Below are 56,508 nucleotides of genomic sequence, written 5' to 3' on the forward strand. Positions count from 1 at the left end.
GGCGTGGCGGTCACGTCATCGACATTTGCGACCGTATGGTCATGCGCCAGGAAGATGCGCCGCAACGCCGGCGCAACGATCAACAACAGGGCGGGGCCGATGAACATGCCGCCGACAACGACGGTGGCGAGCGGTCTCTGCACCTGACTGCCGATCCCGTGTGAGAGCGCCGCCGGAAACAGGCCGACACCGGCCGACAGTGCTGTCATCAGCATCGGCCGCATCCGTTGCTCAGAGCCGCGAAATACGGCCTCCGCCACGCTGAGGCCGGTGGCCCGCAGTTCTCGGAAATAGGTGATGTTGAGGATACCGTCCATGACGGCGACGCCGAACAACGAGATGAAGCCGATCGCCGCCGAAATGGAGAAATCAAGGTTGGCGAAATAGAGCGCGATCAGGCCGCCGCCGATCGCGAACGGAATGCCGGCGAGCGCCAGCAGGCTGTCACGCAGCGAATTGAACAGGCCGTAGAGCAGCACGAAGATCAGCAGCAGGGTAATCGGCACTACGATGATGAGGCGAGCTTTTGCCGCCTCCAGATTGTCGAACTCGCCTGACCAGACGATGCGGTAGCCGCTCGGAAGCTGCACGGCCTGCGTCACCCGTTCTTGAGCTTCCTTGACGGTACTGCCGAGATCGCGCCCTCTGACGCTGAACTTGATCGGGATGTAGCGTTGGCTGAGCTCGCGATAGATGAAGAGCGCGCCGGTATCGAGCGAGATATCGGCGAGTTCGGAAAGCGGGATGTAGGCGTTGGTGCCGGATGGCGTCGCATAAGCGACCTTGATGTCCTTGACCGCATCGATGCTCTTGCGGAATTTCGCATCGAGTCGGACTGCGACGGCGAAGCTGCGGTCCCCCTCCAGCACCGTCGTCGCATTGGTACCGCCGAGTGCCGCCTGTACCACGGTGGTGACATCACCGGTGTTCAGCCCGTAACGCGCAGCCTTTTCGCGATTGACCTTGATGTTGAGGTTCGGTTGGCCGACGAGGTGGAAGATGCCGAGATCGGCGACGCCGCGGACCTTGGCCATCTCTTCCATCACCTTTGCCGCAGTCTCTTCCAGCACCTGCAGATTGGGGCCGATGATCTTGACCGAGTTGGCCCCCTTGACGCCCGAGAGCGCCTCCTCGACATTGTCCTGAATATATTGGGAGAAGTTGAAGCTGATGCCGGGCAGCTCGGCCTCGAATTCCCGCTGCAGCTCCTCGGTGAGCTTCTCTTTCGTCAGTCCAGGTGGCCATTGGTCGAACGGCTTGATCGGCGCGAACAGCTCGACGTTGGAGAAAGGCGAGGCGTCGCTGCCGTTGTCGGGGCGGCCATGCTGCGACACCACGGTGATGATCTCCGGGTGCCGGAGAAGGATCTCCCGCATCTTGCGGGTCGCCTTAGTGCCGGCATCGAGCGAGATCGTCGGCGGCATCGAGGCGCGAATCCAGAAATTACCTTCCTCTAACGCCGGTAGGAACTCGCTGCCGAGGCGACTCGCCGCGAGCCCGCTCAGGCCGAGGAAGATCAGTCCGCCCGCTACCGCGAACCTGACATGGGCGAGCGACCAGTTGAGTACCGGGCTGTAGAGCCCGCGCAGCCCCCGCACGATCATCGTCTCGACTTCCTCGATGCGCCCGGGCAGCAGCAGTGAGGCAAGCACGGGTGTGACCGTGAAGGTTGCGAGCAGTGCGCCTGCCAGCGCATAGCCGTAAGTACGCGCCATCGGCCCGAAGATCTGACCCTCGACGCCTTGCATCGTGAACAGCGGCACGAAAGCCGTGACGGTGATGGCGGCCGTGAAGAAGACCGCCTTGTCGACCTGCAGCGCGCTGACGAAGATCATGCGCAGCCGTTCGCTCCAGTGGCTCGCAGCCGGATGGCCGTGGGTCGCCAGCGTCGGATCGGGGCCCCAATAGCCTTCCGAGAGCCGCTGGAGTGTGATCTGGCGTGCTTGCGGGCTCGACTGCAGATTCCGAAAGATGTTTTCCATCATGATGACGGCGGAATCGACGATGATGCCGAAATCGACCGCACCGAGCGACAGCAGATTGGCGTCCTCGTTGCGCAACACCAGGATGATGATGGCGAAGAACAGTGCAAAGGGAATGTTCGCGGAGACGATCAAAGCGCTCCTGAGATCGCCCAGGAAGATCCATTGGATGGCGAACACCAGGATGCAGCCGAACACCAGGTTGTGCAGTACCGTGTGCGTGGTGACGCCTACGAGCGAGCTGCGATCGTAATAGGGCACGACCCTGACGCCCGGCGGTAGCGTGCCGTCACTGTTGAGTTTCTCGACTTCGGCTTGTACTTTCGGGATGATGTCGTTGGTGTGCTGCGTGCGGCCCATCACCACGATCGCTGCGGCGATGTCGTCGTCCTTGTCCTTGCCGGCGATGCCGAGCCGCGGCACATAGCCGACCGAGACCGTGGCGACGTCCTTGATCTGGATCGGCAGCCCGCCCGATTGGGTCAGCACGATGTTCTCGATGTCCTGGACGTGATAGCCCTTGGTGACGTCGTCGGCGCCGCCGGAATCGATCAGGCCGATCCCGCGGATGTTCACCGACTGCTGGCCGATCGCGATTTCGCGCCCGCCGACATTGACGTTGGCATTGCCGAGCGCCGAGATGAGCTGCGGCACGGTGATGTTATAGGCTTCGAGCTTCTGGAGATCCGCATCGACATTGAACTGCTTGGTGGTGCCGCCCCAGGAGTTGATCTGGACCACGCCCGGAATGGTCATCAGGCGCCTGGCGACCACGTAATCCTGCAGGGTCCGCAGATTGGTCAGCCCGAAATTGGGCGGTCCGACCAGCTGATAGCGGTAGATTTCGCCGACTAGGCTCGACTGCTGGATGGTCGGAACCAGATTGCCCGGCAGCTGAATATTTTGCTGGATGCTGTTGGCGGTCTGCGTCAGCGCGAAATAGTAATCGACACCATATTTGAAGGTGACGCGGACGAAGGACAGCCCATAGAACGAGGTCGAGCGGATATTGGCGACGCCGGGCGTCGGATAAAGCCCGACTTCCATGGGGATGGTGTAGTACTTCTCCATTTCTTCGGCCGAAAGGCCGGGCGCCTGCGCAGTGATCTCCAGGATTACCGGAGCCGGATTGGGATAGGCTTCGATATTCAGCTTGACGAAGGCGGCGACGCCGGCGGCACAAAATACCAGCAGGCCCAGCGCGACGATGGCGCTGCGCGTCAGACCGAACTGGATGATGCTCTTGACCACGACCGGCTACTTTTCGTTGGATGTGAGGGGCGTCGCGTCAGGACGCCCCGGCAGCGGCCATGGCCAGTTTGTTGCTGAGAAAGATCGCGCCGGTCGACGCGACCTCTTCGCCCGCAGCCAGGCCTTCCACAATCTGGCGCCACCCGTCTTGCTCGAGCCCGGTCTTGACGATTCGGCGCACGAAACGCCGATGATCGGCGGAGACCCAAACCGTCATGGTGCCGTCGCCTTCGCGCACCACTGCCTCGGATGGGACTGCGACGGACTGGCGTGGCTGTTCGGTCTCGATCGTGAAGCTCGCGAGCATGCCCGCGCGCAGCTTGTGCTCGGGGTCCTCGATTACTGAGCGGACCAGCTGGCGGTGCGTGGTCGGATCGATGTTGAGGCCAAGCGTCGTCACGTGGCCGCGAAAGATCTCGGTCGGGTAGGCCGGCACCGTTACTTCGACGGGCTGACCGAGCCGGTATGCAGGTGCATCGATCTCGATCACGTTGGCGATCATCCACATGGTGGAGAGATCGGCGAGCGTGTAAGGCGCGGGTGCGGTGCCGGGCTGTGCATAGAAGCCGGGGGCGGCGGTACGGGCCACGATCCGTCCGTTGATTGGGCTCGGTACGATCAGGATGGAATCGACCTTGCGATCCGCTAGGATACGGTCGATCTCGGTGTCCGTTTTCCCGAAGATGCGCACCGCGTTGCGCGCGGCCTTATAGTTGCCTTCCGCCGTCTGCTGGTCGGACGTCGCCTGATCAACGTCCTTCTGCGCTCCGCCGCCGGTCTGCAGCAGCTGCTTCACGCGCGCGAGCTTCCGCGTCTGCAGCGCCAGCACGCCGGCGCTGGCCAGCAGGGTGGATTCGGACTGCAGCAGATCCGGGCTGTCGATGGTGAACAGGGTCTCTCCCTTTTTCACCTCGTCGCCGATGTTGAAGAACGTATCGACGATCTTGCCAGGGTTGGGCGTGAAAACCTGCACTAGCATGTTCTGGTTGAAATCGATCGAACCGACGGCGTTCTTGGTGATGCGAAATGATCTGGTCTCGGCTGGTAGGACCTTGAACGATCCGGCTTGATGCTCGGTGATCTCGACCGACTGATCTACGACGTTGACATCCGGCTGGGCCGTCATGACGGCCGGCGCGTCGGCCGACCGGCCTTCGGAGTGCAGCACGAACCATCCGGTCAGCGCGAGCGCAAGGACCGCTGCTGCTGCGTAACCCGTATATCTGATACGGACTGGAGTCATGCTGTTGGCGGCCCCCCGGCCGTTGGACGAACTGTTGGATGCAAGGTCTGCGCGCGCTCGGGCGGCAACGCTGTCCTGCCGACAACTACGGTTCCTGTTATCAAGGCAAGCTGACGCCAACCTTACAAGAGCCGTGACGAGCGAACGCTTGCCTGGCGCGGTGCTCAAATAACGGCCTTTCGAAGAATTTGCGCTTGGCGTCGGGCTTGTGCTGCGGCAGGACTCGTGCTGCGCCTGGATGGGCGTGTGGTGGCGCTGATTGATGCGCGGGAGTATCGTGATGCGTCTTCTGATCGTCGAAGATAATGTCGAGCTCTCTGAGCTTGTAGCGAAAGGGCTCGTTGCCGCGGGCTATGACGTCGATAGGGTCAACTCGGCTGCCGAGGCGCGAGACGCGCTCCGAGACGTGAACTACGCTGCGATGATTCTCGATCTCGGTCTGCCCGATGATGACGGCCTGGCGGTCCTGGCCGAACTGAGGCGACGGGCCGATCCGTTGCCGGTGATCGTGCTGACGGCACGCGGCGGTGTGCAGGATCGAGTCGCAGGACTGCGCCGCGGCGCCGACGATTATTTGGCGAAGCCATTCGCGTTGGAGGAATTGGTCGCGCGGTTGGAAGCAATTCTCCGTCGTCCGGGCCAGTTGCTCGGCCGTTCGCTCGCTCTCGGCAATCTCGTCTACGACACCCAGAGCCGGCAGATCTTCGTCGACGGTGTGCCTCGCACCCTGTCGGCGCGGGAGACATCGGTGCTGGAAATCCTGCTGCGGCGGCAGGGGCGGGTGGTGCCGAAGAAGAACGTCGAGGACCATCTGTTCGGACTGTCCGGGGAGGTCGGATCGAACGCCGTCGAGGTCTATGTCTCGCGTTTGCGCAAGCAACTGGGGGAGTATGGCGCGAAGATCGTGATCCATACCATCAGGGGCGTCGGCTATCTGATGTCCGAGGAGAAATAGGGTGCGCTTCAAATCGCTGATCTCGCGTATCGTGCTGCTGCACATCCTGGTGATCACGGTGGCCGCCATCGTGCTGCCCTTGATCCTGTTCTGGCTGCTGACTTCCGAGATCGACCAGTTGCAGCGAAGCGTGATGCACAGCCAGGCCGAGGCGCTGGCCGATCGTCTCGCCGCAGCGGCGGACGGCAGCGTCAGTCTCAATCTCTCCGAAAGCCAGAAGGATCTCTATTCCGAAGCCTATGGCCGCTACGGCTACGATGTTCTCGACGAAACCGGGCAGGTGCTGTTCTCCTCTCGAAAAAGCGGGGCCGCCATCCTGCCGCCGCGCGCGCATTCCTCCGGTTCGATCTCGGGAGCGAGCGTCAGCAAGAGCATCGGCGGTCGAAGCCTGACGATCCAGGTCGCTGAGGACCTCGCCCATCGCGATGTCATCACCGACGATATCGCCGCCAACTTCTTTCGGCGGGTAGGATGGATCACGATTCCGACGTTGCTCGCGGTGCTCGCGATCGACATCCTGATCTTCCGCCGGGCCATTGCGCCGCTGCTGCGCGCCTCCGAGAAGGCCAGCCATATCGGACCGTCGCGCACGGACATCAGGTTGCCGACCGAACAGATGCCCAGTGAGATCGTGCCGCTGGTCACGGCCGTGAACCGTGCGCTCGATCGCCTGCAGGACGGGTTTCGGGTGCAACGCCAGTTTACTGCAGATGCTGCGCACCAACTGCGCACGCCACTTGCGGTGCTGCGCACCCGAATAGAAACGCTCGGGGATCGCACCGGCACCAAGGAGCTGCTCGCAGACATCGAGGGCATGAGTCGCATTGTCAGCCAGCTCCTGGAGATTGCTGAGCTCGACACGCTGGTCGTCGATCCCGCCGAGACTGCCGAATTGCGGACGGTCTGCGCCGACGTGGTCGCGGCGATCGCGCCGTATGCGCTTGCGCAAGGCAAGGAGATTGCGCTCAAAGGGACCGAAGAGCCGGTCATGATCCGCGGCAATGCCGATCTGCTGCAACGGGCGATCTTCAATCTGGCGGAAAACGCCATCAAATACACCGCGCCGAAAACGACGGTGGACATCGAGGTGTCCGGGGACGGCTCGGTGCGCGTGCGCGATTGCGGCCCGGGCATCAGGCCGTCCGAGCAGGCGCTGATCTTCCAGCGCTTCTGGCGCGGCGACCATCGTCACACGGACGGGGCAGGACTCGGACTGTCCATCGTGCGCGGGGTCGTCGACGACCATGCTGCGACGATCGCGGTCGAGAACCTGCCGCAAGGCGGAGCGCAGTTCACGCTGCGCTTTCGGCTGGCTGGCGATGCGCCGGCGAGCGCAGGTCATCTGGCGAACTAATCCCTCTCCGTCGGTACGACCAACTCCTCTTGCTGCTCCTCCCGCCTCGACAGACCAGTGCTCAGAGGCTGGTTTTTGCGTTGCGGGATAGTTTTCGCATGGCACCCTGTCGGTGAATGTTCCAGACTGATCTCTACGTGTCGTCATCGGAATGATCGACGCGCAAAAGGCCTCGCACGAAGGCCAGAAAAAACGAAGACACATCATCGTCCAAGAGGGAGGACAGCATGAAGCGAAGGGATTTCATCAAGGTCAGCGGACTTGGCGCGGCCGGTGCTGCCGCGCTCGCTGCGCCGGCGATCGCGCAATCGATGCCCGAGATCAGGTGGCGCATGCCGACGAGCTGGCCGAAATCGCTCGACACGCTCTATGGCGGCGCCGATATGATGGTCAAAATGGTCGGCGAAGCCACCGACAACAAATTCCAGATCCAGCCGTTTGCCGCCGGCGAAATCGTGCCGGGGCTGCAGGTGCTCGATGCGGTACAGAACGGTACGGTCGAGATCGGCCACACTGCCTCCTACTACTACTTCGGCAAGGACCCGACCTTCACTTTCGGCTCGTCGGTCCCGTTCGGTCCGAACATGCGGATCAACCAGGCCTGGTATATGCTGGGCGGGGGCAGGGAGATCCTCAACGAGTTCTATAAGAAGTATAATGTCGTATCGCTGCTTGCCGGCAATACCGGATGCCAGATGGGCGGCTGGTTTCGTAAGGAGCTGACCAGCGTCAATGACCTCAAGGGCCTGAAATTCCGCATCGGCGGCTTTGCCGGGCGCGTCATGCAGAAGCTCGGTGCCGTGCCGCAGCAGATCGCCGGCGGCGACATCTATCCGGCATTGGAGAAGGGGACGATCGACGCGGCCGAATGGGTCGGTCCCTATGATGACGAGAAGCTCGGCTTCTACAAGGTCGCGCCGCATTACTACTATCCGGGCTGGTGGGAAGGCGGGCCGATGCTGCTGGCCTTCGTCAATCTCGATCGTTGGAATGCGCTGCCAAAGCACTACCAAAATGTCCTCGAGCAGGCCGGTCACTACGCCAACAACTGGATGATGGCGAAGTACGACCAGGCCAATCCGCCGGCGCTGCGGCGACTGTTGGCCAACGGAGCCAAGCTGCACGGCTTCTCGCCCGAGATCATGCAGGCCTGTCTCAAGGCGGCGCGCGAGCTGCACAACGAGGTGGCCGCCAGCAATGCCGATTTCAAGAAGACCTATGAGTCACTGACAAACTTCGCAAGTAACGGCTATGCCTGGTTCCAGGTCGCCGAGCTCAACTACGACGCCTTCATGGCGCGCAATTCGCAGAGCTGAGGCTGGGATCGAAGTCAAAACAGAACCCCGGCGCGGTACGCCGGGGGGTTCTCATCTTGTCCAGCCCATCAGAACTTCGGCGGGCCGAAGTCGAGCGGCGGCGCGTCGATCTGGGGGATCTCGATCTTGATCGAGTTCGGATCGACGGTCGAAGCCGCGCCTTTGTAGTGCATGACCATCGACGGGAACAGGATCACCAGCAGCACCATGATCAGCTGGATCACCACGAACGGCACCGCACCCCAATAGATCTGGCCGGTGGTCACCGGCTCCATCTTCTTGCCGGTGACGCGATCGATGTAGGGCTCCTTCGGCGCCACCGAGCGCAGGTAGAACAGTGAGAAGCCGAACGGCGGATGCATGAAGGAGGTCTGCACGTTCACGCCCAGGATCACGCCGAACCAGATCAGGTCGATGCCGAGATGCTCGGCGGCCGGCCCAAGCAGCGGGATCACGATGAAGGCGAGCTCGAAGAAATCGAGGAAGAAGGCCAGCACGAAGGTGAACAGGTTGACGAAGATCAGGAAGCCGATCTGGCCGCCCGGCAGCGAGGTGAGCAGGCTCTCGACCCAGACGTGGCCGTTGACGCCGTAGAAGGTCAGCGAGAACACGCGCGCGCCGACCAGGATGAAGACCACGAAGGCCGACAGCTTGGCGGTGGATTCCACCGCCTGGCGGATCAGGTCGAAGCTCAGGCGCCGCTTCATCGCCCCGAGGATGATGGCGCCGGCCGCGCCCATGGCGCCGCCTTCGGTCGGAGTGGCGAGGCCGATGAAGATGGTGCCGAGCACCAGGAAGATCAGGAACAGCGGCGGCACCATCACGAAGGTGGTCTGCTGCGCCATCTTCGACAGGAAGCGGAAGCCGGTCAGACGGTCGATGACCCAGTTGACGACCGCGACCACGAAGGCGAACACGATGCCGGAGAACATCGACAGCACGACGAAGTCGGCGCCGTGATAGTCCGAGCCGCGCAACATGTACCAGCCGAACACGCAGCTCGCCAGGAACAGCAGGCCGAGCGAGGTCAGGCCGCGGCTGCCATTGTCCTCGCGATAGCCGATCGCTTCCTTCGGCAGCCCGGGGGCCGATTTCGGGAAGATCATACTGGAGATGAAGGCCCAGCCGGCATAGAGGCCGGACAGCACGAGGCCGGGGATGAAGGCGCCTTCGTACATGTCGCCGACCGAGCGGCCGAGTTGGTCGGCCATCACGATCAGGACCAGCGAGGGCGGGATAATCTGGGCCAGCGTGCCGGAGGCGGCGATGATGCCGGCGGCGAGCCGCCGGTCGTAGCCGTAGCGCAGCATGATCGGCAGCGAGATCAGGCCCATCGAGATCACGGAGGCTGCGACCACGCCGGTGGTCGCCGCAAGCAGCGCTCCGACGAACACCACGGCATAGGCGAGGCCGCCGCGCACCGTGCCGAACAGCTGCCCGATAGTATCGAGCAGGTCCTCGGCCATGCCGGAGCGCTCCAGCACCAGGCCCATGAAGGTGAAGAACGGGATCGCCAGCAGCGTGTCGTTGTTCATCACGCCGTAGACGCGCTCGGGCAGGGCCTGCAGGAAGTCAGGCCGGAACTCGCCGAGCCCGATGCCGACCAGCGCGTAGAACAGGCCGACCGCGCCGAGCGAGAATGCCGCCGGATAGCCGAGCAGCAATACCACGACCAGCGACCCGAACATGATGGGCGCCAGGTTGGCAATCAGAAACGCTTCCATCTAATCCCCCCGCCGCCCGGCGCTCATTTCTTCTCGATCGCCTCGACGAGGTGCTCGACCTCGGCCTCGATCCCGTGCGCCTTCGACGCATGCGGATCAGGAATCAGTCCGCGCATGACGGCGATGCGCTTGATCAGCTCGGAGATGCCCTGCACCAGCAGGAAAGCGAAGCCGATCATGATCAGCGATTTCGCCGGCCATTGCGGCAGTCCGCCGGCGTTGCTGGACTGCTCGTTGATCCCGTACGAGTTCAGGAAGAACGGCACGCTGGTGACGATCATGACGATCGTGAGCGGCAGCAGGAAGAACACGTGGCCGACGATGTCGATGACGTCGCGGACGCGTTTCGGCATCATGTTGTTCACGATGTCAATGCGGATGTGTTCGTTATCGAGCAGGGTCCAGGGCGCGCACAGCAGGAACACGACGCTGAACAGCACCCATTGCAGCTCGAGCCAGGCATTCGAGGAGGTGTCGAACACCTTGCGGACGATGGCGTTGACGGCGGATACGATGACGGCGAGCAGGATCAACCAGGCAAGCCGCTTCCCGACCCAGGTTGTGAACGCATCGATCCCACGGCTCAATTTCAGCAGCGACTGCAACGCCGGTCCTCCTCCATGCCGCTTTCCTCTCGCGCTGCACTTCTGGCTGCGGATGTCGCGCAGCGGCCCTATCCGGCCCGGCAGGCGTGAAAATCGGGCGCACCATTTCAGCGGCCACTGGTCCCGTCAATCGGAAAAAAGAGAAATTGACGCCCCGTCAAAGCCTTGCTTGGGAGTGGTAAAGTGAGAGGCTAGGGGGCGGAAAGCACCCTTTCTCGAGAGAGCGGCCCCGCAAGCGGGCCCCGGAGCGCCCCGCGCGTTGCGCGGAGGACAGCCGGAGCGAGGCAGTCGTACCGCCATCGATCGCGGCGGGACAGCGCGTTCGCTGCCGCGTTCGATGTTCTCCGCATTGCACCATGCCATGCTCCACGTGGCTTTTCCGACATGACGTCGCGCTCTCGCGGCGCGTATTGCGTCCGAGCTCTGAATGATGGACCTCCTCTTTAGGAAGAGGAGCAGGGAATGCCGGGAGCTGGCCGCACCCATGGCCCGCCTGCAGAAAGAAAGCAGGCGGCAGTCACCACAGGTCCAGCCGAGACATCCCGGCATTCCCTGCACGATGGCTTTAACGGCTGCTTCGCGTTCTCCTTGGTGCGCCGGGCTTGTTGGCCACCATGCTGCGACAACGCGCTAGGCGCGTTGCGCAGGTGATACCAGCGTCGGGGTATCAGGACCGCGCGACTTGACCGTGCGTGCCGGAGTCGTTCGTCCGCGCGAATGCTCGCGCTGCAACCCGACACACCCACCGCATCCCGCGCTCAGCGTCCGTGACGATCGCGATACACCCCTCAGCGAGGCGGGACGAGCGAATGAAATCACAATTTCTGATAAAGCGAAAGAGGGATATTTTTCGTGAGGGGACTGGACAAGGGTGATCGTTTTGAACCGGCTCGCGAAACGAGTTTTTCGGCGCGGGTCGATTTAGGCCTCAATCGCTCCTCGATTGGCAGGAAATGAGCCGGATCGCGCATTCGCGCGTCTGCTCAGCCGGGGCGAGTCGCCCGACGGGCAGGAATGAGTGCGGTATCCCTTGCAATGTGCAGCCCTTGAGTCCGATCGGCCATTCCCGACGAAGCCGAACCGTGGCGTCGGTTGCGAACAACAAGGTCGCGCCGATAGTAATCGGCGCGACCTCATGTCGCCGGAGCTCGATTGAAATGACGCCGTCGACTACTTCTCCTTGATGACCGTCGTGCTGCTGCTGCCCACGGTGCCTTCGTCTTCGCAGACCTTGGTCTGCTTGATGCGGTCCTCGGCTTCCACGCGGCTGGTGAAGGCCATGGGTCCGATCTGCGTCACGATTTCCTTGTCCGCCGGGCGCGTGGTGGTGATCGTGCAGTGATGGCTGGGTCCTTGCACGACGTAGTACTCATCTGCCATTGCGGGGGCGGCGCATCCGATGATCACTGCGCCAGCAAGAAGAAGGGGTGCTTTCATTGTCGCCTCTCTGTTCAAACGATGCCGAATGGAGGACAAGCGATCAGCGGAACTGTCGCTCATCCAACGATCCTCTCCACGCTGCTGCAACTCGCCCAAACGGCCGTAGTTCCCGGCCTGCTGGCGCCAGGCAGGTCGGTTGACGAACTGCGCTGTGACCGCCGATGCCAGCAGAGTTCTTCTGAGGGGCAGATGACCGCTGAACGTCACGCCAAGGACAGCAGCAGCCAGGCGCCGGCAGCGACAGATGCGATCCCGGCGGCACGCGCGATCCAGCGTCCGACCGGTGTGAGTTTCTCCAACAGCACAAGCAGGGCCAAAAGCGCGATCCACAGCACGTTCATCACCCCGCCGACGAACAACAGCACCATCAGGACCCAGCAGCAGCCGACACAATAGCCACCGTGCCGAAGTCCCAGCAGCAGGCAGCCGCTGGGATCACTGCGAAAGCCACCATGCCGCATCAGGAACAGAAATGGCGACTGGCATTGGGCCAGACAGATGTCCTTAAGCGGAGTCCATTGATAGACGCCCGCCGCAATCAGCAGAACCCCGCCGAGCAGGCTGCTGGCGAGCACCATGCGGGAATCCAGCAGGGCGGCCCGCTCGATGGCCCATTGGAGAACGGTTGCTGTCAGCGAAAAGCCGCTCCAGGCCAGCAGGTAGCCGGCCGCAAACCAGCCGGTCGCAGCGAACGGCTTGCCCTGCGCCTTCCCGTGCCGACCCACACGGGCGTACATCAGGATCATCGGCGCTGCGGAGGGCGCCATCATTCCCACCATCATCACCGCCCACATCAGGAACACATAGGCGAATTCGATGGCGCGCCACGGCGCATCGGCCGGCAGCATGATTCCGATCCCGGCCGGGATCATGCGGAACCCGGTCATGTCCATGCCGCCCATGTCCATGTCATTGGCGAGCCACAGCACATAGGCCCACGCCAGCGCGGCAATGAGGGCGATCGCGCCGCCGACGATCCAGCGATCGCGCCGCAGCACGGTTTCCAGGGCGGTGTCACTCATGTGCGATTGGATGTTGCCGGCCGTGTCAGGCCTGGTTGGACCAACTGATCGGCGCGTAGAGGCCGTTCTTGCCGGAATTGTCCCAGCGCATGCCATGATCGCTGAACGTGTTGCCGGCGGCGCCGACCGCCATCACCATTCGGTCGGGGGCGACGGGGTGGCCGATGTTCACCCACATTTCCCCGCTCGGATGCATGGTCGGCAACGGATCGACCGACATGTGCAGAATGCCGGGAATTTCGGCGGACCGCGTCTTGCCGTTGATCTGGAATGTGATCGGAGCCTTGCTCACACCCAGGTTCTTGCTGATCAGGGGCGTGAACGCCGCCATGGGACCGCCGGCCTCACCGCTGAAGATCGCGGTGAGCGCCTGGGTCTGCGCATCGTCGGCGCGCTCATCGATATAGGTGGCCTGCGACCAATTCCCCTCGGCCATGACACCGGGCGCATGGAGGACGACAAAGACGTTGAGCCCATCTAGCGCGACTTCGCCATAGCGGCCGCTTTCGATGTGGAAGACCAATGGCACGCCGCAATAGCCCTCGGTCGGCCGCGCCGTCAGCGGCGGCGCCGCCGACACGAGACACGGACAGACGAGGCTGCAACTACAATTCTCGAAATAGTCACCGGAAAGGTGCCACGGGACTTGGTCCGCCATCGCTCTCTCCCGCTTGGCTGAACCCGACGGATTGCTTTCGAACGGACGACCTATGGTGGAAAGCTACGCCGCGTAGGAGGGAACCGCAAGCCGATTCCGGTGTGGGGATACTTTGATTGGGTCCTACTCGGGCACGTGCCGCTCTGCACCACTCGAATGAAATACGGTAATTCCCTCGCTCCGCCGCCGTTGGGCTTGCGGCTGTGGGACCCGATCAGGGCGTAGGTCTCTGCGCTTTCGAAGAAGTTGGCGTAGATCGGCGCGTTGAAGGTCAAATCGTCCAGTTTGACCAAGAGATAATCTAATTACGTAATTACGGTGACAGTGCATTTAATTGACATCGGTGATCCGAGAGCGCAGAATGCGTCATGGCCCGCCTTGCCCGTGTCGTCGTTCCCGGTCTGCCGCACCATGTCACCCAGCGTGGCAATGGGCGGGCGAGGACCTTCTTCGGCGATGACGACTACGCGCTTTATCGCGACCTGCTTGCGACCCATTGCCTCGCGGCCGAGGTGGAAGTGTGGGCGTGGTGTCTGATGCCGAACCATGTGCACCTGATCCTGGTGCCGTCGGATGCCGACGGCTTGCGCCGGGCGCTGTCGCGCGTGCATCGCGCCTATGCCGGGATCGTCCAGGCTCGCCGCAAGCGCAGCGGGCATTTCTGGCAGGGACGGTTCGGCGCCGTGGCGATGGATCAAGCGCATCTCGCGGCGGCGCTGCGCTATGTCAGTCTCAATCCGGTGCGGGCGCGGCTGGTCGAGCGCGCGCAGGATTGGCGATGGTCGAGCACGCGCGCGCATCTGCGCGGCAGGGACGACGGCGTGACCGCTCGCGCGGCGGTGAGGGAGATTTTTCCGGATGTCGCCGGGCTGCTGGGCAGCGCTCCGGAGGACGAGGATGATCTGTTCGGCCGTCTGCGTGCCGCCGAGAGCATCGGCCGGCCGGTCGGTAGCGACCGCTTCCTCGCCCGCATCGAGAAGCTGACCGGACGCGTGCTCAAAGCCGGCAAGCGCGGCCCGAAACCGGCCGAGCCGGAGGATCGTTGAGCGCGATGGCGCTTGAGTTAAATGCACTGTCACCGAAATCCCCTTGAGTTAAATGCACTGTCACCGAAATCCCGCCGTGCCTGGAGGCCTGCACACATCCTTGGACGTTGCGTTGGGCTTTGCGAAGCCGGCGGCGCGGTCCCACCCCTTGCGAGGAAAGGCTATCGCGTATGACGTTTAGCCAGTGAGCTAGGCATCCGGCGGCGTCTGACCCGGATCGGGAGGTTGGCAATTCCTAAGAGGGCGTTCTTGTGATACGCACGCGTCTTCTGCCTTTCGGCGTCGGCATATGTCGGAAAAGCGGAGGGAAGAATGAGCATCGTCGATCCCGTGATCCTCAACCTAGCCGTCGCACTCGGGATCGGCCTGTTGATCGGCGCCGAGCGAGAACGCCGTAAAGGTGCTGGCCCATCGCGTTCCCCAGCCGGATTACGAACGTTCGCCGTCACATCGCTTGCTGGTGCTATCAGCTTCCTTGTCGGCGGTCAGATGCTATTCGCGATTGCGACTGCGGGCGCAATCGCCCTGATCGCAGTCGCCTATTGGCGCGGGCATGGAGATGATCCTGGGCTTACCACCGAGATCGCACTGACGGCAACCGTCCTGCTCGGTGGCCTTGCGATGCAACGCCCCGCGCTGGCTGGAGGCATCGGGGTCGTCATCGCTGTTCTCCTCGCCGCCAAATCTCGGCTTCATCAGTTCGTCGGCAACATTCTCACGGAAGCCGAACTGCAAGACGCCCTGATTTTCGCGGCAGCGACGCTTGTCGTCCTGCCGCTCGTACCCGACCGTCCTTCGGGACCATACGGTGCACTAAATCCGCACTCGATTTGGATTGTCGTCATACTGATTATGGCGATCAGCGCCGTGGGCTATGTCGTAGTACGTATGATGGGCGCCAGATTTGGACTTCCGATCGCCGGCCTCGCCTCAGGCTTCATTTCGAGCACAGCAACCATCGCCGCAATGGGCGCTCGTGCTGCCAAGGCAAAGGAAGTGATCGCCGCTGCAGCTTCGGGCGCCGTATTGTCAACAATAGCAACGATCATCCAGATGGCACTCGTTTTGGCCGTCACAAGCATGGCGACCCTTCTATCCCTGGCAGTGTCTCTGATATGCGCCGGTATGGCTGCCACCGTCTACGGCGCGGCATTCACCGTGCTGGCGCTGCGACAGAGGACTGACGCGGAATTGCAGGGGGGCCGCGCGTTCAGTCTTTGGACGGCATTCGTGTTTGCATTGACCCTTTCCATCATTCTCGTCGCGTGCGCCGCGCTGCAGGATCGGTTCGGCGAGAATGGCATCATCATCGCCGCAGCCATTGCTGGTTTCGCTGATACACACTCCGCTGCGGTCTCGGTCGCTTCGCTTGTTGCGTCAGGGAAGATCACAGGATCTGACGCGATCCTGCCCATTCTGGCCGGGCTTTCGACGAATACGATCAGCAAGATCGTGCTTGCCGCCACGAGCGGCGGACTTTCGTTTGCTCTTCGCGTCGTCCCGGGATTGATCTTGGTTGCTCTCGCTGCCTGGACCGGCGCCTTCTACGGCTTGATCGTCGGCTGAAGGTTAGGTGGTGCGGAATCTTGTCGGTCGCCGCGCGGCGTGGAACCGCAAGGTGATCTCATGTGGCGGCAGCGGCGCGGAGGCGCTGAAGCCCGTCGGCCTGAGAGGGCAGGGATTGCGGGAACGTCTAGCGCATCGGCATCGGATTTACGGCGACAATGTTGGACTGCATTCATGTCACCGATATGAGACGCGCCCAGCTTTGTGAGCTGCCGGCGCAGAATACGCCGCCGCCCCAGGTCGCGAACGTCTGCAGAAATGGAGGCTTCGGCGAAGGAATTTCAGCGCGCCTTCATGGCTGAGACGTGGAGGAGGCGAGACCGGGCTTTTGAATTTCTCGGTAGATGACCTGGCTCCCGGCGCACCGGAGATTGAGACATCTATCGGGCGTGCCTTGTTGCTCCCAACTGTGGTTGCATTGCGTACACAGACAAGAATACCACGGCGCATCCTTGTCCCCATCGCCACGCGCTGTCTGCTCTACGCTTTTCGGGCAGGGGATTTCGCGATAGGTAACCTGTCGCCCTGCACACTTTGGATTAGCACACCCGCCTGGCTGTCCCAGTTGCTCCCAGCTGTAGCCGCACTGCGTGCAGAGACAAGCATAACATTTCGCATAGATTGGCATGTTGTGCTTCCTTTACAGGGGGCATCTCATCTCGTCGCCGTTCGATCGCACGCTTTTTCGATAGCAGTCGCTCCTGCACGTCTGTTTGATCTAAGGCAATCTTTAAGTGCATCGATGTGCAAGGCGTCCGTATGGATGTGGAGGGTTCGGCATGGGGCGGCTGCGCCTGCCCATCTGATGGCGAACGTCGCGATCCGCCAGCCGTTGCCGATCGGCGATAGAGGCCTGGAGCTCGGCGATGCATGCGTTCGCCCGCGCCACCGTCTTTCCGCTGCCGCCATGCGTGAAGGTGGCAGGGGTGGCATTGAACATCCCGGCACCACGGCGCCCCCGGTTGCGACAGTTTGTCTACTTTTCGATTGACCTGACCGCGTCGCTTTGCGATGGAGCGCCACTCCTTGTCCGCGGCTCGAATAGGCCTACGGCGCTTCGGGCGTCGTCAAGATGGGCGGGAGCCGGACGGGGGCAGGCACCGTAGCAGTACGGTACTGTATTGCCGAGACCAGGCGTGCGCTTGATGTTGACGCGCTTGCCCGTCGTCCGAGTTGTGGCGAGGGGGAGGGGCTATGCGCGCATTGCTGGCGTTGAGCGCCGCGATTGACCAGCTGAACGAGAAGGTCGGCAACATCTGCAACGTGCTGGTGCTCGGGGCTTGCCTCGTCAGCGCCGTGAACGCGATGATCCGCTACGCCTTCAGCTACAGCTCCAACGGCTGGCTGGAGGCGCAATGGTACATGTTTGCGATCATCGTGATGCTCGGCGCGTCCTATACGTTCAAGCGCAATGAGCATGTCCGGGTCGAAATCTTCTACCTCATGCTCTCCGAACGCGGCCAGCTCTGGCTCGATCTTATCGGCACGCTGTTTTTCCTGATCCCGGTCTGCCTGCTGCTCGCCTACCTGTCCTGGCCGTTGTTCTACAACGCTTACGAGATCGGCGAATATTCCGGCAATGCGGGCGGATTGCTGCGCTGGCCCATCAAGGCAGTGCTGCCGGCCGGCTTCTTCATGGTGGCGCTGCAGGGCGTCTCCGAGGTCATCAAGCGTATCGCCGCACTGCGCGGCGAGCTGACCATCGATGCCAAATACGAGCGGCCGACCCAATGATCACAGTCGAGATGATGCCGCCGCTGATGTTCGGCGGCTTGGTGCTGGCGATGCTGATCGGCTACCCCGTCGCATTCACCCTGGCGGCGGTGGGCTTGTCGTTCGGCTTTCTGGCGATCCACGAAGGTTTCTTTGGCCTCAGCTTTCTCGAGGCCATTCCCGAGCGCGTCTACGGCAACGTGCTGGCGAACGACCTGCTGCTGGCGATCCCGTTCTTCACCTTCATGGGCTCCGTCCTGGAACGCTGCGGGCTTGCGGAGGACATGCTGGACTCGATGGGGCAGCTGTTTGGCCCGATCCGTGGCGGGCTCGGCTACTCCGTCATCATCGTCGGGTTCATCCTGGGGGCGATCACGGGCACCGTGGCGGCGCAGGTCATCGCCATGGCGCTGATCTCGATGCCGGTGATGATCCGCTACGGCTACAACATGCGCTACATCACCGGCGTGCTGGCGGCCTCCGGCACCATCACGCAGCTGGTGCCGCCCTCGCTGGTGTTGATCGTGCTTGCCGACCAGCTCGGCAAGTCGGTCGGCGACATGTATCTCGGCGCCTGGGGCCCCTCGGTGTTCCAGATCGTGCTGTTCGCCGGCTACACCTTCGTGCTCGGCCTCATCAAGCCCGACCACGTGCCGCCGGTGCCGAAGGAAGCGCGCACGCTGACCGGCTGGCCGCTGTGGCGCAAATGCCTGCTGGGCATCATTCCGTCTGCGGTGCTGATCTTCGTGGTGCTCGGCACCATGATGCTGGGCCTTGCAACGCCGACCGAAGCCGGCGCCATGGGCGCGGTCGGCGCCATCGTGCTCGCGGTCATTCACCACAAGGATTTCAGCTCGACCGGACGCAAGCTCCTGATCCTGGGCGTGATCGCCGGCGGCATCGGCACCATGGTCGGCATCTTCGTCGCCGAAAATCTCGTCTTCAAGATCAGCTTCGCGGTGGCCTATCTGGCCTTGGCGTGGGTCTGCATCGAAGCGATCAAGATCCCCGACCTGCGCAGCCTGATCCGGCAGGGCTATGAGACCACCATGCGCATCACCTGCATGGTGACATTCATCCTGATCGGTTCGACCTGTTTCTCGGTCGTGTTCCTCGGCTGTAATGGCGGGGTTTGGCTCGAGCATCTCCTGACTTCGCTGCCGGGCGGGGTGTGGGGCTTCCTGATCTTCATCAATCTCTTCATCTTCTTCCTGGCGTTCTTCCTCGACTTCTTCGAGATCGCCTTCATCATCCTGCCGATGATCGCCCCGATCGCGCAGAAGATCCTGGCGCCGGTGGTCGGCGCCGAGGCCGCGCTGATCTGGTTCGGCGTCATGCTGTGCGTGAACATGCAGACCTCGTTCCTGCATCCGCCGTTTGGGTTCGCGCTGTTCTATCTGCGCGGGGTTGCGCCCAAGGAGGTCAAGAGCTCGGATATCTATTGGGGCGCGATGCCCTGGATCGGCCTGCAGTTGATCATGGTCGCGCTGGTGATCGCATTCCCGATCACGGTCACGGGGCTGCTGGACGCGCCGAGCAAGGTGGATCTCGACAAGGTCAAGATCGAAATCCCGCAGATCGACTTGCCACCGCCGCTGAACTTCGACGAGCCGAAGAAGTAGCGGGGCGGAAGCGCCATCCATTCAGGTCTTACGCGGGGGATTAGCGGATGAGCAGGCCGAGCAAAACCGAAGCTGAACTGATCGCCATGGCGGTTGCCGAGCTGAAGGTTCACGCCGATTGTCCGGAAGGCATGCGCATTTCCATCGTGCGTGACGGCAGCTCCTGGGAATTCCGCGCCAGTGCCGACCAGGCGACGATCGACAAGCCCGGCTATCCCGAATGCGTCGCCATGCTGGTCCAGATCGGCGACCACCTGTCCAAGCAGTACGCCGTTCAGGATTAGTACGACTGCGTTCACAAGCGCGAGACATGGTCCGCTTCACGGTCATTCCGGGGCGATGCGCCAGCATCGAACCCGGAATCTCGAGATCCCGGGTTCAGCCCTGACGGGCTGCCCCGGAATGACGGCACGTGTGACGCAGTAGGGTGAGAGCCATCTTCGGACGCCCGAGCGGCCCATGGCCTGCATGCCTGCTCTCGCACCGGTCGTCGTTGCGGTTCTTGGTCCGGACGGTAGTGTGCCGGCCGTGTGCGCATCGCGGCGCACGTTGCGGCAGTGCAGGAGGTCCGATGGCTGTTCATGAAGCGGCACGACAGGGATTTTCCAAGGAATCGGCGAACTACGAGCGCGGCCGGCCGGAGTATCCGGGCGGGCTGCTCGGCTGGCTGAGCGACAGCCTGGGGGCCAAGCCCCGCGCGCAGGTGGTCGATCTCGGCGCCGGCACCGGCAAGTTCACCCGCCTGCTGGCGCGCACCGGTGCCGACGTGGTCGCGGTCGAGCCGGTCGATGCCATGCGCGAGCGGCTGGCGCTCTCCAGTCCTGACGTCCGAGCCCTGGCCGGCACAGCGGAGAGCATGCCGCTCGACGACCAGTCGCTCGATGCCGTGGCCTGCGCCCAGGCCTTTCATTGGTTCGCGAACGGCCGCGCCTTGCAGGAGATCCACCGCGTGCTGCGTCCGGGCGGGAGGCTTGGCCTGGTCTGGAACGTGCGCGAGGAGTCCGTCGATTGGGTCGCAGCCATCACCGCCATCATCACGCCGTATGAGGGCGATGCCCCGCGCCACTACACCGGCCGCTGGCGCGAGCCGTTCGACCAGCAGGATCTCTTCAGCCCGCTTCGGTGCAGCGTGTTCGCCAACAGCCATGTCGGCACGTTCGATCAGGTCGTGATCGATCGCACCATGTCGGTGAGCTTCATCGCGGCGCTGCCGGACGACGAGAAGCGCGCGGTCGAGGCGCGGCTGCGGGGGCTGCGCGATCTCTTCCCGGCGCTGCGCGAGGAAGAGATCAGCTTTCCCTATCGCGCCGAGGCGTGGCTGTGCGAGCGCATAAATTAGTTGGAATTCGTTGGACGGGTTGAGCGTCGCGAAGCCAATCACACATCGATGGTCGAGCTGATGGGTATCTCCGCGCTCACCCCATCCGACTACTGAATTCCGATGATCACGAAGAATGGATTCCTGTATCTGACCGGGTGTCACTGTCATAGTGGCGGCGGGTAGAGACAGCTCGTTGGATTCCCGGTTGCCTCGGCGACCGTAACCCGGCTTGGGCGTCTCCGCTTGCCTTGTCTGATCGAACAGTCGCATGAGCGCCGATTTCCGGTAGCTCGCATACAGGTCTGATCCCCATGACAGCTCAGTCTCTTGCGCTCGCGGCCGGCATCGATGTCGGTCAGCGCTTTCTTGATGTCGGCCTTGCTCCCTCGGGCAAGACTTTCCGGGTTGCCAACGCTGCCGAAGGCGTCGCCGCCGTGGTCGAGCGGTTGACCCAGGCCGGCGTCGGCCGTGTCGTGCTGGAGGCGATCGGCCCCTATGCCCGGCAACTCGTCAGCGCTCTCGGCGCGGCCGGGTTCGAGGTCGGTCTCGTCAATCCGCGCCGCATCAAGGCATTCCGTGAGTTTGAAGGGCGCCGTGCCAAGACCGACAGGCTGGACGCGCGGCTGATTGCGCGCTTCGCTCTCGCCATGACCGACGCCATTCGCCCATTGCCATCCGCCGAGCAGCTGACGCTCAAGGCCCTCACCACACGTCGTCGCCAGCTCACGGAAATGATCGCCATGGAGAAGACACGGCTGAAACAAACCGCCGAGCCACTCCTATTGGACAATCACCGTGCCACCATCTCTGTTCTGACGACCCAGTGCCGCCAGATCGAGACCGAACTCGACCGCCGGATCGCCGCCGATCCGCAGCTTGCCTGCAGCTTCGAGATCCTCACCTCGATCCCCGGGATCGGCGAGCGCGTGGCCACTGTGCTGATCACCGAACTGCCTGAGATTGGCCGCGTCGATCGCAAGGCTGTCGCCAGCCTGGCCGGCCTCGCGCCGCATGTCAGCCAGTCCGGCAATGCGCCGCCCCGTGCCGCCATCTCGGGCGGCCGCCCTTGCGTGCGCACGGCGCTCTACATGGCCGCCCTCGTCGCCAGCCGTCACAATCCCCGAATGAAAGCCGCCTACCAAGCCCTGCGAGAACAGGGCAAGCCCGCCAAGCTCGCCCTCATTGCCATCGCCCGAAAGCTGTTGGTCACCGCAAACACCATGGTCAAAAACAACACCCGATATACCCAGCAATCGCTTGACAGCTAAGACAGTCGCCGGGCTCGCCGCTTATGCGGCGCCGCGGAATGACGACGGAGAGAGCGGGGCCGCTTTTGATCATACGGGCTAGCCGCCCGTCACGCTCATGTGGCGGCTGACGCTGGGGCGGTTGTGGCGGCGGTCGATGATGAAGTCGTGACCCTTGGGCTTCAGCCCGATCGCAACGTCGATCGCTTCGCTCAGGAGTTCGTCGCTTGCGGAGGCCCGCAATGGCTTGCGCAGGTCGGAGGCGTCCTCATGGCCGAGGCAGGTGTGCAGCGTGCCGGTGCAGGTGATGCGGACGCGGTTGCAGGCCTCGCAGAAATTATGCGTCATCGGGGTGATGAAGCCGAGCACTCCGCCGGTCTCGGCGACCTCTGCATAGCGCGCGGGTCCGCCGGTGGTGGTGTCGAGATCGGTCAGGGTGAACTGCTGGGCAAGCCGTGAGCGCACCAGCGAGAGCGGCAGATATTGATCGATGCGGCCGGCACCGATCTCGCCCATCGGCATCACCTCGATCAGCGTCAGCGCCATGCCCTTGCCATGGGCCCATTCGATCAGCGCCGGGATCTCGTCCTCGTTCATGTTCTTCAGCGCGACCGCGTTGATCTTCACCCGAAGCCCTGCGGCACGCGCGGCCTCGATGCCGGCGAGCACGCGGTCGAGATCGCCCCAGCGGGTGATGGTGCGGAATTTCTGCGGGTCCAGCGTATCGAGCGAGACGTTGATGCGACGCACGCCGCAATCGGCGAGCTCGGCGGCATATTTGGCGAGCTGGGTCGCATTGGTGGTCATCGTCAGCTCATCGAGCGCGCCGCTCTTCAGATGCCGCGACAGCGAACGCACCAGCCCCATCACGTTGCGCCGCACCAAGGGCTCGCCGCCGGTGAGCCGCAGCTTGCGCACACCCTTGTGGATGAAGGCCGAGCACAGCCGGTCGAGCTCCTCCAATGTCAGAAGATCGGCCTTGGGCAGGAATGTCATGTCTTCCGACATGCAATAGAAGCAGCGCAGGTCGCAGCGATCGGTGACGGACACGCGCAAATAGCTGATGGTCCGCCCGAACGGGTCGGTCATGGGGCGCGTCAGCGCGTTGGTATCGGTCAGCGAAGCAACGGTCATGGGGGGCCTTGCGGTGGCAACATTGCCACGGGGCAGCCGTGCGAGCGACGGCAAAACGAGATCGTCACCCAATCTAGTCACGATCGCGCCGTGTCACAATCGGTGACGCAAGCCGTTGTTCGGAGGACCGGCCGCGGCCGGATCAGCGTTGCGCTGCAGCAGGCGCAGCGGCATTGGCCGGGGCAGCCGCTGCCGGCTTCTTTATCCGCTTCGGCCGCATCCGCTTCGCCTTCGGGGCAGGCGCTGCCGGCTGCAGCTCCGCAGTGACCGGGTTGGGATCCAGGACCACCGGAGGCGAGGTGTTGAAGGCGCCGCTGTTGCGGATCACCTGGACCTGCACGGTCTCGGGCTGGAATTTGTCGAGGTTGAAGGTGACGGAGAAGCCGGAATCCGGCGCCGCGACCTGCACCGAGCAGGGCGTCTTGCAGCTCGGTCCGAGCGACGTCTTGGCCTCGGCGCCGGGCGGGGTCGATTCGAGCTGCACCGGGACTTCGGGCGGCGCCGATTTCAACATATCCATGGAAAACGAGGAGCAGCCGGCAAGGCTGAATCCCGCACATGCAATCGCGATCGCCCGCCGCATCATCTGTCCGCCCGGTCTACCTGCGGCCAACCGCCGCAATCCCCGGCGCGACCATAGGAGTGTCCGCACTGTGGCGCAACAGCCTCAATCCCATTATGAACAGATGGTTAAAGGTGGAATCTTTGGCGGTTTATAGAGTATATTCAGCTGATTAGGTGCCATTCTGAACCGGTCGTAGCGCCTCCACCGCGGCCGGCAGGTCCCTCATGTGATCGATCAGCTGGTCCGGATTGAGCTCGGCGATCGGTACGTCGGTATAGCCGAAGGTGCAGCCGATGACGGGCACGCCAGCGCGCCGCGCGGCGCCGACATCGGTTCCCGCATCCCCCACCATGACCGCCGCGCCGATGTCGCCGCCGGCACGCGCAATGGTCTGGCGCAGGATCGCCGGATCGGGCTTGGCGACGCCAAAGGTGTCGGCACCGCAGATCGCCGCGAACCGGGACGACAGTCCGAGCTGGTCAAGCAGCCGCTTGGAGAGCCATTCCAGCTTGTTGGTGCACACCGCGAATTGGCAACCGCGTTCGGCGAGCGCGTCGAGCGCCATTTCCAGCCCCTCGAAAGGGCGGGAGGCCACCGCGATATTCTCGCCATAATAGTCGATGAAGTCGGCGGTGAGGCGGTTCATCTCCTCAGGCCCGACGATCCGGCCCTCGGCCTCCAACCCGCGCTCGAGCAGCTTGCGTGCGCCGGCGCCGATCATGTTGCGCGCCGAGGCCAAGGGCAGCGCCGGCAGGCCTTCGCGCTCCAGCACGTAATTGAGCGCGCTGATCAGGTCCGGTGCGGTATCGACGAGCGTGCCGTCGAGATCGAAGACGATGGTGCGAGCATGTGCCATGGCCGATCCGCTACCGGTCGGACCGTCCGTGCGCAAGGGGCGGGCGGCGGATTTTTGTCCGGCTTCGGGTCGGTCAAGCGCTATCGCCCGCGGCAAAAGATCGCTAGATATGCGCCCGATTTTGGCGAAGGGTGGGATCTCGCGGGTGGATATCGACGGCTTGAAACGACAGGCGGCGGCGCGCGCGCTGGATCATGTGCGCGACGGCATGAAGCTCGGGCTCGGCACCGGCTCGACTGCCAAGCATTTCGTCGAATTGTTGGGCGAGAAGGTGCGCGCCGGGCTGAAGGTCGTCGGCGTACCGACCTCCGAGACCACGCGCGCGCAGGCCGCGGCTGCGGGCGTGCCGCTGACCACGCTGGACGAGATCGACCGGCTCGACCTCACCGTCGATGGCGCCGATGAGATCAATCCGTCGCTCGACCTGATCAAGGGCGGGGGCGGGGCGCTATTGCGCGAGAAGATCGTCGCATCTGCGTCGGATCGCATGATCGTGATCGCCGACGAGAGCAAGTGGGTCGATTGTCTCGGCCTATACCCGCTTCCCGTCGAGGTGATTCCCTTCGGGCTGGCGGCCACGCAGCGCGCGATGGCCGATGCCTTCGTAAGGAGTGGCGTGTCGGGCCAGATGGTGCTGCGCAAGGCCAGCGATGGCCACGTTTTCGTCACCGATGGCGGCCACTGGATTGTCGATGTCCGCCTGGGCGAAATCCAGGATGCGCCGCGTCTGGCGGGCTTTTTGAGCGCAATACCGGGTGTGGTCGAGCACGGGCTGTTCATCGGTCTGGCCAGCACGGCGATCCTGGCTGGCGCGCAAGGAATTCGCGTTATCGAGCGGCCCTAGTGCAAGTTGAACCTGCACTGGGGCCGCAATCTCACAGGAGACGAGGAATGAAGAGCGTTTTCGGAATCTTGCCGGCGGCCGGCTTTGTTCTGGCCATGGCCTTGACGGGCCCAGCCGCCGCGCAGCAGCAGGGGCAACCGCCGGCGCTCAAGCCGGCTTCGCCCGCCTGCATGGCGTCGGCGCGCGAGATTCTGGCGATGAAGAATGCGTCCGCCATGTACGCCAACGCGGTTCCCGGCATCGTGCAGCGCGCCAAGCAGACCCTGATCCAGTCCAACCTGAACTATCAGAAGGACCTGGACGAAGTTGCCGTGGTGGTGGCGCAGGCCTTCGCCGGCAAGGAGAAGGAGATCGGCGAGCAGATGGCGCAGATCTACTGCAACGAGTTCTCCGACCAGGAGATGAAGGATCTCGTCACCTTCTACAAATCGCCGCTCGGCCAGAAGCTGCTTGCGAACGAGCCCAAGGCTATCCAATTGAGCATGATGGCGATGAACCAGTGGGCGGCCACTTTCGAGGATACGGTCACCGCGCAATTCCGCGCCGAGATGAAGAAGCGCGGCAAGCAGATCTGATCGCTGCGCGAACAGGTCGAGGGCGAGATGGCTGAATTTGACGTCGACCTGTTCGTGATCGGCGGCGGGTCGGGTGGCGTACGCGCCGCCCGCATCGCCGCCGGCTATGGCGCGCGGGTGATGGTCGCCGAAGAATACCGAATGGGCGGCACCTGCGTGATCCGCGGCTGCGTGCCGAAGAAGCTGTTCGTGATCGGCTCCCATGTCCGCCAGGAGATTGCGGATGCGGCCGGCTTCGGCTGGACCATTCCGGAAGCGACCTTCGACTGGAAGACGCTGATCGCCAACAAGGACAAGGAGATCGCGCGGCTCGAGGCGGCCTACACCGCCAATGTCGAGAAGTCGGGCGCCCGCATCGTCAAGACCCGCGCGGTGCTGGAAGACGCTCACACGGTCCGCCTGACGACCGGTGAGAAGGTCCGCGCCAAATATATCCTGATCGCGACCGGCGGCGCGCCCAATCACGGCGCGGAGATCCCCGGCATCGAGCACGTCGTCTCCTCCAACGAGGCGTTCCATTTCGACGAGCTGCCGCGCCGGATCGTCATTCAGGGCGGCGGCTATATCGCGCTGGAATTCGCCTGCATCTTCGCCAATTTCGGCTCCGACGTGACCGTCGTCTATCGCGGCGACAACATCCTGCGCGGTTTCGATGAGGACGTCCGCAAGCATGTCCGCGCCGAGATGGAGAAGGAAGGCATCACCATCCTGACCGGCTGCACGGTCACCAAGGTCGAGAAGCACGGCGCTGATTACACCACCCATCTGTCGAGCGGATCGAGCATCGCCTCCGACAAGGTGATGTTCGCGATCGGCCGCCATCCGAACGTCGCCAATCTCGGCCTGGAGAAGGCCGGGGTCGCCATCAATCCGGTGAACGGCGGCATCGCGGTGGATCATTTCTCGAAGAGCTCGGTGCCGAGCATCTATGCGATCGGCGACGTCACCCATCGCTTCAACCTGACGCCGGTCGCGATCCGCGAAGGCCACGCTTTTGCCGACACCGTCTTCGGCAACAAGACGGTGCGGGTCGACCACGACAACATTCCGACCGCGGTGTTCTGCCAGCCCGAGGTCGGCACCGTCGGCCTGACCGAAACCCAGGCGCGCGAGCTCTACGACCGCGTCGACATCTACAAGACCAATTTCCGGCCGATCAAGGCGACACTCTCCGGCCGCGACACCCGCGTGCTGATGAAGCTCGTCGTCGACGGGGCGACCGATCGCGTGCTCGGCTGCCACATCGTCGGCGACATGGCCGCCGAGCTCACCCAGGCGATCGCGATCGCGGTGAAGATGAAGGCGACCAAGGCCGATTTCGACGCCACCATCGCGCTGCATCCGACCGCCGCCGAAGAGCTGGTGACGATGCGCACAGTGACCGAGCGGCATGTGAGGCAGGCGGCGGAGTAGGGCTCGCCTCTGCATCGGGCCAAGCGAGAACTACCGACTTCGCGGGTCGGTACCCATTATCTCAATGATCGTCCCGATACCTACCAGCTTTGAGCCTTCCTGGATGCGCCACTCACGCCCGGGATAGATCTGACTGTCGAGACCCGGCCAGTTCAGAAACTTGACGAGCAGGTCGATGCTTTCGCCTGGATGCAGGTCCATACCTTCGGGCAGGTCGATGACTCCGACGGTCATATCGCGATTGTCCGCGCCGGAGAAATTGTGGTTCGGGCGGTAGCTGCCGCGTACAGGTTGGGTCCGGCCGCTCTCCGCACTTGGCAGCAACCGAATTTTAGCTCTCACTTCAATGAGGTCGAGGGACATTGGATGCATCGTGTTGAGGCTGCAGTCTGCCGGACTGTCGCGTAGGCTCAGCGCTTGGTCTTCGACGTGTTCAGCTTCACCGCGGCGCGGATGAGGGCTTTGAACGCTTTTTCATCGATCTTGTCGCCTTCACGAACATCGATCGCACGCCTGACGTTGCCGTCGAGGCTTGCATTGAACAGGCCTGACGGATCGTCCAGCGCGGCGCCCTTGGCGAAGGTCAGCTTCACCACCGACTTGTAGGTCTCGCCGGTGCAGATGATCCCGCCATGCGACCATACGGGAACGCCGCGCCACTTCCATTCCTCGACGACATCTGGATCGGCTTCTTTGATCAGGGCTCGGATCCGCGCCAGCCTCTCGCCGCGCCAGTCGTCGAGCTCTGCGATGCGCGCGTCGATCATCCGGGCAGGGGAGTCGTCGGTGGTTGCCTTTGCGGCTTTCTTGGCGGCCTTGGATGGTGTGCCCGTCATCGCTCGTGCTCCCATCAGCCGATGCGTCCCGCGCGCCGCGCTGTCGTGTATGGCGAGGCAAAGAGGTAAAGGCCGGTCAGCAGCAGCAGGACCAGCGGGATCAATGCCAGGAGGCCGATCCACACTGCTGCCTGCCCCTGCATCTGAGCAATGATGTTGATGATGACGGCAACGACGAAGGCGATCGAGATCCAGCGGTGGCCCTGCCTCATCCAACGGCTCCAGCTGAACTCGAGCTTCTCCTCGTAACCGATTGCAGTCAGTGGGCGATCGTTTGTGGCCACTCAGTCCTCCCGCGCCAGCACTTGCTCCAGATTGTCGAAGAACTTCGGCCAGCCATGGCGGGCGCCGTGATAGGCCTGCCGCTGATCGGACCGGAAGCCCGTTTGCTCTATGCGCAGACGAGTGCCCGCAGGCGTCGGCGTGAGCGTCCAGGTGACGACGCTATCGAGGCCAAGCGCCGCCCAGGTGTAGGACAGCGTCCTGTTCGGCTCGATGGTCGTCACCTGGCAAGCGACGGCGCCCCAGTCCGCACTCAGCGTGAAGCGATGGTTCGCGACCGGCTGGAAGTCGTTCTTCATCAGCCACTCCGCGATCAGATGCGGCTGGGTGAGCGCGCGCCAGATCTTTTCGGGCGGATGCTGAAAATCCCGTTCGACGATAACGGTGCGTGTATCGGTCGCGGTATCGGTCATTGGTCCATCCTCCTGAGTAGATTTTCGAGGTCGTCGAACCGGCTCTCCCAGAAGCCGGTCATCCGCTGGGTCCAGTCGATCAGCGGCCTCAACGCGCGGAGCTGCGCGCTGTAATGCGTCTGGCGGCCTTCGTGGCGATCGTTCACCAGTCCAGCCTGCTTCAGGATCGCGAGATGCTTGGAAACCGCGGGCTGCGAGACACCGGCCGAAGCGGTCAACGCCCCGACGGTCTGCTCGCCCTGGCGGCACAGGCGCTCGAAGATGGCGCGCCGGGTTGGATCGGCGAGCGTCCTGAACAGGAGGTCGGGGCTGTTCGACATCTGATCAATAACTCATTGATTATGGATTGATGTATAACCAGAGAGTTATGAGAACGTCAAGCGGGGAGACCTGACGGCATCCGCCTGGCACCATGCCTCGGAACCGCCGTCTGCGCCGGCGCTTGAGCCGGTGCAGCAGGGGGGGCAGGAGAGCTTGGGATGGCGCACAGCGCGTCGACGGAGACCTATCCGCCGCTGAACACCTTGAAGCCGATCGCCGACGGCATCTGGATCGTGGACGGTCCGACCATCCGGTTCGGACCTCCCGGGCTGAAACTTCCATTTCCGACCCGAATGACGGTGATCCGCCTGGTGTCAGGCGGATTGTTCGTGCATTCGCCGACGCCGCTCACGCCGGACTTGCGCGCACAGATCGAACGCGAAGGCCGGGTGCGCTTTCTCATCGGCCCCAACCGCATCCACTATTGGTGGCTTCCGGAATGGCACGCCGCCTTTCCCGACGCGCTGGTCTATCTGGCGCCGCGCATTCGCGAGCAGGCGGACAAGCAGACGGAGCGCCGGATCAGCTTTGCTAGCCTGCCGCTCTATCATGCCGATGGGTACCCGTGGGACGAGGAGATCGCCACGCTGCCGGTCGTCGGCAGCTACATGACCGAGGTCGAGTTCTTTCATCTCGCATCGCGCACGCTGATCCTGACCGACCTGATCGAGAATTTCGAGCCGGCCAAGGTCGGCCGCGGATGGATGACCTATCTGACCTGGATCGGCGGCGTGAAGCCGCCTTATGGTGGGTTGCCGCGCGACCTGGGTCTGACCTTCACGTGGCGGCACCGCGCGCAACTGCGCGCCGCGGTCGAGACCATGATCGCGTGGCATCCAGAGCGGATCGTCATCGCGCACGGCAAGTGGCACGAGACCAACGGTGCCGCGGTTCTCCGCAACGCGTTCGCTTGGCTGCTCAAATGAGCCGGCAGCGGCGGCACAGCGAGCGGTTCGTCGGGGGCCTTGCGCAGCACGAGGCGCAGTATCGCGTGCGCTCGTGAGGACGAAGATCGGCTGCAAGCTCAACTCCAGCTCCTCTCGCTAGGGAGCAGAATGGAATACGCCTTCTGTTGCAATGCTTTGCCCTGATCACCTAAATCCAAGTGGCAGTTCAGGGGCGGGCTGTGTATAAGGCGGCCTCCGCAAGTGACGGAAAACCTGCGGTTTTTGCTTGAAGGAGTGGAAGGCGATGTCCGAGCGGTGGACCCCGGAGAGCTGGCGTTCCAAGCCGGTCCAGCAAATGCCGGTCTATCCTGACAAAAAGGCCCTGGCCGAGGTCGAGGCGCAGCTCGCCACGTTCCCGCCGCTGGTGTTCGCCGGCGAGGCCCGTAATTTGAAGAAGGCGCTGGCGCGGGTGGCTGCCGGCGAGGCCTTCCTGCTGCAAGGCGGCGATTGCGCCGAGAGCTTTGCCGAGCACGGCGCCAACAACATCCGCGACTTCTTCCGCGTGCTGCTGCAGATGGCGGTCGTGTTGACCTATGCCGGCGCGGTGCCGGTCGTGAAGGTCGGGCGCATCGCCGGCCAGTTCGCAAAGCCGCGCTCCTCGCCGACCGAAAAGATGGGCGGCGTCGAGTTGCCGAGCTATCGCGGCGACATCGTCAACGACATCGCCTTCACGCGGCAGGCGCGTACCCCCGATCCGCAGCGCCAGCTCGACGCCTACCGGCAGTCGGCCGCGACTTTGAATCTGTTGCGCGCGTTCGCCACCGGCGGCTTCGCCAATCTCGGCAGCGTGCATCAATGGATGCTGGGATTCGTCGAGGATAGCCCGCAGTCCCGCCGCTACAAGGAGCTCGCGGATCGCATCTCGGAGGCGCTGAACTTCATGCGCGCCTGCGGCCTCGATCTGGAGAGCCATCCGGAGCTGCGCGCCACCGATTTCTACACCAGCCACGAGGCGCTGCTGCTCGGCTACGAGCAGGCCTTCACCCGGGTCGATTCCACCACCGGCGACTGGTACGCGACCTCGGGCCATTTCATCTGGATCGGCGACCGCACCCGCCAGCTCGACCACGCCCACATCGAGTATTTCCGTGGCATCAAGAACCCGATCGGGCTGAAATGCGGCCCGTCGCTGAAGCCGGATGAGCTGTTGAAGCTGTTCGACGTGCTCAACCCGGACAACGAGCCGGGGCGGCTGACCCTGATCAACCGTTTCGGCGCCGACAAGGTCGGCGACCACTTGCCGGGGCTGATCCGCGCCATCAAGCGCGAGGGGCGCAAGGTGGTGTGGTCGTGCGACCCGATGCATGGCAACACCATCACCTCGACCTCAGGCTACAAGACGCGGCCGTTCGACCGCATCGTGTCCGAGGTGAGGGCGTTCTTCGCGATCCATGCGGCGGAGGGGACCCATGCCGGCGGCATCCATCTGGAGATGACCGGCAAGGACGTCACTGAATGCATCGGCGGTGCCCGGGCCATCACCGACGAGGATCTCAACGACCGCTATCACACGGTGTGCGATCCGCGCCTCAATGCCGAACAGTCGATCGACATGGCGTTCCTGATCGCCGAATTGTTGAAGCAGCAGCGCGGCGGCAAGGCCGCGCCGATGCCGGCGGTTGCGGGATTGTAGCGTGCTGCGACTTTGGCGCGCGACGCTCAACTCGCGCAATGGGCTGATGTTCGCGGTCCGCTCCGAGCAGGCGGTGCGCGAGGAGGTTGTCGCGCTCCTGCTGGCGCTGCCGCTCGCTTACGTGATCGGCGCGACGCCGATGCGCTCGGTCGAGCTGTTCTGCACGGTCATGCTGGTGCTGGTGGTCGAGCTCTTGAACACCGCGATCGAAAAGCTTGCCGACCGCCTGACCACCGACCATGACCTGCAGATCGGTCGGGTCAAGGATCTCGGCTCGGCTGCGGTGGGCGTCGCGCTGTTGATGGCCGGCAGCTTTTGGCTGTTCGCGCTCGCCGAGCGGTTCGGCATTCTCTGAGGTGACGATCCCATGAGCGCACCGGCGGACAGTTTCAGGATCACGCTGGCGCAGCTCAATCCGACTGTCGGAGACATCGCGGGCAATGCTGCCAAGGCGCGCGCGGCGCGTGTGAAAGCTGCGGCTGATAGCAGCGACCTCATGGTGCTGCCGGAGCTGTTCATCGCGGGCTATCCGCCGGAGGATCTGGTGGCAAAGCCGGCATTCCCAGCGGCCTGTCGTGCAGCAATCGAGAACCTGGCACGGGAGACCGCCGATGGCGGTCCGGCGATGCTGATCGGCACGCCCTGGGTGGAGGAGGGCAGGCTCTACAATGCCTGCGCACTGCTCGCTGACGGGCGGATTGCCGCCCTGCGCTTCAAGGCGAACTTGCCGAATTACGGGGTGTTCGACGAGGCGAGGCTGTTCGCGCGAGGACCTGCGGCCGGTCCAGTCAGCGTGCGTGGCGTGCGCATCGGTGTGCCGATCTGCGAAGACATCTGGCTCGAGGAGTCGGAGGACTACGAAAACGTCGTCGAGACCCTGGCCGAGACCGGTGCCGAGATCGTCGTGGTCCCGAACGGCTCGCCTTATAGCCGCGACAAGAACGATCTGCGGCTCTCGGTCGCGGTGGCCCGCGTCACCGAGAGCAGCCTGCCGCTGGTCTATCTCAACCAGGTCGGCGGGCAGGACGAGTTGGTGTTCGACGGCGCCTCGTTCGTGCTGAACGCGGACCTATCGGTCGCGGCGCAACTGCCTGCCTTCGCTGAAAGCATCACGACCCTGACCTGGACCAGGGACGGGGACACCTGGCATTGCGCAGGACCGGTTGCCAGTCTGCCCGAAGGCGACGAGGCCGATTACGCTGCCTGCGTGCTTGGCCTGCGCGACTATGTCAGCAAGAACGGCTTTGCCGAGGTGCTGCTCGGCATCTCCGGCGGGATCGATTCCGCGCTCTGCGCCGTGATGGCCGTCGATGCGCTCGGTGCAGATCGCGTGCGCGGCGTGATGCTGCCCTATCGCTACACGGCGCAAATCTCGCAAGACGACGCCGCGGTGCTCGCGGCCAATCTCGGCATCGGCTACGAGGTGCTGCCGATCGCGGAGGCCGTCGAAGGCTTTGAAAAGATCCTGTCGGGTGCGTTCGCCGGTCTTTCGCCCGATGTCACCGAGGAGAACCTGCAGGCGCGCACCCGCGGCACCATCCTGATGGCGCTCTCGAACAAGCGAGGGGCGATGCTGGTGACGACCGGCAACAAGTCCGAGATGTCGGTCGGCTACGCCACGCTCTATGGCGACATGAATGGCGGCTTCAATCCGATCAAGGACATCACCAAGACCGCGGTGTTTCGCCTCGCCGCCTTGCGCAACGGCTGGAAGCCGGAGGGGGCGCTGGGGCCGGCAGGCGCGGTGATTCCCGAACGTATCATCACGCGGCCGCCGAGCGCGGAGCTGCGTGAGAACCAGACCGATCAGGACGCGCTGCCGCCTTACGATGTGCTGGATGCCATCCTTGAACGGCTGGTGGAGAAGGAGCAGCCGCTGGCCGAGATCGTCGCCGCCGGCTTCGATCGCGACACCGTGGTGCGGATCGACCAGTTGCTCGCGAGGGCCGAATACAAGCGCCGGCAGGCCGCGCCGGGTGTGAAGGTCTCGAGCCGCAATTTCGGTCGCGACCGCCGCTACCCCATCACCAACCGCTTTCGCGACACGGCGGAAGCGGCGCCGTCCGCGGATGAGGCGTTGGTCTCGCGCGGCGGCCGCGCCTCGATCGACGCGTTCGAAGGTTGAGCGATAACCGTTGCGGTTTGGCTCATTCGAATCCCTGGCGACAATTCAGTCGCATCTACTCTCTGCGGCAGGGCCATCGCACACAATTTGGCTGATAATCTCGCCCGCGCGGCCGTCCTTCGAGACGCTCGCCTCCGGCGAGCTCCTCAGGACGAGGGGGCATTTCGCCGTAAAATCGGAGACCCTCATGGTGAGGGCGCGGCGAAGCCGCGCGTCTCGAACCATGAGGCCCCCGAATATTTCGCTCCGGCGAAGCCGCCGCTCAGCGCGCCGGGATGAAGGTCGGGCCGACGGTACGGATCTGCTTGTTGTCCGCACCTGTTGCGGTGGTGTCGGGCGTTGCAGCGGGCGAGGTCACGGTGTCGGCCGGAGCAGGCACGGCGCCCTTCCTGGCCCCTGCCGGGTTGGGTTTGGTGGTCTGGCGCTGCTGCTGCATCCGTTTGGCGCTCTCTTCGGTGACGATGATGTCACCCTGCTGCTCGGCCGCAGCCTTGTCATCGATGGACTTCAGCGCGTCCGCCCAGGTCTGGCCCGGGGCCTTGCAGGAGCAGGTGGGATTGAACTCGGTGCGATATTTGAACGCGTTTTGCAGCGACGTATAGGGCTGGCCGTTGATCGACACCGCCTGGTTCATGTCCTCGCCCGGATTGCGATAGGTGAACAGCGTGGCGTCAGCGGCCGGGCATTGCGCCTTGCAGGCCCGCTCGTCATCGCCAAAGCGCCCCGGCACGGTGGCGAACGAGATTGGGAAATAGGCGCCGTCGCAGCTGCGCACGCAGACGGTGCGGTAGGTGCCGGTGGGCGCGGCGAGATCCGCGCTCGGCGGCGGCAGGGAGGCGGCGGGATTGGCGTTGATGTCGCCACCGCCGCCGAACAGGTTGGTCAGGAAGTTGCCGGGTCCGCTGCTGCCGCGGGCGGCATTGGCGTATTGCTGATACTGCGGGCCGCAATTGTTCTGGCCGAGCGCGACCAGCACGGAGCGGCGCTGATTGTCGCGATCCGAACCGCCGCCGAAACCGCCGCCGCGCAGGCGCTCGAGGCTGCCGGTGATCTGGTCGAGATTGGACCGCATCTGCTGGATCTGGGTGTTGACCGGGCTGCATTCGGCGGAACGGCCGTTGAACAGCGAGAAGAAGCCCGTGCTCTCGCAGCCCATCCGCTTGGCCTGCATGGTGACGCGGTCGAGCTCGGCCTGCTGCTTGGCGGCCGCCTCCTGGTAGCGGCGGATCTGCTCCTCCTTGCCGGGATCGCCTCCGCCGCGATCGATCGAGGCCAGCTGCGCTTCGAGCCGCGGGCAGATCGGATTCACCGCCGGCTGCGCGGGGGGCTGTCCCGGACTCTGCGGGTAGGGTTCGGGCGCGGACTGGGCGAGGGCGTCGGAGCCGATCAGAACCAATCCAAGCAGCGTGGCGCAGGCGAGCAGGCGCGAAGAAGAGGAAGCGATCAAGATGCGGTATTCCGGTCTATGGGTGCCGCGGGAGTAAGCACAGAACGCGGAAAAATCGCGGCGAGACCGGCTTCCCATAGCCGCTTTGTTCGGCAGCGTCACGCCGTTTCCGAGGCGCTGCCGTGGCGGGAACCGCTTGTTCCCTGCAGCTCAGCGCTGGCAGGTGATCGCGACATACTCGCCGCAGGCCCCACGGGGGCAGTTTGCAGCCGGTTTTGGCACCGATCCGGTGATCTCGTCCGGGTCGACCCGGCGATAGGAGGAGGCCTGTGCAAAATCACGTGATTGGCAATAGGAACGGGCCGCAGGCGCGCCGCATTTGTCGCCCTTCGCCAGGCACTGGTCGACGCCGTAGCCGTCGGCTTCGTTGGCGATGATGAAGATGCGGCTTTCCGCGTGGGCTATGGTTGCGGCAACGACGAGGACACAGGCGAGCGCAGTCGAGAGGAATCGCATGGTGCACCAAGCGTTGGGAGAATGCCCGCAACTGTAGATCGAAGGGGTTAACAATGATTAACCAGGCGGCGGGGCGCGAGCATTTGGGCGGCGAAGGTGGCCGATTTGCGGCCCTTGACGGCAACACCCGCGTAGCCCATGGTGATTTCCATGAACGGCCTCCTCGCCATTTGCTGCATTTGCCGCGAGATTACGCGCTAGCGATTCGCTGGCTGAGGCTGTCTATTCTCAACAGAGATGATCAGGACGCCCGGCCGGTAGGTCGGGCTTTTGTTGTTTTGCGCCATGCGCGGTCGCATCCGGCCGAGCCCGTGGCGAGGGCAAGGGGCAGGTCAGGGGTCAGCTAACGCCTGTGGTCCGACCATCGCTGTCGCGATTGCGTCGCAGACCGAGGCTTCTGGGAACGGGTCGATGGAATTGCGTCTGTACGATACTTCGTCGCGGGAGAAGCGCAGCTTCGTGCCGCTCGATCCGAACAACGTCCGCATGTATGTCTGCGGGCCGACGGTCTATGACTTCGCCCATATCGGCAATGCGCGGCCGGTCATCGTCTTCGATGTGCTGTTCCGGCTGCTGCGGCATCGCTATGGGGCCGATCACGTCACCTATGTCCGTAATATCACGGATGTCGACGACAAGATCAACGACCGCGCCGCGCGTGACTATCCCGGCCTGCCGCTGAACGAGGCGATCCGCAAGGTCACGGAATTGACCGAGCAGCAGTTCCATGACGACGTCGATGCGCTCGGCTGCTTGCGCCCGACGATCGAGCCGCGCGCGACCGAACATATCGCCGAGATGCGCGCCATCATCGAGAAGCTGGTCGCCGGCGGCTTTGCCTATGTCGAACAGGACCACGTCCTGTTCTCGCCGGGAGCGATGAACGCGGCGAATTCGGTGCTGCCGCGCTATGGCGCGCTTGCGAACCGTTCGCTCGACGAGATGATCGCCGGCGCCCGCGTCGACGTCGCACCCTACAAGCGCGACGCCACGGATTTCGTGCTGTGGAAGCCATCCAAGCCGGGCGAGCCGTCCTGGCCGTCGCCGGCCGGCATCAAGGTCGAGGGGCGGCCCGGCTGGCACATCGAATGCTCGGCGATGTCGTGGAAGCATCTCGGCGAGACCTTCGACATCCATGGCGGCGGCATCGATCTCGTCTTTCCGCATCACGAGAACGAGGTCGCGCAGAGCTGCTGTGCCTTCCACACGTCGCGCATGGCGAACGTCTGGATGCACAACGGCTTCCTGCAGGTCGAGGGCGAGAAGATGTCGAAGAGCCTCGGCAACTTCGTGACCATTCGCGAACTGCTCGCTGATTGGCCGGGCGAGGTCCTGCGTCTCAACATGCTGAAGACGCATTACCGGTCGCCGATCGACTGGACGCTGAAGGGGCTGGAGGAGAGTGCGAAGGCGCTCGATGATTGGTATCGCATCGCAGGCGATGTTCCCGGCGGACGCCCGGCCGATGCAGTCATTGAGGCGTTATGCGATGATCTCAATACGCCGCAGACGATCGCTTTGCTCCACGGATTGCGCGGCCAGGCTGCCGTGGGTCATGAGGACGATCGCGCGACCTTCGCGGGTTCGCTGCGATTGCTCGGATTCCTGTCTGAGAGTGTGGCGCAATGGGACGCCCGCAAGCAGCAGGCGAGTGGCATTGACGCCGCACAGGTCGATGGCCTGATCGCGGCACGCACCGCTGCGCGCGCCCGCAAGGACTTCAAGGAATCCGACCGCATCCGTGACGAGCTTGCGGCGATGGGCGTGGTGCTGAAGGACGGCAAGGGGCCGGACGGAAAGCCGGTCACAACCTGGGAGATCGCGCGATGAGCCGGCCCGACACGCCTTTTCCGCGGCATTGGCTGTACTACATCCTGCTGAAGCTGGCGCTGATCGCGGGCGCGGTGGCGCTGGTGACGAAACTTTACGGCTTGTGGTGAGGATATGGGACAGGCTCTACCGAAGGCAGCGCTGCGGCCCTTTCTCGCCGCCGATACGCCCATGCTCGCCACGATCTTTGTCGCCGCGATCCAGGAGCTGACAGGCGACGATTACAGCGAGGACCAGCAGGAGGCCTGGGCTTCCGTGGCTGACAATGAAGCGGCCTTCGGCAAGAAGCTTGCTTCCGAGCTGACCTTGATCGCGACGATGCAGGGCTCGCCGGTCGGCTTCGCCGCTCTCAAGGGGAACGACCATGTCGACATGCTCTATGTGCATCCGAGCGTGGCCGGGCAGGGCGTCGGTACGCTGCTCTGTGACGCCCTGGAGAAGCTCGCCGGCGCTCGCGGCACCAAGACCATCTCCGTCGATGCCAGCGATACCGCGATCGATTTCTTCAAGAAGCGCGGCTACGCGGCGCAACAACGCAACAGCGTGACGATCAACGGCGAATGGCTTGCCAACACCACCATGAAGAAAGAGCTCGGCGGCTCGGGAGCGCAGCCATGAACAGGGAACGGCTCTATCTATTCGACACCACCTTGCGCGACGGCGCGCAGACCAACGGTGTGGATTTCACGCTCGCCGACAAGCAGGTGATCGCGCGCCTGCTGGACGATCTCGGCATCGACTATGTCGAGGGCGGCTATCCCGGCGCCAACCCGCTCGACACCGAATTCTTTGCCGAGAAGCCGAAGCTCGGTCACGCCCGCTTCACCGCCTTCGGCATGACCCGGCGTGCCGGCCGCTCGGTCTCGAACGACCCCGGTGTCGTCGCGCTGCTGGACGCCAAGGCGGATGCGATCTGCTTCGTCGCCAAATCCTCCGCCTACCAGGTCAGGGTCGCGCTCGAGACCACCAATGAAGAGAACCTTGCCTCGATCCGCGACAGCGTGAGCGCGGCCAAAGCCGCGGGGCGCGAGGTGATGCTCGATTGCGAGCATTTCTTCGACGGCTACAAGGAGAATGCGGAGTTTGCGCTGGCTTGCGCGAAGGCCGCCTATGACGCCGGCGCGCGCTGGGTGGTGCTGTGCGACACCAATGGCGGCACCATGCCGCATGAGATCGAGGCGATCGTCGGCGAGGTGGTCAGACACGTCCCCGGCGATCACGTCGGCATCCACGCCCATAACGACACCGAGCAGGCCGTGGCCAATTCGCTCGCCGCGGTGCGCGCCGGGGCGCGGCAGATCCAGGGCACGCTGAACGGCCTCGGCGAACGCTGCGGCAATGCCAATCTCTGTTCGCTGATCCCGACCTTGAAGCTGAAACGCGATTTTGCCGACCGTTTCGAGATCGGCGTGTCCGACCAGCAGCTCGCGGGTCTGATGAAGGCATCACGCACACTGGACGACATGCTCAACCGTGTGCCGAACCGGCATGCGCCTTACGTCGGCGAGAGCGCCTTCGTCACCAAGACCGGCATCCACGCCTCAGCCGTGCTGAAGGATCCGCAGACCTACGAACATGTGCTGCCCGAAAGCGTCGGCAATCACCGCAAGGTGCTGGTCTCGGACCAGGCCGGGCGCTCCAACGTGATCGCGACGCTGGATCGTGCCGGCATCCCGTTTTCGAAAAGCGATCCCAAGCTGACGCGGCTGGTCGAGGAGTTGAAGGAGCGCGAGGCGGCCGGCTATGCCTATGAGTCCGCCAACGCCTCGTTCGAGCTGCTGGCGCGCCGCACGCTCGGCAGCGTGCCCGAATATTTCCGGGTCGAGCAGTTCGACGTCAATGTCGAGCAGCGCTACAACGCGCGGGGCGAGCGCGTGACGGTGGCGCTGGCGGTCGTGAAGGTGGATGTCGCCGGCGAGCGGCTGATCTCGGCCGCGGAGGGAAATGGCCCGGTGAATGCGCTCGACGTCGCGCTGCGCAAGGACCTCGGCAAGTATCAGCGCTACATCGAAGGATTGAAGCTGATCGACTATCGCGTGCGTATCCTCAATGGCGGCACCGAGGCGGTCACCCGGGTCCTGATCGAGAGCGAGGACGAGCAGGGCGAGCGCTGGACCACGGTCGGCGTGTCGCCCAATATCATCGACGCCTCGTTCCAGGCGCTGATGGACTCGGTATTCTACAAGCTGGTGAAATCGGGCGCGCCGGGGTGAGGGTATTCGTCATTGCGAGGCGCGAAGCGCCGAAGCAATCCAGGCTGGTACAATGGAGGCAGTCTGGATTGCTTTGCTTCGCTCGCAATGACGGAGGGAAGAGGGGACCACCATGATCGACCACGTCTCTGTCGGTGTCAGCGATCTCGACCGCGCTGCGCGCTTCTATGAAGCGACACTGGCCGCCCTCGGGCTGGCGCGCCTGGTCAGCCGTCCCGCGACGGTCGGTTTCGGCAAGGCTTACCCGGAATTCTGGATCAATCTCCGTGCCGGCATGCCGCGCGTCGGCGCCGAGAGCGGCACGCACATCTGCCTGCGCGCCAAGACCACCGCCGAGGTCGATGCATTCCATGCCGCCGCGCTCGAGGCCGGCGGCGCATCCGATGGCGCGCCGGGTCTGCGGCCGCACGATCGCGTGCGCTACTACGCGGCGTTCATTCTCGACCCCGATGGCAACCGCATCGAAGCCGTCACATTTCCCTCGGAGTAAGCCCCCAAGCCTCAGAGCCGCTTGGCGATCTCCGGCTCCATCTGGGTGGCTTCCTTGGCGACGCGCGCGGCCGCCGCCTGCAGGCGCGGCAGGATGTCCTCGACGCGCTCGGCCTTCAGAAGGTCGATGGAGAAGCCTGGGCGGATGAACTCGGTCTCGCCCATATGCGCGAGCAGCGCAAACAGCGGTTCCCAGAACCCCTCGATATTGGCGAGCAGGATCGGCTTCTGATGGCGACCGAGCTGTTTCCAGGTCAGCTGCTCCACCAGCTCTTCCAGCGTCCCGACGCCGCCAGGCAGCGCCACGAAGGCGTCCGAGTGCTCGAACATCAGCCGCTTGCGCTCATGCATGTCGGGCGTGATGATGAGATCCTTGAGCGGCATCATCACTTCCTTCTTGACCAGGAAGTCCGGGATAATGCCGGTGACGTTGCCGCCATGGTCGAGCACGGATCTGGCGACCGCGCCCATCATGCCGACCGATCCGCCGCCATAAACGAGCCGAACCCCGTTCTCGGCGAAGATCTTGCCGAGGGCCTTTGCGGACTCGATGAAACTGGGATGGGTGCCCGGGCCGGAGCCGCAATAGACACAGACGGTGCGGATTTCGGTCATCTTAAATGTTTGGCATTGCAGCATAGAGGCGTCAAGACGGGAGTGGCAGTTGATTCGCATTTGCGCCAGCTCGAGCAAAGTCTAGCAGCAAATGCGATCCGCGAACGCCGCGCAAATACTGCGCCGCCGCGACAGATTTACTCCGCGCGAGGGTGCAGGCGCCGATCAGACGCTCTATATGACGGCAGCACTACGTCGCATCACAACATCCCACGATCCACGCTGTTCCAGGTTTCTTGATGGCTCCGTCTGACTTGCCTCCGCATACCGGTGACGCGCCGCAGCCCGCGCGCGCTCCTCTGGAGCAGGGGACGCTTGCCGGAACCCTGAGGCATTTGTGGCCGTATATCTGGCCGGGCGATCGCGTCGACCTGAAGCGGCGGGTGGCATGGTCGGTGGTGCTGCTGCTCGCAGCGAAGCTCGCGACCTTGGCGGTGCCCTTCACCTTCAAATGGGCGATCGACGCGCTGACCGGCGCCGACACTGCGCCGATTGCACCGTCGAACTGGACGGCCTGGCTGGTTGCCTCGCCGCTGATCATGGCCGCAAGCTACGGCGCCATGCGCATCCTGATGGCGGTGCTGACGCAGTGGCGCGACGGTATCTTCGCACGGGTGGCGATGCATGCGGTACGCAAGCTCGCCACCATCACCTTCGTCCACATGCACGAATTGTCGCTGCGCTTCCATCTGGAGCGCAAGACCGGCGGGCTGACGCGGGTGCTGGAGCGCGGCCGCAACGCGATCGAGACCATCGTCCGCATGGTGATCCTGCAGCTGATCCCGACCATTGTCGAGGTCTCGCTGCTGAGCGCCGTCCTGCTCTGGCAATTCGACTGGCGTTATGTGCTCGTGACGCTGGCGATGGTCGGGGCCTATCTGTACTACACCTACATTGCCACCGAGTGGCGCATCGAGATCCGGCGCCGGATGAACGATTCGGACACCGAAGCGAACACCAAGGCGATCGACTCGCTGTTGAACTACGAGACGGTGAAATATTTCGGCGCCGAGGCGCGGGAGGCCCAGCGCTACGACCGCTCGATGGAGCGCTACGAGCGGGCCAGCGTGAAGACCTATACCTCGCTGGCCGTGCTCAATGCGGGGCAGGCCGTTATTTTCACGATCGGCCTCACGGCGGCGATGTTGATGTGTGCCTATGGCGTTCGCGAGGGCCGCAACACGGTCGGCGATTTCGTCCTGATCAACAGCATGCTGATCCAGCTCTATCAGCCGCTGAACTTCATGGGCATGGTCTATCGCGAGATCAAGCAGGCGATCATCGATATCGAAATGATGTTCGGCGTGCTGTCGCGCGATGCGGAGGTCAAGGATGCGCCCGGCGCCAAGCCGCTGGTCGTGACGTCGGGTCACGTCCGGTTCGAGGATGTGCGCTTCGCCTACGAGCCGGAGCGGCCGATCCTCAAAGGCCTGAGCTTTGATGTACCGGCCGGCAAGACGGTCGCGATCGTCGGTCCCTCCGGTGCCGGCAAATCGACCATCTCCCGGCTTCTATTCCGGCTCTACGATGTTTCGGGCGGCCGTATCCTGATCGACGGCCAGGATATCCGCCGGGTGACCCAGGCCTCGCTGCGGGACAAGATCGGCATGGTGCCGCAGGATACCGTGCTGTTCAACGATACCATCCGCTACAACATCCGCTATGGCCGATGGGATGCCAGCGACGCCGAGGTCGAAGAGGCGGCACGGCTGGCGCAGATCGACAGCTTCATCCGGATGGCGCCGAAGGGCTACGACGCCCAGGTCGGCGAGCGCGGCTTGAAACTCTCCGGCGGCGAGAAGCAGCGCGTGGCGATTGCACGCACGGTGCTGAAGGGACCGCCGATCCTGGTGCTGGACGAGGCCACCTCGGCGCTCGACAGTCATACCGAGCACGAGATCCAGGAGGCGCTCGAGCGCGTGTCGCGCAACCGTACCTCATTGGTGATCGCGCATCGGCTTTCGACCATTGTCGCTGCGGACGAGATCATCGTGATCGACCAGGGGCGCATCGCCGAGCGCGGCACCCATGGCGAGCTGCTGGCCCTGGGCGGCCTCTATGCCAGCATGTGGAATCGGCAGCGCGAGGCCGAGGCTGCGCGCGAACGGCTCGCACAAGTCGATGACGATCGCGATGCCTCCGAAAGCCGGCCGCCGCTGCCGAATGACCCGCTCGCAACGGCGGCCGAATAATCGCCGCCTTCCAAATGATTCATTTTGACCTTCCCTGCCTGCATCAATAGGCAGACAGGGACAACAGCCAACGAAACAGGCCATGTCGATCAGCAATTCCATTCGTGCCCAGATCCCGCCGATCCATCCCGAGGGCTATCCGTTCATCGGAGGCTTCGCGCTGGTCAGTCTGATCCTGTTCTGGATCTGGACGCCGCTGGGCTGGATCGCCACCGTGCTCACGGTCTGGTGCGCACTGTTCTTTCGCGACCCGATCCGGGTCACTCCGCAGCGCGACGGCCTGGTCGTGGCGCCCGCGGACGGTCGCATCTCGATGATCACACGTGCGCTGCCGCCCGCCGAACTCGGGCTCGGCGACCAGCCGCTGCCGCGCATCTCGATCTTCATGAGCGTGTTCAACGTCCATGTGAACCGGAGCCCGATCGCGGGCCGGATCGACCGGATCGCCTACCGCCCGGGCGCCTTCATCAATGCCGAGCTCGACAAGGCGAGCGAGGACAATGAGCGCAACTCGCTTCTGATCACGACGCCCCATGGCCGCGTCGGCGTGGTGCAGATCGCGGGCCTCGTCGCCCGCCGGATCGTCTCTTTCGTGCGCGAGGGCCAGACCGTCGGGGCAGGCGAGCGCTTCGGCCTGATCCGCTTCGGCTCGCGGCTCGACGTCTATCTGCCGGAGGGGACCACGGCGCTGGTTGCGGAAGGGCAGACCGCGATCGCGGGCGAGACCATTCTGGCCGATTTCAATGAGGTGAACTCCGGGCTCAGTTTCCGGACCGCTTGAACCCCTGAGCCGCGAGAACGACGTATTGGCTTGGGAGGCTCCGGGATCGCGGCAATGGCGCCGCAGCGACCGGTGAGCTATATGGCCCTGTCATGACCTACGATCCGAACGCTTCCGACATCCGCCGCCGCCGGTTTCGGCCGATCCCGGTGCGGATGCTCGTCCCCAACATGATCACGTTGCTGGCGATCTGTGCCGGGCTCACGGCCATCCGGCTGTCGACCGAAGGGCGGATGGAGCTCGCGGTCGCCGCGATCGTCTTTGCGGCCGCGCTCGACGGTATCGACGGACGGATCGCGCGGCTGATCAAAGGGCAGTCCAAATTCGGTGCCGAACTCGACAGCCTGGCCGATTTCGTGAATTTCGGCGTCGCGCCCGGTCTGATGCTTTATTTCTGGCAGTTGAACGAATTGCACGATAGTGGCTGGATCGCCGCGATGGTCTTTGCCATCAGCATGAGCCTGCGGTTGGCGCGCTTCAATGCCACCTTGGACGATCCCAACAAGCCGCCCTTTGCGGCGAACTTCTTCACCGGCGTGCCGGCGCCGGCTGGCGCGATCACCGTGCTGCTGCCGATCTATCTGGCCTTCCTCGGCACACCGAAGCCGCCGGCGCTGCTGACGGCGTTCTATACGCTGTTGATCGCATTTTTGATGGTGTCGCGGCTGCCGGTGTTCTCTGGAAAGACCATACGGATGCGGGTGCCGCCGGAATTGGTGCTGGTGGTCTTTGTAGGGGTGGTCTTCTTCGTGGCGTTGCTGGTGGTCTATCCCTGGCAGATCCTGTCGGCCGGCTCGATCCTGTACCTGCTGAGCCTGCCCCTCGGCTGGCGATCGTATCGCGAGCAGGCCATACGGCATTCCGCGGCGGTCGGCGCGGCGGCCGCGGCGAATGCGCCGGCCGCGCCTGCAACCTCGTTCCAGGCTCCGCTGAGCCATGGCGGCGACGAGGAGCAGCCGCCGGAACGGCTGCACTGAACTCCTGCACTAAACTCCTGCAAATGAACTCGGGCGCGTATGCGCGCCCGCCGCTTTGCCCATGTGCTGGCGTCGTCTATACCGGCTCGAAGGGCGGCCTCGAATGCCGCCCGCCAGCCCGGAGAAAACGCCCGTGACCAGTTCTGCCGCCCCGCTCGATCCTTCCGTGCTCGAGGCGCTGACGCGCTACGACACCCCCACGATCTGCAACGCGATGGAGATCGTAGCGCCCGAGCGGCGGCTGATCGGCTACACCACCAAGCCTTTGGTCTGCCCGTTTCCGGATTTACCGCCGATGGTCGGCTATGCGCGCACCGTGACCATTCGCTCGGTGGTGAAGCCTGGAATCTCCGTGGAAGAGCAGGCCCGACGCCGCACCGCCTATTACGAATATGTCGGCACCGGATTCGGTCCGCGGATCTGCGTGATTCAGGATATCGATGGTCCGGATGTCGGCTACGGCGCCTTCTGGGGCGAGGTGCAGAGCGCCGTCCACAAGGCACTCGGCTGCCTCGGCGTCGTCACCGACGGCTCGATCCGCGACATCCCGCAATGGGCGCCGGGTTTTCAGGCCTTGGCCGGCTCGATCGGTCCGTCGCATGCCTGGGTCCACGCCGAGAGCTTCGGCGGCGAGGTCCGCGTCGCCGGCATGACCGTGCGGTCGGACGATCTGATCCACGCTGATCGCCACGGTGCGATCGTCATTCCATCCGAAATCGCAGAGAAACTGCCGGAAGCGGCGGAGCTGTGCGCGCGCCGCGAAACGCCAATCCTGGAGATCGCGCGCGCTGCAGACTTCTCGCTCGAGAAGCTCAAGCAGGCGCTGAAGCGCTCGGCGGAGATTCACTGATCGCTTAGCTTCCGCCTGAACGGAGCAGCCCGCGCTGGCGGGCCGCTCTTCATTTACCGGCTGTTATGCCTACTAAAATCGGTAACTCGTCCTTAATGGCGCATCCGTAGGGTTTCCCCCACGCGGTTCCGCACGACCGCGTCCGTCCAGCATGGCCGGTGGTTCGCGTACGCGGGTGGAGTAAGCTCATGGATATTATGACGGGCGCAGGGCTCGTGGCGGGCATCGTTGTCATCGCGACAATGATGCTCCTCGGCGGGAATCTTGAGATGTTCGTCTCCGAACACGCCGCCATCATTATCTTCGGCGGTTCGTTCTCGGCCACCATGATCCGCTTTCCGCTCAATGCGATCCTGCATGGCGTGCCGCTCGGCATCAGGTTCGCCTTCACCATGAGCCGGCTGTCGGCGCGCGACCTGGTCGACGAACTGGCCCGTATCGCCGAGATCGCCCGCAAGCAGGGGCCGGTCGGTTTGGAAAAAGTGGAGACCGACGAGCCGTTCCTGGCCAAGGGCATCCGCTACGTCGCCGACGGTTACGACCTCGAATTCATCCGCGACAATCTCGAGCGCGACCGCGACAACTTCCTGATGCACCTGGACGAGGGCAGCAAGATCTATCGCGCCATCGGCGACTGTGCCCCGGCCTTCGGCATGGTCGGCACCCTGATCGGGATGGTGCAGATGTTTGCCAACATGACCGACCCGTCCAAGCTCGGTCCGTTCATGGCCACCGCGCTGCTCGCCACCCTCTACGGCGCGCTGGTGGCGAACCTGTTCTGCCTGCCGATCGCCGACAAGCTGCACGGCAAGCTGCTCGACGAGGAGACCAACCGCACCCTGATCATCGACGGCATCCTGATGATCCGGGATTCCAAGAGCCCAGCCCTGGTCCGCGAAATGCTGCTGGCTTACCTGCCGGAGAAGCATCGCCATGCGGAAGGCGAGCCGGTGCCCGCCTGACGGCGCGCAGCGGCAATCCGGGGGCTTGAGGGATGGCCAAGAAAAAGCGCGGCGATGCGCATGGCGGCGGTCACGGTTGGTTCGTGACCTTCGCCGACTTGATGGGACTGCTGGTCAGCTTCTTCGTGATGCTGGTTGCGTTCTCCACGATGGATAATGCCAAGCTGAAGGTCGTCGCTGGCTCCATGCGCGATGCCTTCGGCGTGCAGACCGAGTCGCGGTACTCCGGGATCGTGGAATCGGATGGCCTGCCCACACGGCCGCGCCTGAAGAATGCCGCGCATATCTCGCCGGAGGAAACCTCGCGCGAACCGAGCCCCGAACAGGAAGAGCGCAGCTTCACCAATGGTGCGAAGCTCAAGACCGATCGCCAGTTCGCGCTGGCCGCGGCATCCTTGCGCCAGGCGCTGCAGGACATGCCGGAGATGACGGAGATCTCCAAGCACATCATGTTCGAGGAGACCAAGCAGGGGCTCAACCTGGAAATCGTCGACCAGGACGGCCGGTCGATGTTCGCCGACGGCTCGAAAGTTCCCTACGAGCGCACCCGCCGCCTCGTCGAGAAGCTCGCAGCTCCGCTGAAGGCCACGCCGCTGCGCGTGCAGATCACCGGCCACACCTCGGCAGGATTCGTGGCGTCGCGCGGCGATTACGGCGCGTTCGACTTGTCCGCCGATCGCGCCAACGCAGTCCGCCAGATCCTGGAGCGGGAAGGGCTTCCAGCCAGCCATATCTTTGCGGTGTCCGGCAAGGCTGACACCCAGCCTTTGTTTCCGGACGATCCGTCGCTGGCCGCCAATCGTCGCGTCACCATCACCTTGATGCGTGAGGATCCGCCGCTGCCTCCGGACTTGAAGCCGTAATGAGGGCACCTAGCTAATGGCAAAGGTCCCCTGGTGGGGTCCCTTCGCGCTCAGGCCCGTAAGCTGGTATGATGCCCAACTCGCGTGCGACGCCGGGAAATCGGTACCGTAGATCGCGGTTTTATGCGTTTTTGCATGGTGCGGGCCCAAAATAGGGCTAGGCTATGCAACAGGCGCAGGGCTATAAGCCGCGTCGCATTGCACATGGTGCCGTGAAGCATTTTTGAGGCCCCAGTTCCCATGACCAGTAATGTCGCAGTCACGCCCGCTGAAACGCCGGCGTCCAGTGGGCATGGCAATGCCCATTCCACCGCCAGCTATGCCGCGCTTACGCTCGGCAGCATTGGCGTGGTCTATGGCGATATCGGCACCAGCCCTCTCTACGCGCTGCGCGAGGCGGTGATGGCCGCCAGCAGTGGCGGAGAGGCGGCGCCCCACGCGGTGCTTGGCGTGATGTCGCTGATCCTGTGGGCGCTCATTGTCGTGGTGACCCTGAAATACGTGGTCATCCTGTTGCGCGCGGATAACAACGGCGAGGGCGGCACGCTCGCCTTGATGGCGCTTGCGCAACGGGGCGTCAGCAAGGGCGCCGGCGTCATCGTTCTGCTCGGTATCATCAGTGGCGCCTTGTTCTATGGCGACGCGGTGATCACGCCGGCCCTGTCGGTGTTGTCGGCGGTCGAAGGCATCAAACTGGTCACGGCGGCGTTCGACCCTTACGTCGTGCCGGTTACGCTGCTGATTCTGGTGCTTCTGTTCGCGGTGCAGGCGCGCGGCACGGCAAAGGTCGCGGCCTTCTTCGGGCCGATCATGCTGGTCTGGTTTCTGGTGATCGGAATTGCCGCCATCCCGCCGATCTTGCGCCAGCCGGAGGTGTTATGGGCCATCAATCCGTATTTCGCCGTGACGTTCATGCTCCATCACGGAATCATCGGATTTATCACGCTCGGTGCGGTCTTCCTGGCGGTGACCGGCGCGGAAGCCCTTTATGCCGATCTTGGCCATTTCGGCAAAAAGCCGATCCAGACGGCCTGGCTCTTCGTCGTGCTGCCGTCGCTGGCGCTGAACTATCTGGGGCAGGGCGCGCTCGTCATCGCTGACGCCAAGGCGATCGAGAACCCGTTTTTCCTGATGTTTCCGGATTGGGCCCTGATCCCGATGGTCGCGCTGGCCACGGTTGCGACCGTGATCGCGAGCCAGGCCGTGATCACGGGGGCCTATTCGCTGACGCGCCAGGCCATTCAGCTCGGCTTGCTGCCTCGCTTCGAAATCCGCCACACCTCGGAAGCCCATTCCGGCCAGATCTATATTCCGCGGATTACCAGGCTGCTGCTGGCTTCGGTCGTGCTGCTGGTCCTGATGTTCAAATCGTCCAGCGCGCTCGCGTCCGCGTACGGCATCTCTGTCACCGGCACGATGGTGGTGACCGCGATGATGGGCTTCGTCGTGGTGTGGAAGGTTTGGAAGTGGTCGCCGATCGCGGCCGCGGCGCTGATCGCCCCGTTCCTGTTCCTCGACCTGACTTTCCTCGCGGCCAATCTGCTCAAGGTGCTCGAGGGCGGCTGGGTGCCGCTCGCGCTGGGCGGCTTCGTCATGACCTTGATGTATACGTGGCGGCGCGGCAGTCGGCTGCTGTTCGAGAAATCGCGCAAGCTGGAATTCCCGCTCGCCGATCTGGTCGCCATGCTCGAGAAGCGGCCGCCGCAGCGCGTGGCGGGCACGGCCGTCTTCCTGACCAGCGATCCCTTGAGCGCGCCCACCGCGCTGATGCACAGCCTCAAGCACTACAAGGTGCTGCACGAGAAGAATGTGATCCTGACGATCGAGACCGCACAGACGCCGCGCCTCGATCCTTCCGAGCGTGTACGGCTCGAGCAGATCAGCCCGACCTTTTCGAAAGTGACGCTGCGCTTCGGCTTCATGGAATCGCCGAACGTGCCGCGGGCGCTCGCGATCGCCCGCAAGCTGGGCTGGCAATTCGACATCATGTCGACGTCGTTCTTCCTGTCGCGCCGGGCACTCAAGCCGGCCGCGCATTCCGGAATGCCGCGCTGGCAGGATCACCTCTTCATCGCGTTGAGCCGCACGGCCAACGACGCCACCGATTATTTCCAGATCCCGAGCGGACGTGTGGTCGAGGTCGGCACCCAGGTGACCATCTAGGCGGCGGATCGGCCGCGCCGGGCCTTGGTGGCCCTGTGGCAGCTCTGCGGCCGTGACGCTTGATTTTCAAATCGTCTGGAGTGAGTTTGCAAACAGGGGCCAGCACGGCCCCGGGCAGGGTTGGAGGATAGGCGTGGCAGTGGTGCATGATTTGACGCCGCAGGAGGTGGCGAAGGGGATCACGGAAGGCCGTTATCTTCTGGTCGACGTCCGCGAGCCGAACGAAGTTGCTGCGGAAGCCTATCCGGATGGAATCGTCGTCTCGCTTTCGGCGTTCGATCCGAAAGCCATTCCCGATCCGGCCGGAAAAGACGTCGTCTTCGCCTGCCGCTCCGGCAAGCGCTCGGTGACGGCCTCGCTCGCGGCGCAGTCGGCCGGCTTGCCTTACGACAAGCATCTGGCAGGCGGGATGCTCGGCTGGAAGGCCGCCGGCCTGCCGACCAAGACCGGCGGCTAAGCGGCCTCATGACTTCGATGAACAAGGTCTTCGCGGACCTTCCCGTCACCATTTTCGAGGCGATGTCGCAGGCTGCACGCGACAACAACGCGATCAATCTCGGGCAGGGCTTTCCGGACGATCCGGGACCGGAGGATATCCGTCGCGCGGCGGCCGATGCGGTCTTGAACGGCTATAACCAGTATCCCTCGATGATGGGGCTGCCGGAGTTGCGCCAGGCGATCGCGGCGCACTATGCGCGCTGGCACAAGCTCGATCTCGACCCGATGAGCGAAGTTATGGTCACCTCGGGCGGTACCGAGGCGCTGACATCGGCCATCCTGGCCGTGGTCGAGCCGGGCGACGAGGTGATCTGCTTCCAGCCGGTCTACGACTCCTACCTGCCGATCATCCGCCAGGCCGGCGGCATTCCGCGGCTCGTGCGGCTGGAGCCGCCGCATTGGCGACTGTCCGAGGAGATGCTGCGCGCCGCCTTCACGCCGAAGACCAAGGCGGTGCTGTTCAACAATCCGCTCAACCCCGCCGCGGTCGTCTATCCGCGCGAGGATCTGGAGCTGCTGGCGCGGTACTGCCAGGAGTTCGATGCGGTGGCGATCTGCGACGAGGTCTGGGAGCACGTGATCTTCGACGGTCGCGAGCACATCCCGCTGATCACGATTCCTGGCATGCGCGAGCGCACCATCAAGGTCGGCTCCGCCGGCAAGATCTTCTCGCTGACCGGATGGAAGGTGGGCTTCGTCTGCGCCGCGCCGCCGCTGTTGCGCGTTGCCGCCAAGGTGCATCAGTTCCTGACCTTCACCACCGCGCCCAATCTGCAGGTCGCGGTGGCTTATGGGCTCGGCAAGTCCGACGACTATTTTCTGGACATGCGTGCCGAACTGGCGCGGAGCCGTGACCGGCTGACTGCCGGATTGGAGAGCCTCGGCTTTCCGGTCCTGAAGGCACAGGGCACCTATTTCCTCACCGTCGATCTGTCACCGCTCGGTCTCAACGAGACCGACGAGGCGTTCTGCTGGCGGATCGTGAGGGATTACAAAGTCGCGGCGATCCCGGTCTCGGCCTTCTACGAGCGCGATCCGGTGACCTCGGTGGTGCGCTTCTGCTTCGCCAAGAAGGATGCAACCCTCGACACCGCACTCGAGCGTCTGTCCGACGCGATCCACCGACGCTAGGGGGTGACCAAGATGGCGCGCGGCCGCAAGCAGAGCGCTTTCCATTTCCTCGTTGCCGCCGCGTTGCTGCTGTCCCTGCCGCCGGTGTTCGGCGCGGACCGCGTCGTGAATTTCTACAACTGGTCGAACTACATGGCGCCGGGAGTCCTTGACGACTTCACCAAGGAGACCGGCATCAAGGTGGTGTACGACACGTTCGATGCCAATGAGACGCTGGAGACGCGGCTGCTGGCCGGCAAATCCGGTTATGACGTGGTGGTTCCGACCGCGTATTTCCTGCAGCGTCAGATCAAGGCGAGGATCTTTCAGCCGCTCGACAAATCGAAGCTGCCCAATCTGGCCAATGCCTGGCCGTTCGTGACGGCGCATCTGGCCACCTACGATCCCGGCAATCAATTCGCCGCCAACTACATGTGGGGCACGACAGGAATCGGCTACAACGTCAAGGCGGTCGAGAAGATCCTCGGACCGGGCGCCAGGATCGACAGCTGGGACATCGTCTTCAAGCCCGAGAACCTCGCGAAATTCAAGGAATGCGGGGTCCAGATGCTGGATTCCGCCGACGATATTTTTCCGGCCGCGCTGAACTATCTGGGCCTTGATCCGAACTCGACCAAACAGGCGGACCTGGAGAAGGCGGCCGAGGCGGTCGGCAAGGTCGCGCCCTATGTGCGCAAGTTTCATTCGTCGGAATATCTGAGCGCGCTGGCGACCGGCGAGATCTGCCTCGTGGTCGGCTGGTCCGGCGATATCATGCAGGCGAAGAGCCGCGCCGACGAGGCCAAGAACGGCGTCGAGATCGGTTACACGATCCCGAAGGAAGGGGCGCAGATGTTCTTCGACAATCTCGCGATCCCGGCCGATGCGCAGCACGTCGCGGAAGCCTACGAACTGATCAACTATCTCTATCGTCCGGACGTCGCGGCCAGGAATTCCGACTTCCTGTCCTACGCCAACGGCAACCTGGCAAGCCAGAAGCTGATCGATCCGAAGATTTTCTCCGACAAGAACATCTATCCGGACGAGGCCACGCTGGCGAAACTGTTCGTCATCACGGCCCGCGATCCGTCCACCCAGCGCACCATCAACCGGCTTTGGACCCGGGTGAAGACCGGGCGGTGATTACCGCCGTCATTCCGGGATGGCGCGCAAGCACCAGACCCGGAATCTCGAGATTCCGGGTTCGATGCTGCGCATCGCCCCGGAATGACGAGAAATGGTCGCCTAGTTGATCGTGACGGTAGGCGAGACTAACTAAGCCCGATCACCCCATCCGATGCAGCGCGCAGAGCTTGTTGCCGTCGAGATCGCGCAAATAGGCCAGATAGAGCTTGCCCGCGGCGCCTTCGCGGACGCCGGGCGGCTCCTCGCATGAGGTGCCGCCGGCGGCGACGCCGGAGGCATGCCAAGCCTCAACCTGGTCTGCAGAATTGCACGCAAAGCCGATCGTGCCGCCATTGGCGGCGGTCGCAGGCTCGCCATTGATCGGCTTCGATATCGAGAAGACGCCGGTCGGCGTGAAATAGAAGATGCGGTGGCCATCGACCTTTGCGGGCCTCACGCCGAGCGTGCCGAGCAGCGTGTCGTAGAACGCCTTGGCCTTGTCGAGGTCGTTGGTCCCGATCATGACGTGCGAAAACATTCCTGCTTGTCCTCCCTGTGTTTCCCGAACGCGTGCGGGGTGCGATTCGCCTGATCTGCCACTTCGCCCGCGAGCGCGGGGTCGAGCGGGGCGGCTCTACGGTAGCGAGGGTTGACGGAAGGTGTAACTGATTTCTTCCGCAAGATGGCGCTTACGGAGCATGGCCTGCTGCGGAATATCTTCCTTGTGGAGGAATTTTCCGTCGGGCCTACCGCCAGCGGCGGTGCAGCCAGAGCCATTGTTCGGGATATTCGCGGATCCAACCCTCGATGACCGAGGTGACGGCCTGCATGGTGCCCTGGATGTCAATCTGACCCTTGGCGTCACGGACGGGCTGTATCTCTTCGGTCAGCTCCGCGACGAAGCGGTGGTTCGGCTGGCGGATGATGCGCACGCCATGTACCGGGCATTCGACCTGGCGGAGCAGCCGTGCCAGCGTCGGATTGGCGCGCGTCTTGCGGCCGAAAAACGTCACCTCAACGCCGCTCGCCAGATACTGATCGACCAGCATGGCGACGTGCTGGCCGCGCTGCAGAGCCTCCGCCAGCCGCAGCGGTGCGTCGCGGCCGGCCGGGATCAGGGTGCCCATCTTCACCTGCCGCATCTCCTGGATGATGCGGTCGGCCGAGGCGATATTGGGCTTGCGATAAAGGATCGCCGCATCCAGCCCATGGGCGACCGCGGCCAGCGCCGGCATCTCCCAATTGGCGAGGTGGCTTGCGAAGATCAGCGCCGGTTTGCCGTCGAGCCTGAGCTGATGAAACAACTCGTAGGTCCGCGGCGACAGCCAGATCCGGCTCTTCTCCGGATGCGCTTCCTCGTAGTCCCAGATCTTGTCGAGATGAGCGAACTCGGCGCCGACCCGGCCGAGATTGTCCCAGACGCCGGCGAGAATTGCATCGATCTCCTGCGGCGATTTCTCAGGGAAGGCCGCAACGAGATTGGCGCGACCGATCCTGTGCTCGCGCAGCCGCGGGCCGATCAGTTGCGCAACGCGGGCGAACAGGTCGGCTGTCTTGATCGGATCGAAATAGCGCGTCGCGCGCAACAGGCCGACGGTGAGCGCACCAACGGCCGATGCGCCCAGCGACTTCGAGGCCTCGCGGAATCGGGCCTTGGTCCGAACGAGCAGGGCGTTCATCGCGACAGATGAATGCCGATCACGCCGGTTCGCGCGTCAGGATCAGTGAAGCATTCTGGCCACCGAAGCCGAACGAGTTCGACATCACGGTGGTGACGCGTGCGTCACGGGCCTTGTTGCCGACCACATCGAACAGGATCGCGGGGTCCGGGATATCGTAATTGATCGTCGGCGGGATCCGCTGATGTTCGAGCGTGAGCAGCGAGTAGATCGCTTCGACCGCACCTGCAGCCGAGATCGTGTGACCGACCATCGACTTGTTCGAGGACACCGGAATCTTGCTGGTGTGCTCGCCGAACACGGCGGAGACGCCGACATATTCCATCTTGTCGTTTTCGGGCGTCGCGGTGCCGTGAGCGTTGATGTGGTCGATCTGCTCCGGCGCCATGCCGGCATCGGCCAGCGCCTTGCGGATGCAGCCGATGATCGGCTTGCCGTCGGGCGAGGAGCGGGTGCGATGGAAGGAGTCGGTGAGCTCGCCGCAGCCGGCGATCACGCCCAGAATGGTGGCGCCGCGAGCGACCGCAGCGTCATAGCTTTCCAGGATCAGCGCGCCGGCGCCTTCGGCCATCACGAAGCCGTCGCGATTCTTCGAGAACGGCTTTGACGAGGCCTGCGGCGGTTCATTCTGGGTCGACAGCGCCGACAGCAGCGAGAAGCGCACGAGACCCTCGGGGTTGACCGAGCCCTCGGTCGCCGCGCACAGGGCGATATCGGTCTCGCCGCGACGGATCGCCTCGACGCCGAGCTGGATCGCGGTGGCGCCGGAGGCACAGGCGGTCGACAGCGAGATCGGCGAGCCCTTGGTGCCGAAGGTCTCGCTGAGAGAGTCGGCCACGGAGCCGAATAAGAAGCGATGGTGATAGGGCAGGAACTTGCCGCCGCCGCAGACCCTGAGCAGGTCGTCATAGTTGAACTCGGTACCGCCGACGGCGTGGGCAAGTTCGAGGCGCTGCGGCCACTCGATCTCGACCGGCGCCACCGCCAGGAACAGGGGGCCGGGGAAATCGCCTTTGCGGCCGACCCCGGACTGCTCGATGGCTTCCTCGACGGCAAGATGCGCAAGCCGTTCGGCAAGTCCGGTGGACGTGAACGGCGTGACGGGTACGAAGTCCACCGTGCCGGCCATGGTCGTCTTCAGGCCGTCGATCGGAAACCGCGTGATAGTGCGGATGCCGGATTCGCCGGCGACGAGCTTGGCCCAATTGTCGGTCTTGCCGGCGCCGAGCGAGGTCACGACGCCCATGCCGGTGACCACGACGATGGGGCGTCCAAACTTGTCACGTGCAGCAGTCATGATGTCCCCCGTCGCGTGTGTGGGTCGGCAACGCCGCGTTCACTTGACCGCTTCGACCAAGGCCATGCCTTCGCCGCGGTAATGGCCAGCTCCAACCACCACAATCTGGGTCGGGGCTTCCTTGGTTTCAATCTCCACGCCGGTGGAATCTCCGGGCGGAAACAGCGCGCCGCGCGAGATCGACAGCGCCGCGAGCGCAAGTCCGAGTGCGAACTGCGTCTCCATCGTGTGGCCGAACCGCGTGCCGCTCGATCGCACCGCGAAATTCTTGTGCCGATCGAGAAAGGCGCGTTCCTCGGACGTCACGGGTTCGGCGCCGGTCGCGCCGGTGATGATGGCCCCACTGCCGTCATGAACTCCGATGGAGGACCACAACTTATCGAGCGTCGCGGTCACCGCGCCCGGCTGCTTGCGCTTGGCGTGATCGGCAACGACGCTGGTGAGCCGGGCCAGGGGCTTGGCGCCGCGCGCCAGGGCATGCGCCTTCGATTCGATCACCAGGAAGGCGCCGGCCGAGCCGAGCGCAAATCCCGGATGTTCCTGACGCGCCCAGACCGGGACGAACTTGTTCTTCAGATTGTAATCGCCGAATTCGTAGAGGACCAGGAGATCCTTCCGCTCGCCATTATGCGAGCCGCCGACCAGCGCGATCTCGCTCTGGCCGCCCGCGATTCGCGCCAGCGCGATACGCGCGGCATCGACGCCCGACACCTCTTCACCCATGAAGGTGCGCGAGGTGCCGCAGACGCCGTGGACGATGGCGATATTGCCTGCGAGCAGGTTGGAGAGCTGCGCCAGGAACAAGGTCGGGCGCAGATCGTTCATCAGCCGGTCGTTGAGGAAGCCTGGCGTGCAATTGCCCTGGGCTTCCGCGTTGAGGATATTGGTGTCGACGGAAATGTCGCGCTCGCCGCCACCGGCAGCGACGATCATGTCCATGCGCGACAGGATA

The 56,508-nt window shown here is 63.8% G+C and carries 53 protein-coding genes and 1 pseudogene (2 of these 54 only partly in view); 31 read left to right on the forward strand and 23 right to left on the reverse strand.

The window, feature by feature from the left end; translation table 11 throughout:
- Both QX034_RS26000 and QX034_RS26005 read right to left on the reverse strand, forming a co-directional pair.
- Positions 1-3,233 carry the 5' portion of an efflux RND transporter permease subunit gene (locus QX034_RS26000; protein WP_316195995.1) on the reverse strand. Its footprint begins 19 nt before the window's first position, so the window shows 3,233 of its 3,252 coding nt (coding positions 1-3,233); the start codon lies at positions 3,231-3,233; its stop codon lies beyond the left edge, outside the window.
- Between the two features lie 37 nt (positions 3,234-3,270).
- Positions 3,271-4,476, reverse strand: a complete 1,206-nt coding sequence (locus QX034_RS26005; protein ID WP_316195997.1) for an efflux RND transporter periplasmic adaptor subunit — start codon at positions 4,474-4,476, stop codon at positions 3,271-3,273.
- Positions 4,477-4,756: 280 nt separating this feature from the next.
- Here QX034_RS26005 and QX034_RS26010 point away from each other — a divergent pair, with 280 nt between their 5' ends.
- The 3 genes from QX034_RS26010 to QX034_RS26020 all read left to right on the forward strand — a co-directional run bounded on the left by QX034_RS26010 (position 4,757) and on the right by QX034_RS26020 (position 8,101).
- Positions 4,757-5,431, forward strand: coding sequence for a response regulator transcription factor (locus QX034_RS26010; RefSeq protein ID WP_316195999.1), 675 nt, complete (start codon positions 4,757-4,759; stop codon positions 5,429-5,431).
- A gap of 1 nt (position 5,432) precedes the next feature.
- Positions 5,433-6,785 (forward strand): HAMP domain-containing sensor histidine kinase, encoded by a 1,353-nt coding sequence (locus QX034_RS26015; RefSeq protein ID WP_315705199.1) that lies wholly within the window; start codon positions 5,433-5,435, stop codon positions 6,783-6,785.
- Positions 6,786-7,012: 227 nt separating this feature from the next.
- Positions 7,013-8,101 (forward strand): TRAP transporter substrate-binding protein, encoded by a 1,089-nt coding sequence (locus QX034_RS26020; RefSeq protein WP_315705200.1) that lies wholly within the window; start codon positions 7,013-7,015, stop codon positions 8,099-8,101.
- A gap of 68 nt (positions 8,102-8,169) precedes the next feature.
- Here QX034_RS26020 and QX034_RS26025 read toward each other — a convergent pair whose 3' ends face one another.
- The 6 genes and pseudogenes from QX034_RS26025 to QX034_RS26050 form a co-directional block, all read right to left on the reverse strand.
- Positions 8,170-9,825, reverse strand: a complete 1,656-nt coding sequence (locus tag QX034_RS26025) for a TRAP transporter large permease subunit (protein ID WP_315741334.1) — start codon at positions 9,823-9,825, stop codon at positions 8,170-8,172.
- Between the two features lie 23 nt (positions 9,826-9,848).
- Positions 9,849-10,430 carry a TRAP transporter small permease subunit gene (locus QX034_RS26030; protein WP_315705202.1) on the reverse strand — a complete coding sequence of 194 codons (582 nt, stop codon included), beginning with the start codon at positions 10,428-10,430 and terminating at the stop codon, positions 9,849-9,851.
- A 1,170-nt stretch (positions 10,431-11,600) separates the two neighbouring features.
- Complete coding sequence (locus QX034_RS26035) at positions 11,601-11,867, reverse strand: hypothetical protein (protein WP_315705472.1); 267 nt, start codon at positions 11,865-11,867, stop codon at positions 11,601-11,603.
- Between the two features lie 206 nt (positions 11,868-12,073).
- Positions 12,074-12,892 carry a DUF2182 domain-containing protein gene (locus QX034_RS26040; protein ID WP_316196001.1) on the reverse strand — a complete coding sequence of 273 codons (819 nt, stop codon included), beginning with the start codon at positions 12,890-12,892 and terminating at the stop codon, positions 12,074-12,076.
- A gap of 25 nt (positions 12,893-12,917) precedes the next feature.
- Positions 12,918-13,550, reverse strand: coding sequence for a DUF1326 domain-containing protein (locus tag QX034_RS26045; protein ID WP_315705204.1), 633 nt, complete (start codon positions 13,548-13,550; stop codon positions 12,918-12,920).
- 185 nt (positions 13,551-13,735) lie between these two features.
- Positions 13,736-13,852 (reverse strand): annotated as a pseudogene (locus QX034_RS26050) (DUF736 family protein); the annotation flags it as partial.
- A gap of 66 nt (positions 13,853-13,918) precedes the next feature.
- Between QX034_RS26050 and QX034_RS26055 the strand changes: the two are divergent.
- The 7 genes from QX034_RS26055 to QX034_RS26085 all read left to right on the forward strand — a co-directional run bounded on the left by QX034_RS26055 (position 13,919) and on the right by QX034_RS26085 (position 22,086).
- Complete coding sequence (locus QX034_RS26055; RefSeq protein WP_315761826.1) at positions 13,919-14,596, forward strand: transposase; 678 nt, start codon at positions 13,919-13,921, stop codon at positions 14,594-14,596.
- Positions 14,597-14,908: 312 nt separating this feature from the next.
- On the forward strand, positions 14,909-16,162 hold the full coding sequence (locus QX034_RS26060; protein WP_315741331.1) for an MgtC/SapB family protein: 1,254 nt from the start codon (positions 14,909-14,911) through the stop codon (positions 16,160-16,162).
- A 1,194-nt stretch (positions 16,163-17,356) separates the two neighbouring features.
- On the forward strand, positions 17,357-17,896 hold the full coding sequence (locus QX034_RS26065) for a TRAP transporter small permease subunit (RefSeq protein ID WP_315705208.1): 540 nt from the start codon (positions 17,357-17,359) through the stop codon (positions 17,894-17,896).
- Positions 17,893-19,497: a TRAP transporter large permease subunit gene (locus tag QX034_RS26070; protein ID WP_315705209.1), complete on the forward strand. Its 1,605-nt coding sequence runs from the start codon at positions 17,893-17,895 to the stop codon at positions 19,495-19,497. The genes QX034_RS26065 and QX034_RS26070 overlap by 4 nt, the downstream gene beginning before the upstream one ends.
- A gap of 47 nt (positions 19,498-19,544) precedes the next feature.
- On the forward strand, positions 19,545-19,781 hold the full coding sequence (locus QX034_RS26075; RefSeq protein WP_315705210.1) for a hypothetical protein: 237 nt from the start codon (positions 19,545-19,547) through the stop codon (positions 19,779-19,781).
- Positions 19,782-20,068: 287 nt separating this feature from the next.
- A complete protein-coding gene (locus tag QX034_RS26080; RefSeq protein ID WP_316196003.1) occupies positions 20,069-20,836 on the forward strand; it encodes a class I SAM-dependent methyltransferase in 768 nt (255 codons plus the stop codon).
- A gap of 293 nt (positions 20,837-21,129) precedes the next feature.
- Positions 21,130-22,086 (forward strand): IS110 family transposase, encoded by a 957-nt coding sequence (locus QX034_RS26085; RefSeq protein WP_315701447.1) that lies wholly within the window; start codon positions 21,130-21,132, stop codon positions 22,084-22,086.
- A gap of 78 nt (positions 22,087-22,164) precedes the next feature.
- On the opposite strand, the gene moaA is transcribed toward QX034_RS26085, so the two are convergent.
- The 3 genes from moaA to gph all read right to left on the reverse strand — a co-directional run bounded on the left by moaA (position 22,165) and on the right by gph (position 24,620).
- On the reverse strand, positions 22,165-23,199 hold the full coding sequence (gene moaA, locus QX034_RS26090) for a GTP 3',8-cyclase MoaA (RefSeq protein WP_315705212.1): 1,035 nt from the start codon (positions 23,197-23,199) through the stop codon (positions 22,165-22,167).
- Between the two features lie 142 nt (positions 23,200-23,341).
- Positions 23,342-23,782: a hypothetical protein gene (locus tag QX034_RS26095; protein ID WP_315705473.1), complete on the reverse strand. Its 441-nt coding sequence runs from the start codon at positions 23,780-23,782 to the stop codon at positions 23,342-23,344.
- 151 nt (positions 23,783-23,933) lie between these two features.
- Positions 23,934-24,620 carry a phosphoglycolate phosphatase gene (gene gph / locus QX034_RS26100; protein WP_315705213.1) on the reverse strand — a complete coding sequence of 229 codons (687 nt, stop codon included), beginning with the start codon at positions 24,618-24,620 and terminating at the stop codon, positions 23,934-23,936.
- Between the two features lie 145 nt (positions 24,621-24,765).
- Here gph and rpiA point away from each other — a divergent pair, with 145 nt between their 5' ends.
- The 3 genes from rpiA to gor are packed head-to-tail and all read left to right on the forward strand — an operon-like array spanning position 24,766 to position 27,452.
- On the forward strand, positions 24,766-25,464 hold the full coding sequence (rpiA, locus tag QX034_RS26105; protein ID WP_315705474.1) for a ribose-5-phosphate isomerase RpiA: 699 nt from the start codon (positions 24,766-24,768) through the stop codon (positions 25,462-25,464).
- Positions 25,465-25,511: 47 nt separating this feature from the next.
- On the forward strand, positions 25,512-26,039 hold the full coding sequence (locus QX034_RS26110) for a DUF2059 domain-containing protein (RefSeq protein ID WP_315705214.1): 528 nt from the start codon (positions 25,512-25,514) through the stop codon (positions 26,037-26,039).
- Positions 26,040-26,066: 27 nt separating this feature from the next.
- Positions 26,067-27,452 (forward strand): glutathione-disulfide reductase, encoded by a 1,386-nt coding sequence (gor, locus tag QX034_RS26115; RefSeq protein WP_315705215.1) that lies wholly within the window; start codon positions 26,067-26,069, stop codon positions 27,450-27,452.
- A 30-nt stretch (positions 27,453-27,482) separates the two neighbouring features.
- On the opposite strand, the gene QX034_RS26120 is transcribed toward gor, so the two are convergent.
- The 5 genes from QX034_RS26120 to QX034_RS26140 all read right to left on the reverse strand — a co-directional run bounded on the left by QX034_RS26120 (position 27,483) and on the right by QX034_RS26140 (position 29,303).
- Positions 27,483-27,815: a hypothetical protein gene (locus QX034_RS26120; protein WP_315705216.1), complete on the reverse strand. Its 333-nt coding sequence runs from the start codon at positions 27,813-27,815 to the stop codon at positions 27,483-27,485.
- Positions 27,816-27,862: 47 nt separating this feature from the next.
- Entirely contained in the window at positions 27,863-28,288 is a 426-nt protein-coding gene (locus QX034_RS26125; RefSeq protein ID WP_315705217.1) for a DUF1801 domain-containing protein, read from the reverse strand.
- Between the two features lie 14 nt (positions 28,289-28,302).
- Positions 28,303-28,500, reverse strand: a complete 198-nt coding sequence (locus QX034_RS26130; protein ID WP_315705475.1) for a hypothetical protein — start codon at positions 28,498-28,500, stop codon at positions 28,303-28,305.
- Between the two features lie 72 nt (positions 28,501-28,572).
- Positions 28,573-28,983 carry an SRPBCC domain-containing protein gene (locus tag QX034_RS26135; protein ID WP_315705218.1) on the reverse strand — a complete coding sequence of 137 codons (411 nt, stop codon included), beginning with the start codon at positions 28,981-28,983 and terminating at the stop codon, positions 28,573-28,575.
- The gene (locus QX034_RS26140; protein WP_315705219.1) at positions 28,980-29,303 is read right to left on the reverse strand and encodes a metalloregulator ArsR/SmtB family transcription factor; all 324 of its coding nucleotides are present in this window, start codon (positions 29,301-29,303) and stop codon (positions 28,980-28,982) included. The genes QX034_RS26135 and QX034_RS26140 overlap by 4 nt, the downstream gene beginning before the upstream one ends.
- Before the next feature lie 159 nt (positions 29,304-29,462).
- Between QX034_RS26140 and QX034_RS26145 the strand changes: the two genes are divergently transcribed.
- The 4 genes from QX034_RS26145 (at position 29,463) to QX034_RS26160 (ending at position 34,009) form a co-directional block, all read left to right on the forward strand.
- On the forward strand, positions 29,463-30,230 hold the full coding sequence (locus QX034_RS26145; protein WP_315705220.1) for a DUF4336 domain-containing protein: 768 nt from the start codon (positions 29,463-29,465) through the stop codon (positions 30,228-30,230).
- Between the two features lie 265 nt (positions 30,231-30,495).
- On the forward strand, positions 30,496-31,884 hold the full coding sequence (locus tag QX034_RS26150) for a class II 3-deoxy-7-phosphoheptulonate synthase (protein WP_315705221.1): 1,389 nt from the start codon (positions 30,496-30,498) through the stop codon (positions 31,882-31,884).
- Position 31,885: 1 nt separating this feature from the next.
- A complete protein-coding gene (locus QX034_RS26155; RefSeq protein ID WP_315705222.1) occupies positions 31,886-32,239 on the forward strand; it encodes a diacylglycerol kinase in 354 nt (117 codons plus the stop codon).
- A 12-nt stretch (positions 32,240-32,251) separates the two neighbouring features.
- Positions 32,252-34,009, forward strand: a complete 1,758-nt coding sequence (locus tag QX034_RS26160; RefSeq protein ID WP_315705223.1) for an NAD+ synthase — start codon at positions 32,252-32,254, stop codon at positions 34,007-34,009.
- Between the two features lie 262 nt (positions 34,010-34,271).
- Here the strand turns inward: QX034_RS26160 and QX034_RS26165 are convergent, their stop codons facing one another.
- Positions 34,272-35,456, reverse strand: a complete 1,185-nt coding sequence (locus tag QX034_RS26165) for a DUF2865 domain-containing protein (RefSeq protein ID WP_315705224.1) — start codon at positions 35,454-35,456, stop codon at positions 34,272-34,274.
- 150 nt (positions 35,457-35,606) lie between these two features.
- Complete coding sequence (locus QX034_RS26170; protein WP_315705225.1) at positions 35,607-35,912, reverse strand: hypothetical protein; 306 nt, start codon at positions 35,910-35,912, stop codon at positions 35,607-35,609.
- A 411-nt stretch (positions 35,913-36,323) separates the two neighbouring features.
- Between QX034_RS26170 and cysS the strand changes: the two genes are divergently transcribed.
- From cysS to QX034_RS26190, 4 genes are all read left to right on the forward strand, one after another.
- Positions 36,324-37,742, forward strand: a complete 1,419-nt coding sequence (gene cysS / locus QX034_RS26175) for a cysteine--tRNA ligase (RefSeq protein WP_315729719.1) — start codon at positions 36,324-36,326, stop codon at positions 37,740-37,742.
- Between the two features lie 114 nt (positions 37,743-37,856).
- Positions 37,857-38,360: a GNAT family N-acetyltransferase gene (locus QX034_RS26180; protein WP_315729718.1), complete on the forward strand. Its 504-nt coding sequence runs from the start codon at positions 37,857-37,859 to the stop codon at positions 38,358-38,360.
- Complete coding sequence (gene cimA, locus QX034_RS26185; protein ID WP_315729717.1) at positions 38,357-39,955, forward strand: citramalate synthase; 1,599 nt, start codon at positions 38,357-38,359, stop codon at positions 39,953-39,955. The genes QX034_RS26180 and cimA overlap by 4 nt, the downstream gene beginning before the upstream one ends.
- 112 nt (positions 39,956-40,067) lie before the next feature.
- Entirely contained in the window at positions 40,068-40,445 is a 378-nt protein-coding gene (locus QX034_RS26190; protein WP_315705228.1) for a VOC family protein, read from the forward strand.
- Between the two features lie 11 nt (positions 40,446-40,456).
- Here the strand turns inward: QX034_RS26190 and QX034_RS26195 are convergent, their stop codons facing one another.
- Positions 40,457-41,059: a TIGR00730 family Rossman fold protein gene (locus QX034_RS26195; RefSeq protein WP_315705229.1), complete on the reverse strand. Its 603-nt coding sequence runs from the start codon at positions 41,057-41,059 to the stop codon at positions 40,457-40,459.
- A 239-nt stretch (positions 41,060-41,298) separates the two neighbouring features.
- On the opposite strand from QX034_RS26195, the gene QX034_RS26200 reads away from it, so the two are divergent.
- From QX034_RS26200 to QX034_RS26245, 10 genes are all read left to right on the forward strand, one after another.
- Positions 41,299-43,251, forward strand: coding sequence for an ABC transporter ATP-binding protein/permease (locus QX034_RS26200; RefSeq protein ID WP_315705230.1), 1,953 nt, complete (start codon positions 41,299-41,301; stop codon positions 43,249-43,251).
- Positions 43,252-43,333: 82 nt separating this feature from the next.
- Entirely contained in the window at positions 43,334-44,032 is a 699-nt protein-coding gene (locus QX034_RS26205; protein ID WP_315705231.1) for a phosphatidylserine decarboxylase, read from the forward strand.
- A 92-nt stretch (positions 44,033-44,124) separates the two neighbouring features.
- Positions 44,125-45,009, forward strand: a complete 885-nt coding sequence (locus tag QX034_RS26210; protein ID WP_315705232.1) for a phosphatidylcholine/phosphatidylserine synthase — start codon at positions 44,125-44,127, stop codon at positions 45,007-45,009.
- Positions 45,010-45,112: 103 nt separating this feature from the next.
- Positions 45,113-45,859, forward strand: a complete 747-nt coding sequence (locus tag QX034_RS26215; protein ID WP_409977518.1) for an RraA family protein — start codon at positions 45,113-45,115, stop codon at positions 45,857-45,859.
- A gap of 188 nt (positions 45,860-46,047) precedes the next feature.
- Positions 46,048-46,821: a motility protein A gene (locus QX034_RS26220; RefSeq protein WP_315705234.1), complete on the forward strand. Its 774-nt coding sequence runs from the start codon at positions 46,048-46,050 to the stop codon at positions 46,819-46,821.
- Between the two features lie 32 nt (positions 46,822-46,853).
- On the forward strand, positions 46,854-47,684 hold the full coding sequence (locus QX034_RS26225) for a flagellar motor protein MotB (RefSeq protein ID WP_315705235.1): 831 nt from the start codon (positions 46,854-46,856) through the stop codon (positions 47,682-47,684).
- 240 nt (positions 47,685-47,924) lie between these two features.
- On the forward strand, positions 47,925-49,847 hold the full coding sequence (locus tag QX034_RS26230) for a potassium transporter Kup (protein ID WP_315705236.1): 1,923 nt from the start codon (positions 47,925-47,927) through the stop codon (positions 49,845-49,847).
- Between the two features lie 133 nt (positions 49,848-49,980).
- Positions 49,981-50,304, forward strand: coding sequence for a rhodanese-like domain-containing protein (locus QX034_RS26235; RefSeq protein WP_315768109.1), 324 nt, complete (start codon positions 49,981-49,983; stop codon positions 50,302-50,304).
- Between the two features lie 8 nt (positions 50,305-50,312).
- Complete coding sequence (locus QX034_RS26240; protein ID WP_315705238.1) at positions 50,313-51,476, forward strand: aminotransferase; 1,164 nt, start codon at positions 50,313-50,315, stop codon at positions 51,474-51,476.
- A gap of 12 nt (positions 51,477-51,488) precedes the next feature.
- Positions 51,489-52,598, forward strand: coding sequence for a polyamine ABC transporter substrate-binding protein (locus QX034_RS26245; RefSeq protein WP_315705476.1), 1,110 nt, complete (start codon positions 51,489-51,491; stop codon positions 52,596-52,598).
- A gap of 142 nt (positions 52,599-52,740) precedes the next feature.
- Here QX034_RS26245 and QX034_RS26250 read toward each other — a convergent pair whose 3' ends face one another.
- The 4 genes from QX034_RS26250 to QX034_RS26265 all read right to left on the reverse strand — a co-directional run.
- Positions 52,741-53,118: a VOC family protein gene (locus tag QX034_RS26250; RefSeq protein WP_315705239.1), complete on the reverse strand. Its 378-nt coding sequence runs from the start codon at positions 53,116-53,118 to the stop codon at positions 52,741-52,743.
- Between the two features lie 208 nt (positions 53,119-53,326).
- A complete protein-coding gene (locus QX034_RS26255; protein WP_315705240.1) occupies positions 53,327-54,259 on the reverse strand; it encodes a lipid A biosynthesis lauroyl acyltransferase in 933 nt (310 codons plus the stop codon).
- 19 nt (positions 54,260-54,278) lie between these two features.
- On the reverse strand, positions 54,279-55,556 hold the full coding sequence (locus tag QX034_RS26260; protein ID WP_315705241.1) for a beta-ketoacyl-ACP synthase: 1,278 nt from the start codon (positions 55,554-55,556) through the stop codon (positions 54,279-54,281).
- A 39-nt stretch (positions 55,557-55,595) separates the two neighbouring features.
- Positions 55,596-56,508 carry the 3' portion of a beta-ketoacyl-ACP synthase gene (locus QX034_RS26265; protein WP_315705242.1) on the reverse strand. It continues 293 nt past the right edge of the window, so 913 of the gene's 1,206 nt are visible here — the last part of the coding sequence; its start codon lies beyond the right edge, outside the window; it ends in the stop codon at positions 55,596-55,598.

The organism is Bradyrhizobium sp. SZCCHNR3119 (genome assembly GCF_032487775.1).
Classification (GTDB): Bacteria; Pseudomonadota; Alphaproteobacteria; order Rhizobiales; family Xanthobacteraceae; genus Bradyrhizobium.

What these genes read in the sequence shown, in the direction of transcription:
- QX034_RS26035 (WP_315705472.1), bottom strand. Translation starts at nt 11,867, where the DNA reads ATGAAAGCACCCCTTCTTCTTGCTGGCGCAGTGATCATCGGATGCGCC.
- QX034_RS26240 (WP_315705238.1), top strand. Translation starts at nt 50,313, where the DNA reads ATGACTTCGATGAACAAGGTCTTCGCGGACCTTCCCGTCACCATTTTC.
- QX034_RS26195 (WP_315705229.1), bottom strand. Translation starts at nt 41,059, where the DNA reads ATGACCGAAATCCGCACCGTCTGTGTCTATTGCGGCTCCGGCCCGGGC.
- QX034_RS26005 (WP_316195997.1), bottom strand. Translation starts at nt 4,476, where the DNA reads ATGACTCCAGTCCGTATCAGATATACGGGTTACGCAGCAGCAGCGGTC.
- QX034_RS26225 (WP_315705235.1), top strand. Translation starts at nt 46,854, where the DNA reads ATGGCCAAGAAAAAGCGCGGCGATGCGCATGGCGGCGGTCACGGTTGG.
- QX034_RS26065 (WP_315705208.1), top strand. Translation starts at nt 17,357, where the DNA reads ATGCGCGCATTGCTGGCGTTGAGCGCCGCGATTGACCAGCTGAACGAG.
- QX034_RS26205 (WP_315705231.1), top strand. Translation starts at nt 43,334, where the DNA reads ATGTCGATCAGCAATTCCATTCGTGCCCAGATCCCGCCGATCCATCCC.
- QX034_RS26110 (WP_315705214.1), top strand. Translation starts at nt 25,512, where the DNA reads ATGAAGAGCGTTTTCGGAATCTTGCCGGCGGCCGGCTTTGTTCTGGCC.
- gor (WP_315705215.1), top strand. Translation starts at nt 26,067, where the DNA reads ATGGCTGAATTTGACGTCGACCTGTTCGTGATCGGCGGCGGGTCGGGT.
- QX034_RS26060 (WP_315741331.1), top strand. Translation starts at nt 14,909, where the DNA reads ATGAGCATCGTCGATCCCGTGATCCTCAACCTAGCCGTCGCACTCGGG.
- QX034_RS26025 (WP_315741334.1), bottom strand. Translation starts at nt 9,825, where the DNA reads ATGGAAGCGTTTCTGATTGCCAACCTGGCGCCCATCATGTTCGGGTCG.
- QX034_RS26230 (WP_315705236.1), top strand. Translation starts at nt 47,925, where the DNA reads ATGACCAGTAATGTCGCAGTCACGCCCGCTGAAACGCCGGCGTCCAGT.
- gph (WP_315705213.1), bottom strand. Translation starts at nt 24,620, where the DNA reads ATGGCACATGCTCGCACCATCGTCTTCGATCTCGACGGCACGCTCGTC.
- QX034_RS26120 (WP_315705216.1), bottom strand. Translation starts at nt 27,815, where the DNA reads ATGTCCCTCGACCTCATTGAAGTGAGAGCTAAAATTCGGTTGCTGCCA.
- QX034_RS26245 (WP_315705476.1), top strand. Translation starts at nt 51,489, where the DNA reads ATGGCGCGCGGCCGCAAGCAGAGCGCTTTCCATTTCCTCGTTGCCGCC.
- QX034_RS26170 (WP_315705225.1), bottom strand. Translation starts at nt 35,912, where the DNA reads ATGCGATTCCTCTCGACTGCGCTCGCCTGTGTCCTCGTCGTTGCCGCA.
- QX034_RS26150 (WP_315705221.1), top strand. Translation starts at nt 30,496, where the DNA reads ATGTCCGAGCGGTGGACCCCGGAGAGCTGGCGTTCCAAGCCGGTCCAG.
- QX034_RS26010 (WP_316195999.1), top strand. Translation starts at nt 4,757, where the DNA reads ATGCGTCTTCTGATCGTCGAAGATAATGTCGAGCTCTCTGAGCTTGTA.
- QX034_RS26130 (WP_315705475.1), bottom strand. Translation starts at nt 28,500, where the DNA reads ATGAGGCAGGGCCACCGCTGGATCTCGATCGCCTTCGTCGTTGCCGTC.
- QX034_RS26145 (WP_315705220.1), top strand. Translation starts at nt 29,463, where the DNA reads ATGGCGCACAGCGCGTCGACGGAGACCTATCCGCCGCTGAACACCTTG.
- moaA (WP_315705212.1), bottom strand. Translation starts at nt 23,199, where the DNA reads ATGACCGTTGCTTCGCTGACCGATACCAACGCGCTGACGCGCCCCATG.
- QX034_RS26085 (WP_315701447.1), top strand. Translation starts at nt 21,130, where the DNA reads ATGACAGCTCAGTCTCTTGCGCTCGCGGCCGGCATCGATGTCGGTCAG.
- QX034_RS26180 (WP_315729718.1), top strand. Translation starts at nt 37,857, where the DNA reads ATGGGACAGGCTCTACCGAAGGCAGCGCTGCGGCCCTTTCTCGCCGCC.
- QX034_RS26260 (WP_315705241.1), bottom strand. Translation starts at nt 55,556, where the DNA reads ATGACTGCTGCACGTGACAAGTTTGGACGCCCCATCGTCGTGGTCACC.
- cimA (WP_315729717.1), top strand. Translation starts at nt 38,357, where the DNA reads ATGAACAGGGAACGGCTCTATCTATTCGACACCACCTTGCGCGACGGC.
- QX034_RS26080 (WP_316196003.1), top strand. Translation starts at nt 20,069, where the DNA reads ATGGCTGTTCATGAAGCGGCACGACAGGGATTTTCCAAGGAATCGGCG.
- QX034_RS26250 (WP_315705239.1), bottom strand. Translation starts at nt 53,118, where the DNA reads ATGTTTTCGCACGTCATGATCGGGACCAACGACCTCGACAAGGCCAAG.
- QX034_RS26055 (WP_315761826.1), top strand. Translation starts at nt 13,919, where the DNA reads ATGGCCCGCCTTGCCCGTGTCGTCGTTCCCGGTCTGCCGCACCATGTC.
- QX034_RS26095 (WP_315705473.1), bottom strand. Translation starts at nt 23,782, where the DNA reads ATGCGGCGGGCGATCGCGATTGCATGTGCGGGATTCAGCCTTGCCGGC.
- QX034_RS26135 (WP_315705218.1), bottom strand. Translation starts at nt 28,983, where the DNA reads ATGACCGATACCGCGACCGATACACGCACCGTTATCGTCGAACGGGAT.
- QX034_RS26220 (WP_315705234.1), top strand. Translation starts at nt 46,048, where the DNA reads ATGGATATTATGACGGGCGCAGGGCTCGTGGCGGGCATCGTTGTCATC.
- QX034_RS26255 (WP_315705240.1), bottom strand. Translation starts at nt 54,259, where the DNA reads ATGAACGCCCTGCTCGTTCGGACCAAGGCCCGATTCCGCGAGGCCTCG.
- QX034_RS26075 (WP_315705210.1), top strand. Translation starts at nt 19,545, where the DNA reads ATGAGCAGGCCGAGCAAAACCGAAGCTGAACTGATCGCCATGGCGGTT.
- QX034_RS26200 (WP_315705230.1), top strand. Translation starts at nt 41,299, where the DNA reads ATGGCTCCGTCTGACTTGCCTCCGCATACCGGTGACGCGCCGCAGCCC.
- QX034_RS26190 (WP_315705228.1), top strand. Translation starts at nt 40,068, where the DNA reads ATGATCGACCACGTCTCTGTCGGTGTCAGCGATCTCGACCGCGCTGCG.
- QX034_RS26070 (WP_315705209.1), top strand. Translation starts at nt 17,893, where the DNA reads ATGATCACAGTCGAGATGATGCCGCCGCTGATGTTCGGCGGCTTGGTG.
- QX034_RS26215 (WP_409977518.1), top strand. Translation starts at nt 45,113, where the DNA reads ATGCCGCCCGCCAGCCCGGAGAAAACGCCCGTGACCAGTTCTGCCGCC.
- QX034_RS26040 (WP_316196001.1), bottom strand. Translation starts at nt 12,892, where the DNA reads ATGAGTGACACCGCCCTGGAAACCGTGCTGCGGCGCGATCGCTGGATC.
- QX034_RS26210 (WP_315705232.1), top strand. Translation starts at nt 44,125, where the DNA reads ATGACCTACGATCCGAACGCTTCCGACATCCGCCGCCGCCGGTTTCGG.
- cysS (WP_315729719.1), top strand. Translation starts at nt 36,324, where the DNA reads ATGGAATTGCGTCTGTACGATACTTCGTCGCGGGAGAAGCGCAGCTTC.
- QX034_RS26020 (WP_315705200.1), top strand. Translation starts at nt 7,013, where the DNA reads ATGAAGCGAAGGGATTTCATCAAGGTCAGCGGACTTGGCGCGGCCGGT.
- QX034_RS26125 (WP_315705217.1), bottom strand. Translation starts at nt 28,288, where the DNA reads ATGACGGGCACACCATCCAAGGCCGCCAAGAAAGCCGCAAAGGCAACC.
- QX034_RS26045 (WP_315705204.1), bottom strand. Translation starts at nt 13,550, where the DNA reads ATGGCGGACCAAGTCCCGTGGCACCTTTCCGGTGACTATTTCGAGAAT.
- QX034_RS26160 (WP_315705223.1), top strand. Translation starts at nt 32,252, where the DNA reads ATGAGCGCACCGGCGGACAGTTTCAGGATCACGCTGGCGCAGCTCAAT.
- QX034_RS26140 (WP_315705219.1), bottom strand. Translation starts at nt 29,303, where the DNA reads ATGTCGAACAGCCCCGACCTCCTGTTCAGGACGCTCGCCGATCCAACC.